Raw genomic sequence first — 55,468 nt, forward strand, 5'->3', positions numbered from 1 at the left:
TGCGCTTTGATCTTGAGCGCGAAGTGGGTGCCGGGCGGCTTGAGGCGGCGGATCTGGAAGAGGCGTGGAACACCCGGTTTGAGGCTGATTTTGGCTATCCGGTCGATAAGCCCTCAAACGGTTGCTTGCAGGATGTGCATTGGTCGGTGGGGCTGCTTGGCTACTTCCCAACCTATTCGCTTGGCAATGTATATGCGGGCTGCCTGATGCAGGCGATCCATGAGGCGGTGCCGGGGGTGGATGAGGCGCTTGCCGAGGGCGACACATCGCCAGCGACCACATGGCTGCGCGAAAACCTGCAACAGCACGGCGGGTTGCGCACGCCGCGTGACACGATCGAGCACGCCTGCGGTGTTGCGCCCACCGAAGCGCCGTTGCTGGACTATCTCGAAGCGAAGTTTGGCGAGATTTACCACCTTTAGGCAGGTTTTCCCGCTCTGCCGTCCGGTGCGGGGCCGTCCTGTGCGGGCGGTTATTTCTGCCAGTCGGGGGGGCGCTTTTCGATGAAGGCGGTGATGCCCTCATCGGTATCACGCCAAAGCATGTTTTCCACCATCACCGCGCTGGCATGGGCATAGGCCTCGGGGGCGGAAAGGGGCATTTGGTCATAAAACGCACGTTTGCCGATCTTGACGGCGGCGGCGAGCTTTTCGGCGACCTTGGCGGCGAGGGCGCGGGTTTCATCGGCCAGCGCATCTTGCGGCACGGCGCGGTTGATCAGCCCCAGCGCCTCGGCGCGGGCGGCGTCAATGAAGGTGCCGGTCGAGAGCATTTCAAACGCTGCCTTGGCCGGGATATTGCGGGTGAGGGCGACCATGGGGGTGGAACAGAAAAGGCCAATGTTCACCCCGTTCACGCCAAAGCGCGTGCCCTCGGCGGCAATCGCCATATCGCAAGAGGCAACAAGCTGGCAGCCGGCGGCGGTGGCGATGCCGTGGACCTCGGCGATCACCGGCTGGGGCAGGGCTTGAAGGCCCATCATCACCTCTGAGCAACGTTGAAAGAGATCGGCAAAATAGGCGCGCCCGCTGTCATCGGACTGCCGCCCGGCCTGCATTTCCTTCAGGTCATGCCCGGCGCAAAAAACCTTGCCCGCGCCGCGCAGGATCACCACGCGGATCGTGCCATCGCCCTGCAAAGCGGCAATTTCGCGCGACAGCGCGGCGAGCAGATCATCGGAGAGCGCATTGAGCGCATCGGGACGATTGAGGGTAATTTCCGCTACGTTTCCGTGATCTTGTCGGGTAAGTACCTGCTCGGACATGTTGCTATTCCTCCATTTGGCGGGAAGTTTGGGGCGACAGAACGCGAAGCGCAAGAGGAGGAGCGATGATGGACCGGGTGGTGATGGACAAGGCGGCACTGGAGAGCTTTATCAAGGAGCAATTCCCGCAGGTGGACGGGGATTTTGCGGTTGAGGTTGTCACGGCAGAGGGCTGCATCGTGCGGCTGCTGACAGCCGAGCGGCATTTGCGCCCCGGTGGCACCGTTTCTGGCCCCTCCATGTTTGCCCTGGTCGATGTGGGCATGTATCTCGCCATCCTTAGCCGGATCGGGCCCAAGGGGCTGTCGGTCACCACCAATTGCTCGATTGATTTCATGCGCAAGCCCGAGTCGGGGCGTGATCTGATCTGCGAAACCCGCCTGTTGAAGTTGGGGCGTGTGCTGGCGGTGGGGGATTGCCTGATCCGCTCGGAAGGGAGTGAAGAGGTGGTGGCGCGGGCCAGCCTGACCTATTCGATCCCGCCAGAACGCTGATTTTTGTGGGGTAAAATAATACCGTAATTGCATGCCATTGTAATTGAACGGTTTTATCCACTCTGCGGGCCTTGACGGCGTGCGCCAGATGCTTAGAAACGCCTGATCGAATGCGACGGGCGCGTCAGGTGCCCGAATCCGAGAGGACCGAGTTATGAAAACCTTTTCTGCCACCCCGGCGGATATCGACAAGAAGTGGATCCTGATCGACGCCGAGGGCGTTGTTCTGGGCCGCCTTGCCTCGATCGTTGCCACGCGCCTGCGCGGCAAGCACAAAGCCACCTTCACCCCGTCTCAGGACATGGGTGACAATGTTATCGTGATCAACGCCGACAAGATCCAGCTGACGGGCAACAAGCGCGACAAGCCCAACTACTGGCACACCGGCTATCCGGGCGGCATCAAATCCCGCACCACCGGTGAGATCCTTGAAGGCAAGTTCCCCGAGCGCGTGGTGACGCAGGCCGTCAAGCGGATGCTGCCCGGCAACAAGCTGAGCCGCGTTCAGATGACCAACCTGCGCGTTTACGCTGGCACCGAGCATCCCCATGAGGCTCAGGCCCCTGAAGTGCTGGACGTCAAATCCATGAACAAAAAGAACACGAGGGTCTAACCGATGGCTGACCAAGTGAATTCGCTCGAAGAGCTGGGCACCGTCGCCGAGGGCACCGATGCCCCCGTGCTCGAAGAAACCATCATCAACCGCGAGCCGGTTCGTGACGATCTGGGCCGCGCCTATGCCACCGGCAAGCGGAAAGACGCGGTTGCCCGCGTTTGGATCCGGCCTGGCTCCGGCAAGGTTGTGGTGAATGGCAAGGAGATGGACAAGTATTTTGCCCGTCCCGTGCTGCAAATGATCCTGCGCCAGCCCTTTACGGTTGCTGGTGTTGAAGGTGAGTTTGACGTGCAGGCAACCGTTAAAGGCGGTGGTCTTTCGGGTCAAGCCGGTGCGGTCAAGCATGGCATCTCGAAAGCGCTCCAGCTTTATGAACCCTCGCTGCGTGCGGCGCTGAAAGCTGCTGGCTTCCTTACCCGTGACAGCCGTGTGGTTGAGCGTAAGAAGTACGGCAAGCCCAAGGCGCGCAAGAGCTTCCAGTTCTCCAAGCGCTGATTTCAGCCCTTGGCACCGAAATTCCGAAAAGGCCCGCCGCTCTGGTGGGCCTTTTTACTTTGCGGGGCAGGGGCTGTTTTTGGGGTAGTTAGAATTTTTCCTACGCTCTTCTTGACAGACGAGGCCCGCAACCCTATCTTGATAGGTGATCTCCTGGGGCGTGTTTCATTGGAAGCACGCCCCTTTTGAGTCTCCCATCCTTTGTGTCTGCCACTGGGCTTTACGGCGCACCGTTTGAAGGCGGCTGCACCGTTGCTTCGTTGCGACCGCGTTGGCTTACGAGCAGCCCCCGATAGTCAGAAACACTGATTTTATCCACGCCATCCGCCATATTAAGCTCTTCCAGAGCGCTCTTATAATACTGAAGAATTGCGGGGTCTTTCAGCCTGTCCGAAACCGCCGCGTAGAAGAGTTCGGTCGTTTCTTCGAGGTTAGACGATTTGTCTTTGGACAAATCCAACCCGATTTGAAGCAACGCGCGCAGCTCAGGGCGATAGTGGAGGCGCAGTTCCTGCCAAAATTCGTCAAAGCGCTCACTTAGCGAAAGCTCCAGAATCCACGCCATCCAGGTTGAGAATATTTCAACTTCAAAGATCCGCCGCTGGCGGTAGATTATGGCGATCTCGAAGAGAGACAGTATCTGAGGCAGAAACCAAAAAAGTTCATGACGAATTTTTTGCTCAGTCTCAGGTTGGTCAAATCCCTCCAGGTAGAGAAACATCTCAGGGCGCTCGCGGGCGATTTCAAAGATCCGGTTCGCTTCCATTTCGAGGTTGAAGTACACCTCTGCGCGCTGGGTTTTCCGGGTGGACCACCAGCCAACAAGGTTGGAGGCCGCAATACCCAAGAGCCCGGCAATCACTGATGCGATAGCGATCCAGTCGGCCGTCTCCATTTGACTGAAATTGATCATAGTTTGTACGTCATTACCTTTGACACTGTCTCGAACCCCATTCGCTCAAATATTTTGTGGGCGCCTTCATTGCCTATCCCACTCTCAAGAAACAAACGGGAAACGCCACGGGCCTTGCACTCCTTGAGGCCGATATTGAACATTTCCGAAAAAATCCCGTGGCCGCGATAATCCGGATCAACAACAGTATCTTCCAGAACCGCATAGGCTTTTTCTTCGGCAACGAAGGACCAGATCATCATGCCAAGCACCTGTTGGTCCTGCCCGCGGGCGAGCAACAGTTTGCTTGTTTTGGTGGCTGCTGAGTCCCCTTCGGCAAGGATGCTCTCGCTCAATTCGGCATTTACAACATCGGCGAGGTTGTCGCTCCATGTCGTTTCATCCACAGCGCGCGCCGACATCAGCTCGGAGTGCGATATGTAGGTGGAATCAACATGTTTCGCAAAAAAGACTGACGCTTCATTGATGCCCGAGGCGTTATGGCACCATCCGACTGTAAATTCGGGGATGTCCTTGGTCATATGCTACCTGAGTTTTCCTAAAGAAATTTCGAAAAACGCCATCCGAAGCCACAAGGCCATGATCGTTGAGGGCCCCTAGCGCAACTTCTGAGTTTCGTCTTTACCATCGCAGCAAATGTCGTGCAACGCAGCGTTGTTGCGAGAAACCCGCGTTGTCGCAATGGCTTGGGGAGGTTTGGCTTGGCTAAATGCCAAGGCTGCCTAGAGGTCTTTCGCGAGCGGGTGGTGCTCCAGCACCAGCTCCTTGAGCCGCTCGTCCAGCACATGGGTGTAGATCTCGGTGGTGGAGATATCGGCATGGCCCAGCAGCACCTGAATGGAGCGAAGATCGGCCCCGCCCGCCAGCAAATGGGTGGCGAAGGCATGGCGCAACCGGTGTGGCGTGACGCGGGCGGGGGACACGCCAGCGGCAACGGCGATGTCCTTGATCAACCCGTGAAAGCGATGCCGGGTGAGGTGCCCGTCCTTGCTGCGGGATGGGAACAAAAAGCGCGACGGCGGGCTGCCCTTTTCGGCCTTTGCGCGCTCTTCGGCCTCGTCGCGGATCGCCAGCCACGCCGCAAGAGCCTCGCGGGCGGGCGGGGAAAGCGGCACCATGCGCTCCTTGCCACCCTTGCCGGTGACGAGCAGCATCCGAGGGTCGCCACGCGCGGCGGAGACCGGCAGCGATACCAGTTCGGTAACGCGCATCCCGGTCGCATATAGAAGCTGCATCATGCAGGTGTTGCGCAGCGGATCATCGCCGCGCCCAACCTCGCCCGCCGCGACAAGCAGGCGCTCAACCTCCTCGGGCTCCAGCGTTTTTGGCAGGGCTTTGCTGCGCCCCGGTCCCTTGATCTGGAGGGCCGGATTATCAGGGCGCCAGCCTTCCTCAAAGGCAAATCGGTAGAGCTGCTTGATTGCTGAAAGCCTGCGCGCGCGGGTGGATTTGGCAAGGCCCTCTGCCTCGCACTCTACCAGATAGCCCTCAACATGCTCACGGGTGGCGGCGTTGAGATCACTCGCTTTGCGCTGAAGAAACCCCGCGAAATCAGTGAGATCGCGGGCATAGGCAAGCTGGGTGTTGCGGGCGGCATCAAGCTCGGCGGCCTGTGCGGCGATGAAGGCGTTGATCCAGCGAGCGGCGAGCGCCATGGCTCAGCCCCGCCGGTGCAGCAGCATCAGTTGCAGCCCATATTTGCGCGCGGCCTCTTCAAGACGCACCTCGCGCAAAAAGCCGATCGCCACGGTCACATCCTCCAGATCGCCGTGGGTGCCGCTTTCCATCACCGCCATGGCTTGCAGGATGGCTTCCCCAAGCCGCCCATCGGCCAGCGGGCGCGACAGGCTTTCGGGCAGGGCGGGTGCGTTGAAGCCATCGGCAATTGCACGGGCCAGGGCATCGGGGGCGGCCGCCTCGCCGGGCATACCCTTGGCCAATGCCGCAAGGAAGGGGCCGTCAGCGCCCGGAGGCGCGGGGTGAGTGAGGGCGAGGCGCTCGTATTGGTCGCTCAAGAGGCCAATGCGAAAGGCCAGCGCCCCGGCTTGCCCGGTAAGCTGAACCTCTTCGAGGCGTGTGCCAAAGAGGGTGGCAAAGGGGATTTCCAGCCGTTCGGCGGCCATCGCCTCCCAGGCCTGTGGCAGCAGGGTTGAGACCTTTTTATCATCGCCCGCCTTGAGCGCCGCATCGAGGCTTTGGATCAGGGCGACCCGCTCCCAAACGCCACCGGAGGCCGCGGGGCGACGCTCGGAATAGATTGTGAACAGGCGCTCGGGGGAGAGCGAACCGACGCGTGCCAGCCGCTCTGCCGCGCCGATCCGCGCCTTCCAGCCTGCGGTTGTGCTGAGATCCGCATTGGCAAAGGCCAGAGGCAGCGGGTTGGTTGGCATGCCTTCGCCAATCGCCTGGAACATCAGAAATTCAAGCGGGGAAGGGTGCGCCGGGGCGGTGAGTTTTTCGCCGGTGTCGGCAAGCTCTGGGTCCAGGAAGTAGGCGAGAAGCGCATCTTCGGCCTCTGACACATGGCCAAGGGCGCGCGCGCTTTCGAGGGTGAGCGCGGCGGCGTGCCAATCGCCGGTTCGCGCCAGGCAAAAGATGCGGGTGGTGAAGTTTGGAGAGATGCCGGGCGTTTCGCGCAGCCGTTCACAGCCAGCGGTTTCATGGCCTTGCAGCAGCGCCACGTCAAACGCGCGCTGAAAGATCGCCGGAGAATTTGAGCCGGTGCGCTCCAGCATTTCGGCGGCTTCATCCAGGGCGCCACGGGCCAAAAGCGCATCGACCCGCGCCTGAAAGAGCAGCCCCTCGGGGCCCGCGCCCATGGGCGGATCAAGCTCTGTGAGCAGGATGAGGCGGATCAGATCCTGCTGCGCGGGCAGCGGATCGACCGGCAAGGTGGCAATCAGGCGGCGCAACTGGTCAAGGTCAGACCCCGCCCAAAGCGAGCCCGGCAAGCCGGCCTGACGACGCGGGATCAGCCCGATTCCATCTGGCGAGGGCGCATCAAGCGGCACCACGGTGATTGATTCCACGCTGGCCGAATTGGCCACCCCCGGCTCATTGCGCGGCGCAACCGCGGCAGCCGGGGTGGCGAGGCTGTCCGACAGCCAATCAATCGACGAGAGCGGCGCATCCTGAGCCGTGGCTATCGTGCCACTCACAAGCGCAAAGGCCCCTGCCACGAGGCCTTGCTGTACCAGCCGCTTCTTCATTTCGCCCATTCACCTCAATCAATGCCAAGCTCAACCGGCTCGCGTATATCTTCAACACGGGGGCTGAGATCGCCCAGATAGGCAAAGCCTACGAGGCCGACAAACCCCAACACCAGTAATATCACAAGGATTTTGAGTATCCGGATCATTTTGTTGCCCGTCCTGCCGATTTGTTTTTCTCGTTGTCATCCCCCCGGACACAGAGATTATATATGGCAATTCGCGCAAGTTCACGCCATTGAGGATGACAAATTTTCTTGAACCGGCGGGAAGGTGCCAACAGCTTGGCAATGCGGCTTAAAAAGACAGTGGCCCTGGTGGGCATGATGGGCTGCGGCAAGACTGCGGTTGGCACGGCGCTGGCGCGCCGGCTTGCTGTGCCGTTTCTGGATAGTGACGCGGCCATTGTGGAAGCCGCCAATATGACGATTGCCGAGATCTTCGAGCGTGATGGCGAGGCGTTCTTTCGCGCCCGCGAGGCCGAGGTGCTGGCGCGGTTGATGGAAGGGCAGGCTTGTGTGCTGTCGACCGGCGGTGGTGCCTATCTGGCCGAGAGCAACCGCGCGGTGATCCACGCCAAGGGGGTAGCGCTGTGGCTGAAGGCAGATGTTGATCTGCTCTGGAGCCGGGTGAAGCACAAAACCACCCGCCCGCTGCTGCGCACCGATGATCCCCGCGCCACGCTGGAAAGCCTGGCCAGGGTTCGTGAGCCGCAATACGCCAAGGCCGAGCTGGCCGCCGAAGCGAAGCCGGACTACTCCATCGAAGATATGGTCGAGGTTGTCGTGGAGGTGCTTTCGCGGCGCCCCGATGTGCTGGAACGCGACTGAAAAACAAAGGGTTACACCATGGTAGACACGGTTCATGTGCCGCTGGAGGGCCGCGAATACGATATCCGCATCGGGGAGGGGCTGATCACCCGTGCGGGGGCCGAGATTGCGCCTTTGCTCAAGCGGGCGCGGGTTGCTGTTGTCACCGATGAGAACGTGGCCAAGGCGCATCTTGCGGCGCTGGAAGCGGGGCTGAGGGCCGAGGGGATAGACAGCGTGGCGCTGGTGCTTCCGGCGGGCGAATCCACCAAGAGCTGGGAGCAGTTTTCGCGCACGGTGGAGTGGCTTATCGCGCAAAAGGTTGAGCGGCGGGATGTGGTGGTTGCCTTTGGGGGCGGGGTGATTGGTGATCTTGTGGGATTTGCCGCCGCCGTCCTTCGCCGGGGTGTGCGCTTTGTGCAGGTGCCGACGAGCCTTCTGGCGCAAGTCGATAGCTCGGTCGGGGGCAAAACCGGGATCAACTCTCCGATGGGAAAAAACCTGATCGGAGCGTTCCACCAGCCTGCCTTGGTGCTGGCCGATATTCTGGCGCTTGGCACCCTCACATCGCGTGACTTTCTGGCAGGCTACGGGGAGGTGCAAAAATACGGGCTGCTCGGGGACGCGCAGTTCTTTGATTGGCTTGAGAAAAATGGCCCCGCGCTGGCCGCTGGCGACCTTGAAAAACGGGCCTATGCGGTGCGTCGCTCGGTTGAGATGAAGGCCGAGATCGTGCTGCGAGACGAAACCGAACAGGGTGATCGGGCCTTGCTGAACCTCGGCCATACCTTTTGCCACGCGCTGGAGGCCGCAACCGGCTATGGGGACCGTTTGCTGCATGGGGAAGGCGTGGCGATTGGCTGTGCGCTGGCCTTCGAGCTTTCGTCCCGTTTGGGGCTGTGTTCGCAGGAAGCGCCGAGTCGGGTGCGCGAACATCTGGCGGCGATGGGCATGAAGAAAGACCTTGCCGACATCCCCGGTGGCCTGCCCGATGCCGAGGCCCTGCTGGAGCTTATGGGGCAGGACAAGAAGGTGATCGACGGGCAGTTGCGCTTTATTCTGGCGCGGGGAATCGGCGAGAGCTTTGTCACCTCGGACGTGCCACGCGAGGTGGTTCTGGGTGTTTTGAAAGATGGTCTTTCCGGCAGGAAACAGGGTTGACCTTAGGGGAGCGCCCGTTCAGGTTGTGCCCATTGCAGATCACGCGCAGGCGCCGCATTTCGGCGCATAACGGCATCTGATCTTGGTCTTTTTGGCTGGCTCAACGTTTCGTTGGGCGCAACCGCGATGGTCGCAATTAGGCGGCTGGCGCAACGCATCCCCAAATCGGCGGAGCCTTCCGCCATTTTTCGATTCAGGAGCTATAACTATGCCGTTTCCCTATGAATTTGTTGGACGATTAGCGACCGGTCAGCCGCTTGACCTCCCCGACCCGGCGAGAAACACGATTGGTGTGGCGGAAGACGCTTATGCCGACATCCACATCACCGTTCGCGCCGGGCCGGGGGGCGCTCAGGTGGCGGTGCACCCGATGCGCCTGCTGGCCTATTGGGGCGGTCGGGTGACTGTGGCGCCGCTGGCGGGCAAGGTCATCACCGGGCCGATGTCGGGCTGCTACATCATGACGTTCCGCCGGGGCGGCAACCGGTTTATCGCCCATGTTGGCACCACGGAAAACGTTGCAGAATCGACCGGGGCCAAAGATGCCTTTCGCGCCTTGGCGGCGCAGCCGGGCGTGGACCAAGTGCAAGGCTACAAACCCACCGATAGCTTGCCGCCGGAAAACATCCCGCTTCCACCGGGGCAAGACACTTGGTGGCCGCCGGTACTTCCCAATGTTTACACGGTGTTTGATGCCAATGGCCCGTCCTGGTGCCTGGGTTTTGCGACGCAATCCAATGCACAAACCGGCGGTATGGGGCGGGGCTATTTGTGTACCGAGGTCATGCCAGCCCCGGTCCTGCGGGACTGGGCGGTGATCCAGAACGACCCGCAATGGCAATAAGGCTCTGAGAGCGTGAGGCAGAAGCGGGGTGAGCCCCGCTCTGCCTTCTCAGGAACCGGGGGTGGGGATCAAAACGGGATTTCGTCGTCGATGTCGCCACCGGGTGCGGGGCTGGACCCGCCGCGATCATCGTAGCCGCCACGGTCATCATATCCGCCGCCGCCTTGTGAGCCGCCGCCGTATCCGCCGCCACCACCGCCTGAGCCGCCATCATTGCGACTGTCGAGCATGGTGAGCTCCGAGCGGTAGGGGCGCAGGACAACCTCGGTCGAGTAGCGATCCTGGCCGCTTTGGTCCTGCCATTTGCGGGTTTCGAGCTGGCCTTCGATATATACCTTCGAACCCTTACGAAGATATTGCTCGGCCACGCGCCCCAGAGGCTCGGAGAAAATGGCCACGGAATGCCACTCGGTGCGCTCTTTGCGCTCGCCTGTGTTGCGGTCTTTCCAGTTCTCCGAGGTGGCGATGCGCAGGTTTACCACCTTGCCGCCGTTGGAAAATGTCCGCACCTCGGGATCGCGCCCGAGATTACCGATCAGGATGACCTTGTTTACCGATCCAGCCATGCGGACCTCCCTACATCTAGTGGTTCGAATCTTTCCGGCACGCTACAGCCTTTGGTGGTTGGGTAAAACCGCTTTGGCAGCCCTTATGCGCCGCTGTGCAGAAAAGCGGGGTGGCGCGGGGGTGGTTTTAGGATAGAATGCGCCTCGAAATTGCGGGCCAAAAGCGCGTGACGGGTTTGGGACAGGCAGAGGGACAAGGGGCATGAAGAAGGCCATTCTGGCGGCGATCTGCCTTGTGATCGCAACACCCACTTGGGCTGAAAGCAGCTATTCCACCAAGTCTCGCAAGAAGCTTTTTGCCAATCAAACGCGGCTTCTCGATAGCCGGGCCAAGAAGCAATACGCCGGGTCTGTGCGGCTGCAACCGCCAACTGTGCGCACCCCTGGAAAAGGAAATTCTCCGCGCTATTCAGGGAGTTACAAGGGCGTTTACATGCCAATGGCGCAGGCGGCCGCGCGCAAGCACGGGGTGCCGGAAGACCTGTTTTTGCGGCTGGTGCAGCAGGAAAGCGGCTGGAAACCCACGGCGCTGTCGCACAAGGGGGCGATTGGTTTGGCGCAGTTGATGCCGGCCACTGCGCGCAAGTTGAGGGTTGATCCGCATGATCCGAAAAGCAACCTTGAGGGTGGCGCGAAATACCTGCGGTGGATGTATGATCGTTATGGCAGTTGGCGGCTGGCTTTGGCCGCTTACAACGCCGGTCCGGGGGCTGTGGACAAGTATAACGGCGTGCCGCCTTACCGTGAGACGAAGAATTACGTGAAGAGGATCTGGGGCAGCTAGGCTCCGGGTCACGTTGCCGATTGGGGCTGTTTTCGCTTAGATTTTGGCGGCCGGGACTTCGGAATTTTCCAATATTGTCAATCACATGTTCGCCGATAGGCAACTGGTGGCCGGGCTATAGACGCGGGGCCGGTTAGGCGATTCTTTGGGCAACTCACGGAGCGTTGAAAACGGCATCGGCAGCTTTAAGGGCTGGGGTGGTGCGCCAGTTTTGGAAAGCGCGGCGCGGTGGCGTTAATCGCAAAAAGCGAAGGGCCACAAGCGATGCACAGCCCATGCACAAGTGATGCGCATGTCATCTGACATAGAGCAGCGGGGTTAACGCTGCGGGCGCGGGGGATTGACCGGGTCAGAGGCGGCGCTGTTTGCGGAATTCTGACGGGGTTTGCCCGGTGCGGTCGTGGAAGCTGCGCGAGAAATAGGCGGGCGAGCGGAAGCCGAGCATTTCGGCCACGCGGCGCACCGGCAGTTCGGTTTCGACCAGCAGGCGGCGGGCTTCGTAGCCGACCCGGTCTGACAGGAGTTCCCCCGCCGAGCGGCCACAGCTTACACGGCAGGCGCGGGACAGGTGGGTGGAGGTGACACCGAGGGTTTCAGCAAAGTCCGACACCGATTGGCCGGTGTAAAGCTGGCGTTCGACAAGTTCGGTAAAGCGGCGGGAGAGGCGGCGGGCGGCGGTATCATCAGGTTTGTCCTGAGCTTCGGCCAATTGGCGCTCCATCCAGACGGAGAGCAGCCCGCCGTGGTGGGCGAGTGCTTTGTCACGCGCGGGGCGGTCGCCATCAATTTCGCGCTGCATGTTCTCAAGGAAGGTGGTGATTTCCCCCTGAGGAAGGGCATCGCGGACGCGCAGGTGGCGGGGGCCATTGGGCAGCTCTATCTCGGCGTTGGGTTCAAAAAACACCGCCGTTCCAAACACTTGCGATGTGACCTCAAAGCCAAACATCGTGCGCGGCGGGATAAAGACCGCGTTATGCGCGCCGTAGCCACGGGTGAGCCCGGCAACTGTGATGCGCCCTTGGCCACGGGTGAACCAGAGCAGCAAGGGCATGTGGTAAGAGCGCATCGCCTCGGTGCGCCAGCGCCCGCCGGTGGCGAGGCGAGCCAGCGGCATCAACTCGATCGGCGCTTTTGGGGCGGCGGGAGTGAGGGGGCCAGCAACGGGGCGCGGGCGGGCGAGAGGTGATTTGGGTGTCATCAAGGCAGTCTTTCCGGCGGATGCCCCGAGAGGATGGCCGGGCCGGAGGGTGCGATCAAGGGGCAGGTTGCAAAAGAGCAAGAAGGCGCTTGGGGGCGTGGCGTGAAAGCGTGCCGCAGGGGAAGGCGGGCCGGTGCAGAGGCGCCATAGGTGGAGCGCAATATATGGCGCGAGGCTGGGGTGGTGGCCCCAGATAGGCGCGTTAGCCGGTGGAGAGGTCGAGGCTGGGCCAGGCTTTCATTCGTGCGCGGAACCAGTTTCGCTGACGCTTGGCATATTGCCGTGTTGCAATAGTCGCACGTTCCTTTGCCTCGCTCAGGGGGATTTCGCCGCGCAGATGGGCGATCAACTCGGGCGCGCCGATGGCTTTTGAGGAGGGGAGATTCGGGTTCCATCCGGGGAGGTTGGCGCGGGCCTCCTCTAGTGCGCCCTCGGCGAGCATCAGATCAAAGCGGCGCTCGATACGCGGGGTGAGCCAGGTTTTGGGAGCGTCGAGCAGGATCGGCTGGGCGCGGGTGAGGGGCAGGCGGGGGGGAGGGGTTTCATCCTGCCAGCGCCAGAGCGGTTTGCCGGTGGTGTGCAGCACCTCATAGGCGCGTTGCACGCGGGCGCGATTGGCGGTGTCGATCCGCGCTTTTTGCGTGTTATCCAGCGCGGCGAGCAGGGCCTCAAGCGGCAGGGAATTGGCCTTGGCGCGCACCTCGGGCGGGGTTTCGGGGATGTCGGCCAGCCCTTCGGTGAGGGCGGTGAAGTAAAGTCCGGTGCCGCCGATGAGGATGGGGCGGGGGCCGGATAGCAGCGGCGTGACATCGCGCAGCCAATGGCCGACCGAGTAGCTTTGATCCCCCGGCACATGGCCATAAAGCGCGTGCGGTGCGAGGTTTTCTTCTGCTGCCGAGGGGCGTGCGGTGAGGATGCGCCAGTTGGAGAAAACCTGGAGCGCATCGGCATTGATGATGCGGCCGCCAAAGCGGCTTGCGATCTCTAGCGCCATGGCCGATTTGCCGCTGGCGGTTGGCCCGGCGATGAGCACCGGCAACTCGCGGGAGAGGGCTGAAAGTTCGATCTGTGCTCTCCTCGCAATTCGCCCGTTGAACCTGCCGCCAAATTCCCGCATTTTGCGGCCAAATTGCAAGTCCGGTCCGGGGGATATCGCCATGAGTGACGCAAATGAAACCACAGGCGAAGGGGCGGGGCATAAGGTGAAGTATCGCCGCGTGCTGCTCAAGATCTCCGGTGAGGCGCTGATGAGCGATCAGGGCTATGGGCTGCATCCGCCAACCGTGGACCGGATTGCCAAGGAAGTGCATGACGTGACGCAGCTTGGCGTTGAGGTGTGCATGGTGATCGGCGGCGGCAACATCTTTCGCGGGTTGGCGGGGGCAGCGCAGGGGATGGAGCGCACGACCGCCGATTACATGGGGATGCTGGCCACGGTGATGAACGCGCTGGCGATGCAGGCCGCGCTTGAGGATCTGGGGGTTCATACCCGCACGATCAGCGCGATCCCGATGGATCAGGTGTGTGAACCCTACATCCGCCGCCGCGCCGTGCGCCACCTTGAAAAGGGGCGCGTGTGCATTTTTGCCGCTGGCACCGGCAACCCCTATTTCACCACCGATACCGCCGCGACTCTGCGGGCCAACGAGATGGCTTGCGAGGCGATTTTCAAGGGCACCAAGGTGGATGGCATTTATGATATGGACCCGGTGCTGCACCCCGAGGCCAAACGCTATGACAAGGTGAGCTATGACGAGGTTTTGCAAAAGAACCTCAAGGTGATGGATGCCAGCGCCATTGCCCTTGCGCGGGACAACAACCTGCCGATCATCGTGTTTTCGCTCGATGAGCCGGGCGGCTTCAAGGGGATCCTTGCGGGCGAGGGCACCTATACGCTGGTGCAGGGCTGACGCCGCCTCATCAACATCTGGCATTTGCCCACCGACTGCCGTAAAACCTGCGGTGACACATTCAAATTACGGGCAAGAACCATGTCTGAAGACTTTATGCTGGATACCGACGACCTTGAGCGCCGCATGGATGGGGCGATGACCAACCTGCGCACGGAATTTGCTTCGCTGCGCACGGGGCGCGCCTCGGCTTCGATGCTGGAGCCGGTGATGGTGGATGCCTACGGCGCGATGACCCCGATCAACCAGGTGGGCACTGTCAACGTGCCCGAGCCGCGAATGGTAACGGTGAACGTGTGGGACAAGGGGCTGGTGAACGCGGTGGAGAAGGCGATCCGCAACTCCGGCCTTGGCATCAACCCGCAGCTGAACGGCACCATCATCATGCTGCCGATCCCCGAGCTGAACGAAGAGCGCCGCCGCGAGCTGACCAAGGTGGCCGCGCAATATGCCGAAAGCGCCCGTGTGGCCGTGCGCAACGTGCGCCAGGACGGGATGCATCAGATCAAGAAGGCGGAAAAGCTGGGCGAGGATGACCAGAAGTTCTGGGAGACCGAGGTTCAGGAGATGACCGACAAGCACATCAAGGCGATTGATGCGCAGCTTGAGACCAAGCAAGCGGAGATCATGCAGGTTTAAGCCGCCGTTTGGCGCAGAGCGCCGGGCAAATTGGCGGCGCGGCGGCGTGAATGGCGCGGGGGGCAGGCTCTTTCTGGCCAAGCGACGCGCTTCACGCTATGCAGGGCCAGACCGGAGGGCTTGTTGAGGGGCCTGACGGCGAGGAGGCCGAAGGGCATGACACAGGCAATGACCACAGAGCACGACGTGAAAAACGCGCCGCGCCATGTGGCGATCATCATGGATGGCAATGGCCGGTGGGCAACGGCGCGAGGCCGCCCGAGGCTGTTTGGCCATCAGGCCGGGGCCAGGCGGGTGCGGGAAATCGTGGAAGCCTGCCCTGATCTGGGCGTTAAATACCTGACGATATTTGCCTTTTCGACCGAGAACTGGAAGCGCACCCAGGCCGAAGTGGCCGGGCTGATGCTGCTGTTTCGCCGCTATATCACCAAAGAGGCGCAGCGGCTTTTGGCGCGTGGCGTGCGGGTGCGTTTTATTGGCGATCGCGTGCGGCTGGACAAGAAACTGGTGGCGCTGATGGATGAGCTGGAGGTGCTGACCGCCGGCAATGAAAAGGTGCATCTGACCATCGCGCTCAACTACGGGGGCCGCGATGAGGTGACACGCGCCACCCAGCGGATGGCCGCCGAGGTGGCCGCCGGGCGGCTGAAGCCCGAGGATGTGAACGTTGAGACCCTCGGCAGCTTTCTGGACACCTGCATGTTGCCTGACCCCGATCTGGTGATCCGCACCAGCGGGGAGGCGCGGATCAGTAACTTTCTGCTCTGGCAATCGGCCTATGCGGAATATGAATTCATCGACACGCTCTGGCCGGATTTCAACGCCGAGTGTTTTGCCGAGATCACCCGCAGCTATGCGGGCCGGGAGCGGCGGTTTGGGGCAGTAAAGACATGAGCGGCAAGTGGGACGATCTGGCGCCACGGGTGATCGCGGGCGCGGTGATGGTGGTTGTGGGCGTGGCAGGCATCCGCATGGGCGGGGTCTGGTTTCAGATGCTGGCGGTGTTCGTGACCGCGGTGATGGTGTGGGAACTGGCCTCGATGATCAAGCGGGAGGGCGAAAGCGCGATGCTGCTGGCCGCTGTCACCGCCTCGGTCCTTTCGGGGATGCTGGCCTATGATACCGGCTGGTCGTTGCTGTTGCTCTTTGCTCCGGCGGTGATTGGCTTGGCGATGATGCCGCGCGAACGGGTGACGTTTTTCCTGTTTGCCCTGGGGATCATGGCGGCGGGCTGGGGGCTTGTGACCTTCCGCGCCGATTATGGCGGCACGTGGCTGTTCTGGCTGGTGGCCGTGGTGGTGGTAACGGATATCGCGGGCTACTTCGCCGGGCGGGTGATTGGCGGGCCAAAGTTCTGGCCCAAGGTTTCGCCCAAGAAAACATGGTCGGGCACGGTGGCGGGCTGGATTGGCGCGGCGCTGGTGGGCGCGCTGTTCTTGACCTTCACCAACGCCGGGCGCGATTTGATCTGGATTTCGGCGGTGCTCGCCTTTGCCAGCCAGATGGGCGATGTGGCCGAATCTGCGCTGAAGCGGCGGATGGGGGTGAAGGACAGCTCCTCGCTGATCCCCGGCCATGGCGGGCTGTTTGACCGGTTTGACGGGCTGCTTGGAGCGGCGCTTTTGATGCTGCTGGTGGCAATGCTGGTAGATGTGCCGGAGGTGCGGATTTGAAGCGGGTCAGCCTGCTTGGATCGACCGGCTCGATAGGGCAAAGCGCGCAAGATCTGATCGGGCGCGGCGGGTTTGAGGCGGTGGCGCTGACCGGCGGGCGCAATCTGGCGCTGTTGGCCGAGCAGGCGGTGGCCTTGAAGGCTGAGCTTGCCGTAACCTGCTTTGAAGAATGTTATCAAGAGCTTGCAGAGCGTCTTTCAGGTAGTGGAATTGCGATTGCCGCAGGGCCAGAGGCGGTCGCCGAGGCGGCGGCGCGGCCTGCGGATATTGTGCTGAACGGGGTGATCGGCGCGGCGGGGCTGGCGCCTTCCTTGGCGGCCTTGCAGCAGGGGGCAACGCTGGCGCTGGCCAACAAGGAGAGCCTTGTGTGCGCCGGGCCGCTGGTGATGGAAACCGCGCGGGCGCATGGCGCGGTGGTGCTGCCGGTGGACAGCGAACATTCCGCGGTGTTTCAGGCGCTGGTGGGCGAGGATGCGGGCGAGGTGGAGCGCATTGTGCTGACCGCTTCGGGCGGAGCGTTCCGCGATTGGCCGCTGGAGCGGCTGGCGCGGGCGACCCCGGAAGAGGCGGCCACCCACCCGAATTGGGATATGGGGCAGCGGATCACCATTGATAGTGCCTCGATGTTTAACAAGGCGCTGGAAGTTATTGAAGCGCATGAACTTTTTGGCATAAAGCCTGAGCAAATAGAGGTGCTGATCCACCCGCAAAGCATTGTCCATGCGATGGTGGGCTTTGCCGATGGGGCGATGATGGCGCATCTGGGCTGCCCTGATATGCGCCACGCAATAGGCTATGCGCTGAACCACCCGGCGCGGGCCGAGCTGCCGGTGGAGCGGCTGGATCTGGCACAGATTGGCCAGCTTGATTTCAAGGCGCCTGATCCGGCGCGCTACCCGGCCCTTGGGCTGGCCCAAGAGGTGATGGCGGCGGGCGGGCTGATGGGCGCGGTGTTCAACGCCGCCAAGGAAGCGGCGCTTGATGGGTTTATCGCCCGCGAGATCGGCTTTATGGATATGGCGCGCATCGTTGAGCAGGTGATGCAGCGAATGGCCGCAGAAACGGGCCTTAACAATGACATGATGACCCTTGATACCGTTCTGGCGGCAGACCAGATGGCAAGGGAGCTGGCCCGCGAGGCCATGGCACAGGCAAGCGAACGAGCAGGGTAGGCAATGGAATTTTTCGGCATCGTAGGCGGCACGGCAGGATATGTGCTGGCCTTTATCGTGGCGCTTTCGATCATCGTGGCGGTGCATGAATACGGCCACTATATTGTGGGCCGCTGGTGCGGCATTCACGCCGAGGTGTTCTCGCTCGGGTTTGGCCGGGTGCTGTGGAGCCGCCGCGACAAGCGCGGCACCGAGTGGCAGATCGCGGCCTTGCCGTTTGGCGGATACGTGAAGTTCATGGGCGATGCCAATGCGGCCTCGGCGGGCGTTGACGGCGAGGCGATGGCGGGGTTGAGCGAGGCCGAGAAGCGGCGCACCATGCCCGGCGCGCCGGTTTGGGCACGCGCGGCAACCGTTGCGGCGGGGCCGATCTTCAACTTTATCCTCAGTTTCTTCATTTTTGCGGTGATCGCGCTCACCCGCGGTGTGGCCGTGGAGCCGGTGCAGGTGGGCACGCTGGAGCCGCTGCCCCAGCAGGTGCGGGTGCTGGAAGAGGGCGATGTGATCCTGTCGATCGGGGCCACCGAGATCACCGATCTGAACAGCGTTTACGAAGCGGCGGCGTCGCTCGATCTGACCCAGCCGGTGATTTACCGCATCGAGCGGGATGGGCAGGAGATGGAGCTTGCCGGGACAACACCGTTTCCGCCGCTGATTTCAGCCGTATCTCCCGGCTCGGCGGCGATTGATGCCGGGCTTGAGGTGGGCGATGTTGTAACTGCGATTGACGGGCAAAAGATCACCGCTTTCATAGAGTTGCAGGAGCTTGTTAAAGCGGGTGAAGGCACCCCCGTGGCGCTGGAGGTGTGGCGTGATGGCGAGGTAATGGCCTTTACTCTGAAGCCGCGTGAAACCCCGGTGCCGCTGCCCGATGGCAGCTTTGAAACGCGCTACCTGATCGGTATCAACGGCGGGCTGGCCTTTGAGCCGGCAACCGTGCAGCGCGGCGTTTGGGGCTCGGCCAGCTATGGCGTGCGGCAAACGTGGTTCATTGTGACCAGCTCGATTTCGGGGCTGTATAACATGATCGCGGGCAACATCTCGTCCTGCGGGCTTTCGGGGCCGATCAAGATTGCCACCACCGCAGGGCAGATGGCGAGCCAGGGGGGCGAGAGCTTTATCTGGTTTGTGGCGGTGCTTTCCACCGCTGTGGGCCTGCTCAACCTGTTCCCGATCCCGGTTCTGGACGGCGGGCATTTGGTGTTTCACGCCTATGAGGCGGTGACCGGCAAGCCGCCGCCTGAGAAATTGCTCAACGTTCTCATGGGGATCGGGCTGGCGCTGATCCTGAGCCTGATGGTCTTTGCGCTTGGCAATGATCTGTTTTGCGAGGGTGGCATTTTCTGGAAAATTGCGGCCTGGTTCGAATAGGCGCTTGAGATTGGGGCGGGTCCCGCAGTGTTAACCTTTGCACGGATTGCCCCAATTTTGCCACATTTGCTGGGGCGGTTGCCCCAATCCCGACATGATCCATCAGTAAATTAGCGGCTACATTACTTAACTCGTGCAAAAGGCCGCACCACATGCAGACCATGACAACCGGATATTACAGCCTGGGCTTGATCGTTCGACTGAACTCGGATCGGCTGCTCTACATCGCGACCCTGCTCACCGCGCTTGGCGGCGGGGCTTGGCTTGGCTCGCTGATTAACTGATTGCCCCTACGGCAGAGCAGGCCATTTCGACCTGTTGAAAAAGGCTCCTTCGGGGGCCTTTCTGCGCTTTGACACCCCCCGCCCGAGAGGGTATTCAGGAAACCAACGAAAACAGCGGTAAAAAAGTCCGGGGGGCATTGAGCCATGTCACGAGCAGGTGAAACCGGGGGCGCGCGCGGCATGCTCCTTGCAGGGGCGGCAAGAGCGGCTCTGGCTATTTCTTTCGCGCTACCAATTGCTTACGCAGTTGCACCAAGCGAAGCGCAGGCGCAGGCCTTCAGCTTTAGCCGGGTGGAGGTGAGCGGCAACCAGCGGGTTGATGCGGCAACCATCGTCTCCTACGCCGGAATCGCCCGTGGCGAAACGGTGAGCGCGGGGCGCCTCAACGACGCGTATCAGGCGATTTTGGCCTCCGGGTTATTTGAAAGCGTGGAGTTGATCCCGCGTGGCAGCACGCTGGTGATCGAGGTTGTGGAATATCCCACGATCAACGTGGTGGATTATGAAGGCAACAAGCGGCTGAAGGACGAGGCGCTGGCAACGGTTGTTGGCTCAACGCCGCGTCGGGTGTTTACCCCCAGCCAGGCCGAGGCCGACGCGGCGGCGATTGCTGATGCCTACCGGCAAGCGGGCCGGGTTTCGGCCACGGTGGAGCCAAAGGTGATCCGGCGCTCCAACAATCGGGTTGATCTGATATTCGAGATCACCGAGGGCCGGGTTGTCGAGAATGAGCGGATCAGTTTTGTGGGCAACCGCAAGTTCAGTGACCGGCGTTTGCGCGGCGCCCTTGAGACCAAGCAAGCCGGGGTGTTCCGGGCGCTGATCCAGAACGACAGTCTGGTGGAAGACCGTATCGAATTTGACAAGCAGGTGCTGCGCGATTTCTATCTAAGCCGGGGCTACATTGATTTTCGCGTGCAGTCCGCCACTGCCGAGATCACCCGCAACCGCGATGCCTTTCTGGTGACGTTCAACGTGCGCGAAGGCCAGCAGTTCAAGATCGGGGACATCACGCTGGTGTCTGAGATGGACGAAGTGGATGCTGATCTGTTTGAATCCGCGCTGCGGATCCGCAAGGGCCGGGTTTACAACCCGCAGATCGTAGAGACCAATATCTCGCGGCTGGAGCGTTTGGCCGCGCAGAAGGGCATCAACTTCATGCGTGTGGAGCCGCGGATCAACCGCGATGAGCGCAACCTGGAGCTTGATATCGAGTTTGTCATCAGCCGCGGGCCGCGGGTGTTTGTGGAACGTATTGATATTGAGGGCAACGCCTCGACCCTTGACCGGGTTGTGCGCCGCCAGTTCAAGGTGGTGGAGGGCGATCCCTTCAACCCGCGCGAAGTGCGCGAAGCGGCAGAGCGCATTCGCGCCCTCGGGTTCTTTGAAACGGCCAATGTGAACGCCCGTGAAGGCTCGGCGCCGGATCAGGTGATCGTGGACGTTGACGTGACCGAGGCGCCCACCGGCTCGCTTGGGTTTGGGGCGTCATACGGCACGGACAATGGCTTTGGTGTGAATGTCAGCTTTCAGGAGCGCAACTTTCTCGGCCGTGGCCAGAGCCTGGGCCTTGGGTTTGATACCACGGATTCGGCCAGTGCTTTCAACTTCAACTTCCGTGAGCCGGCCTTGCTAGGCCGGGAGCTGACCTTCGGGATTGATGCCGCCTACACCGAAACCGAATCTGACAACTCCAACTATGACACCCGCGTCGGGATCTTGCGGCCGTATCTGGCCTTCCCGCTGGGCGAGCAGAGCCGCCTGCAACTGCGGACGACGCTGGCCTATCGTGAGCTGTTCGGGATTGATTACGGTGATACGAGCACCGGCAGCACCGGCTCGTCCTTCATCCTGCGTGAGGAAGAGGGCGCTCGGTGGGATACATCGATTGGCTACACCTACACCTATGACACCCGGATCACCGGCCTCAGCCCCAATTCGGCGCTGCGATTCACCTTTGGCCAGGACATTGGCGGGGTGGATGGCGATAACGCCTATGTGCGCACCACGGCCAGCATGACCGCCCAAACCAAGGTTTGGAACGAAGCCGTGACGCTGAAGGCCGAGGTGGAAGGCGGGGCGCTGCATTACAACACCGGCGGCTCCACCGTGCTTGACCGGTTCAGCCTGAACGGCAAGATCCGGGGCTTTGAAACCAACGGGGTTGGCCCGCGCGATCTGAACGTGTCCAATGAGGACGCGCTTGGCGGTAACTTCTTTGCGGTGGCGCGGCTTGAGGCCGAGTTCCCGCTGGGCCTGCCAGAGGAATATGGCATCTCGGGTGGTGTTTTCTATGACATCGGCTCGGTCTGGGGCCTGGATCAGACGGGCGGCGGCGAAACCGGCACCGACCCGGTTGACGATGATTTGCACTGGCGCTCGTCGGTTGGTGTCAGCATTTTCTGGGATACGCCGATCGGGCCGCTGCGCTTCAACTTCTCCGAAGCGCTGATGATGCAGAGTTATGACAAGGAGCGGAGCTTCGACGTTTCGATCCGCACCGAATTCTGATGAGTATCGGGGCGCGGGTTTGGGGCTTGGCGCGTGTCGCCACCGGTCCGCGCCGGGGCCTTAGGGCGTTTGGGCAGGGGCTTGCTGTGGTGCTGGCCCTTGCTGTGCCGGGGCCGCCGGCGGGCGCGCAGGAAGCGGCCAGTATGGTGCTGACGCTGGATCAGGAGCGGCTTTACCAGTCCACCCTGTTTGGCCAGCGGCTTGAGGCGGAGCTTGCCGCCGCCCGACAGACGCTGATTGCGAAAAACGCCGAAGATCAACGCAATCTGGAGGCCGAAGAGGCCGAGCTGACGGAAAAGCGCGCAACCGTGCCGCCCGAGGAGTTTCGCGCGCTGGCCGATGCCTTTGATGAGAAAGTCACCGGGGTGAGGGCCGAGCAGGAGCGCAACGTGCGCACCCTCCAGCGGCAGATAGAACGGGCAAGGCAGCAGTTTTTCGGCGCGGTGGAGCCGCTTTTGCTGGAGGTTGTGCGCGAGCGCGGCGCGGCGGTGGTGCTGGATGCCCGCGCGGTTCTAATCAACACCGGCCAGTTGGATGTGACCGATGAGGTGCGCGCTCGCGTGGACAGCTTGCTGGGGGATGGTGGGTCGATCTCGGCGGTGCCGTCGCAGCAGGACCAGGGCGAAGAGGCCCCTGCCGATGAGCCGACCGGGAAGGAAGAGGACTCTGGCCTTGACCTGCCGCTTGGCACGCCGGTGCCCGACTGACAGAATTGACCGACCATTTGAGAGGATGCGATCCGCATGAGTGCTACCCCCGAGACCGCCGATCTGGAGATGATCCAGCGGGTTATCCCGCATCGCTACCCGTTCCTGCTGGTCGATAAGCTGCGCGACATCAAATATTGTGAAAGCGCGACCGGCATCAAGAATGTCACCTTCAACGAGCCGCATTTTCAGGGGCATTTCCCCGGTGCGCCGATCATGCCCGGTGTCACCATCATCGAGGCGCTGGCGCAAACCGCTGCGGTGATGGTGGGGGTCAGCCTTGAGCTGCAAGACAAGGGGATGCTGGTTTATTTCATGGGAATGGACGGCGTGAAGTTTCGCCGCAAGGTCGTGCCCGGTGATGTGCTTGAGTTGAAGGTCACGGTGACGCGCGGAAAGCCCGGCGGCAAGGTGTGGAAATTCCGCGGCGAGGCCAGCGTTGAGGGCGAGATGGCGGCTGAGGCCGAATTCACCGCGATGATGGATCTGGGGACAGCCACATGAGCGTGGCTTCCGGCGTCACCATCCACCCGACCGCCTGCATTGATGAAGGCGCGGTGATTGGTGCGGGGGTGGATATTGGCCCCTTCGCCTATGTGGGCGCTGATGTGGTGCTGGGCGACAGGTGCCAGGTAAAATCCCATGCGGTGCTCACCGGGCGCACCACGATTGGCGAGGATTGCACGATCTTTTCCTTCGCGGTGATCGGGGAAATCCCGCAAGATCTCAAGTTTGATGGCGAGAAGACGCGGCTGGAGATTGGCGCGCGCAACCGCATCCGTGAGCATGTGACGATCAACACCGGCACCGAGGGCGGCGGGGGCGTGACGCGGGTTGGCGACGATTGCCTGATCATGGCGGGGGCGCATGTGGCGCATGATGCGCAGGTGGGCAACCGGGTGATTCTGGTCAACAACTGCGCCGTTGCCGGGCATTGTGTGATCGAGGACGATGTGATCATCGGCGGGCTTGCGGGCATTCACCAGTGGGTGCGGATCGGGCAGGGCGCGATCATTGGCGCTGTCAGCATGGTGACCCATGATGTGATCCCCTATGGCCTTGTGCAGGCCAGCCGGGGCAAGTTGGAGGGGCTCAACCTTGTGGGGCTGAAGCGCAAGGGCGTTTCGCGCTCTGACATCACCGCGCTGCGGGCCGCTTACCAGATGCTGGCGCAGGGCGAAGGCGCGTTTCAGGATCGTGCCCGGCGGCTTGGCGATGAAACCGAGAGCGTCTTTGTGCGCCGGATCGTTGATTTTGTCACCGGCGAGAGTGACCGCTCCTTCCTGAAGCCGGAGTAGCCGCGATGCTGGCGCTGATTGCCGGCCAAGGCGGTTTGCCGGCGGCTATTTTGACCATGGTCAATGCGCCTGTCCACGTCTGTGCGTTGGAGGGCTTTGCGCCTGAAAACATCGCGGTGGATGAGGTTTTTTGCTTTGAGCATCTGGCGGGCTTTCTGGATGGGCTGAAGGCGCGGGGCGTGACGCAGCTTTGCATGGCCGGGGCCGTGCGCCGCCCCGGCATTGACCCAACCCGCGTGGAACCGGGCAGCGTGGCGCTGCTGGAGCGGGTCATGGGCGCGATGGCCAAGGGGGATGACGGCACGCTGCGCGAGCTTATTGCCATTGTCGAGGAGGCCGGGATCGAGGTGGTGGCGGCGCATCAAATCGTGCCAGAGCTGCTGCCAGAGCGCGGTGTGCTGACCCGCGTGCAACCGGGCGAAGCAGACCGAGCGGATGCGGCGCGCGCCGAGCAGATCGTTGCGGCGATGGGCCGGGCCGATGTGGGGCAGGCCTGCATTGTGGCCAAAGGGCAGGCGCTGGCGATCGAGGCGGCGGGCGGCACCGATTGGATGATCCGCTCCTTGCTGTGCCCGCCAGAGCGCGATCCGGCACTGCCGAGCGGTGGGCTGCTGTTCAAGTCGCCAAAACCGGGGCAGGACCGCCGCGCTGATCTGCCGGTGATAGGCCCCGGCACGGTGACTCTGGCGGCAGAGGCCAAGCTGCGCGGCATCGTGATTGAGGCGGGCGGGGTGATGGTGCTTCAGCGCGAAACCGTGGTGGCCATGGCCGAGGCGGCTGGCATGTTTCTCTGGGTGCGGGAGCCGGGGGCGTGAGGATATTTATCATCGCCGGTGAACCTTCGGGGGACAAGCTGGGCGCGGCGCTGATGGCCGGGTTGAAGGCGCTGGCGCCGGGAGTTGAGTTTCGTGGTGTTGGCGGGCGCGGGATGCAGGGCGAAGGGCTGCAAAGCCTGTTCCCGATGGAGGAGCTTTCGGTGATGGGGATCGCCGAGGTGCTGCCGAAGTATCGCGCCCTGATGCGCCGGATCAACCAATGCGCCGGGGCGGTGGTGGATTGGCAGCCCGATGCGCTGATCACCATCGACAGCCCTGATTTTTGCCTGCGGGTGGCGCGGCGGGTGAAGGCGAAGAGTGATGTAAAAACAATCCACTACGTTGCGCCAACGGTATGGGCCTGGCGGCCGGGGCGGGCCGAGAAGATGGCGCAGGTGATTGACCATGTGCTTGCGCTGTTCCCGTTTGAGCCGCCCTATATGGAAAAGGCCGGGATGAGCTGTGATTTCGTCGGGCATCCGGTGGTTTCGGAGCGGGTGGGAGACTTGGTGGAGGGCGCAGAGTTTCGTGCGGCCCATGGGCTGGGCGAGGCACCGGTGGTGCTGGCGCTGCCCGGCTCGCGAATTGGCGAGGTTTCGCGCCTTGGGCCGATCTTTGGCGAGGCTTTGCGCCCGGTGGTTGCGGCCAACCCCAAGGTGCGGGTGGTGGTGCCAACGGTGCCGCATGTGACCACGGCGGTGCAGGATATGGTGGCAAAATGGCCGGGCGATCCGGTGGTGCTGGACCCGCGCGCGATGAGTGACGTGGAGGCGCGGGGCGAAAAGCGCGCGGCCTTTGCGGCGGCGACGGTGGCGCTGGCGGCGTCGGGCACGGTTTCGTTGGAGTTGGCGGCGGCGGGGCTGCCGATGGTGGTCGCCTATGACATGAACTGGCTGAGCCGCCAGATCATTGGGCGGATGCTGCGCACCGATACGGTGACTTTGGTGAACCTCGTTTCGCAGACCCGCGTTGTGCCGGAATTCATTGGCGCAAACTGCAAGCCCGCGCTCATCGCCGAGGGCCTCAAGGCGGTAATAGGCGCGCCCGAAGCGCAGTATGAAGCGATGGCGGTGACGATGGCGCGGCTTGGGCGCGCAGAGGAGCCGCCGGGGCTGCGGGCGGCACGTTCGGTGCTGGCGCAGATCGCCTAGAGCATGTTGCTCAAAAAACGCGACACGCTCTAAGCGCGGTTACAGGCCAGTCGTTGCGGTCATCGGGTGCTTGTTGCTTTGAGCGGGCGGGCGCCCAAGAAAAAAGGCACCCCGGAGCGTGCCTTTTTGCCTGTCGTCCGGTGCGGGCGATCAGGGGATGATGCGGTTATATTTGGTGCCTTCGAGCGTGGCGCCAAGGATAAGCCCGGCCTGACCAAACACCACGGCAATAACTGGGGCCAGCGCGGTGAGGGTTTCGGCCGAAAGGTTGCCGGCGTTGTCGTTCAGCGCATATTCGGCATCGGCCCCGAGCGACCAGCCAGAACTGGTGCGGAAGCTGCGCAGGGCTTCGGGGGTCATGAAGAACAGCGCGTGGGCGTATTGCTGCGCGCCGATCTGAAAGCCGACATTGGCCTGAAGGGCGGCGTAATAATCAACCGTGACGTTATCTATCCGCAGCGCGCCGCGCCCGTAGGAGCCGCCCACGCCAAGGCCCGCCTTGGTGATCAGCGGCATGAAGAGGATTCCAGAGGCCTTTTCAGCCAGCCTTTGGGTGCCAGGATACTTGTTGAAGAGAAAGTTGCGGGTGCTGTCGACGCGCGCGTCGATCTTGCTTGCGCCGTTGGAGCCGATGCCGTTGCCACATGCCGAAAGCGCCGTGGTTGCGCCAAGCCCTGCGATGAATGCACGCCTGCTGGGGAAAATCTTGCTCATGTCCGCCTGTCCTTTTGCCTCGCCCCGGCTTTTTTGCCGGTTTTGTCTATGTATAGGGGGTTATCTGGCCCTTGTCACCACAAGTTGCGGGGGTGTTCGGCGGTTTTCGGCCTGCGGGCGGGGGTGGCGGAAAGACGCATGAAACGGTTTCTGAGCCGGGCTGGGCTATTGCCTTTTGGCCGGAGGATCACCCCTCCTTGAGGCGGCGGGCCATGCGGGGGGCGAAATAGGTGAGGATGCCCATGCATCCGGCGCGTTTGAAGGCCATGAGGCTTTCGGCCATGACCTTTTCACCATCAATCCAGCCGTTTTGGGCGGCGGCCTGGATCATCGCGTATTCGCCGCTCACCTGGTAGGCGAAGGTGGGCACGCCGAAGGTGTCACGCACGCGGCGGCAGATATCAAGGTAGGGCAGGCCGGGTTTGACCATGACCATATCGGCGCCTTCCAGCAGATCGCGCTCAACCAGCCGCAGGGCTTCATCCGAGTTGGCCGGGTCCATCTGGTAGGTGTTCTTGTCTCCGGTCAGAGCCGCCGAAGCGCCAACGGCATCGCGGAACGGGCCATAGAAGGCGGAGGCATATTTGGCGGCGTAGCTGAGGATCGACACGTTGCTGTGGCCGGTCTCTTCCAGTGCGCGGCGGATCGCGCCGATGCGGCCATCCATCATATCGGACGGGCCAAGGATATCGGCCCCCGCATCGGCCTGGGCCAGCGCCATTTTGACCAGCGCCTCAACGGTTTTGTCATTGACGATTTCGCCATCGACGACAAAACCATCATGGCCGTTGATGTTATAGGGATCGAGCGCGATGTCGGTCATCACGGCAATTTCGGGGGCGGCGGATTTGATCGCGCGGATGGCGCGGTTGGTGAGGTTCTCGGGGTCCCAAGCCATGGCGCAATCTTCGGTGCGCGCATCGGCCTCGGTATAGGGAAAGAGGCAGATCGCGGGGATGCCAAGGCTTGCCGCCTCTGCCGCGGCCTCGGCCACCAGATCAACCGTGAGCCGCTCGACGCCGGGCATGGAGGGCACCGGGGTGCGTTCGCCTTTGCCTTCACGCAGGAACACCGGCCAGATCAGATCATCCGCCGCGAGGGTGTTTTCGCGCACCAATCCACGCATGGCAGGGCTTTTGCGCACGCGGCGCAAACGGGCGGCGGGGAAGGGGGCGACGGTGGGGCGCATGGTACAAACCTTTCTTTTCGGTCACATCCGGTGGGTGGCATGGAAATTCGCTGGCGACAAGGCTTCCATTCCCCGGCGCAACAGGTAGATTGCGCGAACCTTTAAGAAAACGCCGCATGACGGCGGGGATTGAGCAGACGTGCTGGACTGGTACGAGACCGTTTTCGAGCTGATCGACATGCGGTCCTTTTCCAACCTTTGGTATTGGATTGCGCTGGCGGTGGTTTGGTCCACCTCCTCGCACTTTGTGCTGGGGGTGCCCTGGGATCTGGTGCAACGCGCGCGCCGCAATGGGGGCGATGCGGAGGACGACTTGCGCGACATGGTGCGGGTCAACGTGAACCGCCTCCTCTATATCACTGATATGTCTGGGCTTTGGCTGATTGCATTTGCCTTCTTCGCCCATAGTTCGCTGGTGATCCTTGGCTTTGCCTACGGCAGCGAATTCAGCCAGGCGCTGTTCTTGCTGGCCGGGCCGCTGACGGTGGTTATGGGACTCAGGGTGGTTTGCGCCCGTGGCATTCGCGCGGCGGATGGTGAGGGCCTCTATGAGCGGCTGGGGCGGCATCGCTTTATCACCCAGGTGATCGGGATGCTTTCGATCTTTGTCACCGCGCTTTGGGGCATGTTGCAGAACCTGTCGATCGGGGCGATCTGAGGGCCATTTTGCCCGCCGGACGGTTGACAATGCCGGGGGGCGGGGTAGGTCAGGCGCTCTGATGGCAAAAACCACACACATAACGCTAGGCGGCGCCCCCGAGGGGATGGACGCGCTGATGATCGCCCGCGAGCTGGAGCGCGGCGCGCCCGTGGTGCATTGCGCCCGCGATGACAAGCGGTTGGCCGAGATGCGCGCGGCGCTGGCGTTTTTTGCGCCCGGCGTGCCGGTGTTGGAGTTTCCCGGCTGGGATTGCCTGCCCTATGACCGGGTGTCGCCCAACGCCGATATCACGGCGCGGCGGATGGCCTGCCTGTCGGCGCTCGCCGGGGGCATGAAGGGCGCTTTTGTGCTGCTGACCACGCTCAACGCCACCATGCAGCGGGTGCCTTCACGCGAGTTGGTGGCGAGTTCGTCCTTTGTGGCGGTGGTGGGCGAGCGGGTGGATGAGGCGGCGCTCAGGGCATTTTTGGTGCGCATGGGCTTCAGCCAAGCCCCCACGGTGACCGAGCCGGGCGATTTTGCAGTGCGCGGCGGCATCATTGATATCTACCCGCCGGGTGAGGGCGGGCCGGTGCGGCTGGACCTGTTTGGCGATATGCTCGACGGCGCGCGGCGGTTTGACCCGGCCACCCAGCGCACCACCGAAAAGCTGACCCGGATTGAGCTTTCGCCCGCTTCGGAGGTGGTGCTGGATGACGCCTCGATCACCCGGTTTCGCCAGAATTACCGGATCGAATTTGGCGCGGCGGGCAGTGATGATCCGCTCTATGAGGCGGTGAGCGCGGGGCGTAAACACGCCGGGTTTGAGCACTGGTTGCCGCTGTTTCACGAGCGTTTGGAAACGGTGTTTGACTATCTGCCCAACGCCTCGGTGATGCTGGACGATCAGTTTACCCCCGCGCGGCTGGCGCGCTGGGACGGGATCGTTGACAGCTATGAAAACCGGCGGGAGGCGCTGGTTTCAAAGGCGCGGGTCGCCTCCACCTATAAGCCCGCCGCGCCGGATGCGCTGTATCTGGACGATGCCGCCTGGGAGGTGGCCCTTGAGGGGCGCAGGGTGATCCAGCTTTCGCCGCTGCCGCAGGCCTCCGGCCCCGGTGTGCTGGATGCGGGCGGGCGGATCGGGCGCAGCTTTGCACCGGAACGACAACAGGAAAATATCAGCCTTTTCGGGGCTTTGAAGGACCATGTTGAAGCGAAGCGGCGCGAAGGGCAGGTGGTGGTTGCCTCATATTCCGAAGGCGCGCGCGAGCGGCTCGCGGGCCTCATGGCCGATGAGGGGGTGCAGGGCGCGGTGGAGATCACCAACTGGCGCGATGTGCCCGAGGGCAAGGGCGGGGTTTTCCTTGCGATCTGGTCGCTGGAACACGGCTTTGAGGAGCCGGGGCTGACGGTGATTTCAGAGCAGGATGTGCTGGGCGACCGGCTGATCCGCTCGCCGAAAAAGAAGCGCCGGGCCGATAACTTTTTGACCGAAGCGCAAAGCCTCAGTCCCGGTGATCTGGTGGTGCACGTAGATCACGGCGTGGGCCGCTACAAAGGGCTGGAGCTGGTAAATGCGCTGGGGGCGGATCACGAGATGATCCACCTGGAATATGCTGAAGCCTCAAGGCTTTACCTGCCGGTCGAGAACATTGAACTGCTGTCGCGCTATGGCCATGAAGAGGGGCTGCTTGACAAGCTCGGCGGTGGGGCCTGGCAGGCCAAGAAGGCCAAGCTGAAGGCCCGTATCCGCGAGATTGCCGACCGTTTGATGCGCACCGCAGCCGAGCGGATGCTGCGCAAGGCCCCGGTTTTGGAGCCGGTGCCGCACGCCTGGGAGGAGTTCTCGGCGCGCTTCCCCTATACCGAAACCGAGGACCAGCTAAAGGCGATTGAAGAGGTGCTGGACGACCTTGAGGCAGGCCGCCCGATGGACCGGTTGGTGTGCGGCGATGTGGGCTTTGGCAAGACCGAGGTGGCGATGCGCGCCGCCTTCGTGACGGCGATGGCGGGGATGCAGGTGGCGGTGATTGCGCCCACCACGCTACTGGCGCGCCAGCACGCCCAAAGCTTTGCCGAGCGGTTCCGGGGCTTCCCGATCAAGGTACGCCAACTGTCGCGCTTTGTGCCCGCCAAGGCGGCGGCCGACACCCGCAAGGGGCTGGCCGATGGCACGGTGGATATCGTGATTGGCACCCATGCGCTGCTGGCAAAATCGGTGCGCATCCCCAACCTTGGGTTGATGGTGATCGACGAGGAACAGCACTTTGGTGTGACCCACAAGGAACGCCTCAAGGAGATGCGCTCGGATGTGCATGTGCTCACGCTCACCGCAACGCCGATCCCGCGGACACTTCAACTTTCTCTCACAGGTGTCCGGGATTTAAGCATAATTGGCACGCCGCCAATCGACCGGCTGGCGATCCGCACCTATGTGAGCGAGTTTGATGCGGTGACGATCCGCGAGGCGCTGCTGCGGGAGCACTATCGCGGCGGCCAGAGCTTTTATGTGGTGCCGCGCATCAAGGACCTGCCGGAGATTGAGGAGTTTCTCAAAACCCAGGTGCCCGAGGTGCCCTATGTGGTGGCGCACGGGCAAATGGCGGCGGGCGAGCTGGATGACCGGATGAATGCCTTTTACGACGGCAAATACGGCATCCTGCTGGCCACGACGATTGTGGAATCGGGCCTTGATATCCCCACCGCAAACACGATGGTGGTGCACCGCGCCGATATGTTTGGCCTGTCGCAGCTTTACCAGATCCGCGGGCGGGTGGGCCGGGCCAAGACGCGGGCCTATTGCTACCTCACCACGCGGCCCCGGCTGCCGCTCACGCCGGGGGCTGAAAAGCGGCTGCGGGTGCTGGGCACGCTCGATAGCCTTGGCGCGGGCTTTACGCTGGCCAGCCAGGACCTGGACCATCGCGGTGCGGGCAATCTGGTGGGGGATCAGCAATCGGGGCATGTGCGCGAGGTGGGCTATGAGCTTTACCAATCGCTGCTCGAAGAGGCCATTGGGCGGATCAAATCCGGTGAGCTGGAAGGGCTGACAGAGGATGACGGGCAATGGGCGCCGCAGATCAACCTTGGTGTTCCGGTATTGATTCCAGAGGCTTATGTACCCGATCTTGATGTGCGCCTTGGGCTCTATCGCCGCCTTTCAGGCTTGCACACCAAAGTAGAGCTGGAGGGCTTTGCCGCCGAGTTGATCGACCGCTTTGGCAAGCTGCCCAAGGAGGTCAACACGCTGCTGCTGATCGTGCGCATCAAGGCGATGTGCAAGAAGGCGGGCATTGCCAAGCTCGACGGCGGGCCGAAGGGCGGGACGATCCAGTTTCATAACGATAAATTCGCCAATCCGGCGGGGCTGGTTGAGTTTATCCAGGCGCAGGATGGGCTGGCGAAGGTGCGCGACAACAAGCTTGTGGTGCGCCGGGATTGGGCGAAGGCAAACGACAAGATCAAAGGCGCCTTCGCAATTGCCCGTGATCTTGCGGAAAAGGTGAAGACCGCCCGGTAACAGCCTTTTCTCACTGGGTATTTTCGGGTTCTTCCTCGCGTGCGCCCATCCAGATCATCAACGACAAAGCGATCACGCCGCAGATCATGCAACCCAGCACCAGCGGGTAAATGCTATCGGTGAACATCAGGCCGATGGGTGCTGCGACCAGCACCGAGAGCGCTGTGGCCAAGGCCCCGATCACCGATGAGGCGGTGCCTGCCATGGCGCCCATAGGCTCAAGCGCCAAGGTGTTGAGGTTGCCCATGGTGAGGCCCATCTGGAAAAAGATCATGACGACCCAGAAGAGGTAAATCCCGAAGAACAGGGTTTCTGGCAGGGGGATGAGCGAGGTGGTCGCAAGGCAGACCGCAGAGACCACCAGCGTGGCGATGAGCGCGCGCGTGACCATCCCGCGCATCCCGACCCGCATCACAAATCGGGCGTTCACGAAAGACGACGTGCCTGCGCAAACCGCGATGAAGGCGAACCAGAGGGTGAAGCTTTCGCCCTTGTCAAACAGCCGCTCGAACACCGGCTGCGTGGTGGAGACCATCGTGAAAAGCTGTGCCATAACAAAGACCTGCACGGCGACCGTAAAGCGAACCGTGCGGTTGGCCAGCACGATTTTGATGTTTGTCCACAGGATCGGGAGGCTGAAGGGTGTGCGGCGTTCGGGGGGCAGGGTTTCGGGCTGGCGGATGGCCAGCCAGAGGGTGGAGGTTGCGATGAAAACGACAAACACGAGGAAAATCGCCCGCCACCCGGCCAGCGCGATCACCTGCTCACCAATCAGCGGGGCAATGGCGGGAAAGAGCGAAAAGACGATGAAGATGAAAGACATGAGGCGGGCCATTTCGCGCCCCGAATAGAGATCGCGCACGATGGCGATGCCCACCACGCGGGGGCCAGCGGCACCGATACCCTGGATCACACGGGCGGCAAGCACCAGCTCAAGCGAGGGGGCGAGCCATGCCAGCAAGGCCCCGCCGATATAGAGCGAGGCGAAGGCAATGATCGTGGGTTTGCGCCCGAAGGTATCGGAGAGCGGGCCAGTGATGAGGGTGCCAAACCCCATGCCGAACAGGAAGGAGGTGACGATCAGCTGCGCCCGGTTGGGGGCCTCGGGGGTGAGGGCCTGCTCGATTGCGGGCAAGGCGGGCAGCATGGCATCGGTCGAGAAGGCGATCGTGGCAAACAGCATGGCCATGAGCGCGAGAAACTCGGTTTGGCCGATTTTTCGGATGCTGGAGGACGGCGACCCGGGCGCGGCCATCAATGGGAGCCGATCTGGCCGTTGATCTCATCGATGAGTTGCAACCACAGAGCGGTTGATTGCGCACCGGGGACCACATGCTGATTGGCGACGATATGGGTGGGCACGCCGGTGATGCCGCGCTCGCGGGCGTGGGCATCACGGGCCCGGATATCGGCTTCATCAGCGTCGGTTTCAAGCAGGCGGCGGATGGCGGCAGCATCCAGCCCGGCGGAATCGGCGATATCGGCCAGCACATCACGGTCTTCGATATCAAGGCCTGACATGAAGTATGCCTCAAAAAGCATTGAAACGACTGGCAATTGCCGTTTTTCAAGGCCAGCCCAATGGATCAGCCGATGGGCGTCGAGCGTATTGGGCGTGCGGGTGATTTGTTCAAAATTGATTTGCAGGCCGATCGCTTCGGCGCGCTTCACGATTGGCATGTAGGCTTCAACCGCGCCTTTTTGGCCGCCGAACTTTGCCTCAAGGTAGGCGCGTCGATCCATGCCGCCACGGGGCATGTCGGGGTTGAGCTGGAAGGGGTGATACTCAATCTCGAAGGGTTGGCGCGACACCTCAGCGAGGGCGCGGTCGAGGAGAGATTTTCCGATGAAGCACCAGGGGCAAATCGGATCGGAGAAGATATCGAGTTTGATCATGGTGTCTCTCTGGCATGGAAGAGAATGGAGGAAAAGGGGGAAGCCTGTGCGCTGGCGCTTAGGGCAGGGGGTGCTCGCGCAAGGCACGCCGGTTGATCTTGCCGTTGGCCGATTGGGGGAGCGCTGCGACATGGGTGAAAATGCGGGGGCATTTGTAGCGGGCGAGGCGGGCGGCGGCGTAGCTTTCCAGCACCTCCTCAGGGAGCGGCGTGGTGGAGGTGTAGAAGGTGCGGATCACGGTGGTATTGGCCTTGACCTCGGCCTCCACGGCGGCGGCGGCGGTGATATCGGGGTGGGAGGTGAGCGCGGCCTCGACCTCCAGCGGGGAAACGCGGTAGCCGCCTGCATTCATCATGTCATCATCGCGGCCAAGGTAGGTGATCGCGCCGTCCTCGCCCTGAGACACGGTATCCCCGGTGAGGAACCAATCGTCCTCATAGCGGGCGGCGGTTTCTTCGGGGGCGTTGAGGTAGCCGAGCATGAGGCCGGGATCTGAGGCATGAATGGCCAGTTCGCCGCTGTCGCGCACCATCACGCGGCGGCCCGGTTGCGGATAGCCGGTGGCACCGGGCGGTGCGGGGCGGTCGGGGGAGCCGGAGATGAAGGTGGAGCACTCTGACATGCCAAGCGCTTCGTAGATCATGGTGCCGGTGGCGTTGTTCCAGGCCGTGCGGATCGGTTCGGGGAGCTTTTCTCCGGCGGAAAGGCCATGGCGCAGGGTGGGCACGGTGAGGTCTCCGTGGTGGCGCAGCATCTGGCGGAAGACGCCGGGCGCGGCGGCAAAGAGCGTGGCACCATGGCGGGCCATCAACGCGGGGAGCTGTTGGGGCGTGGTGCCGGGCGCGGCGATGAGGGCGGTGGCGCCGATGGCCCAGGGGTCCATCAGGCCGGTGCCAAGTGTATAGGTCCAGTTGAAGGCACCGGCGTGGAGCAGGCGATCATCGGGTTGGAGGCCATACCAGCCCTCCCACATCATCCGCCGCGCCCAGACGGCGCGATGGGCGTGGACCACCCCGCGCGGGCGGCCCGAGGTGCCGGAGGTATAGATGATATAGGCGGGGCGGTTTGGATCGCCCATGTTGGCGGGGGTGGTGCCGTGGGATTCCATGGCGTGAAGCTCGGCCTCTGGCAGCACCGGCGCGGGATGATCGGGCAGGGCGATGCCCTCTCCGGCGATCACCAGCGCGGGATCAAGCTCTGCCGCGATGGCGGTGATTTCGGGCGCGGTGAGGGCGGCGGAGGTGGGCACCGGGAGCATCCCGGCCCAGATCGCGCCAAGGTAGGCCAGCGGAAACTCAACGGTGTTGCCCAGCCGCAAGAGGATGCGGTCACCGGGGGTGAGGCCACGGGCGAGCAGCCCGGCGGCGATGCCCTGAACGGCGGTTTGCAGCTCCCCATAGGACCACTGTGCGGCATGGTCGGGGCCTGCGATGACCAGCGCGGTTTTTGACGGGTCAGACTCGGCCGTGGCCAGCACATAGGCGGCCATGTTGAAGGGGGCGGGGCAGGAGGGAGCTGTCGAAATATTCATCGGGCTGAATTACGCGCGGGGCGGCGGCCTTGCAAGGGGTTGATTACGCTGAAAAGCCCGCAGGCATGGGGCGGGAGCCTGTGAGCATGATTTATCGCCGGGCGGATACAAAGGAAGATGTTGCCCTGCCGCGCGGGGAGCAGGGTGCGGCGGGGCTTTGGGGCACCTTGCCGCCGCAACCCAAGGCCGCAGCGGGGATCAGGCGGCGGCGAGGGTTTCGCGCTGGCGGCCAAAGCGCAGGAGCATGTCATCCACCGCGTCGCTGGCCTCGGCCAGTGTCAGCTCATGGGTGGCGGCGATATAGGCCACGAAGAGGGACCGGTTGCCGCGAAAGCGCTGGAGCGCGATCGGGTCAACATGCGGGTAGAGGTCAACGATCCTGGGCAATGCTTCTGCCCAATTTTCGAAGAGCTGTTTCCAAGCCATAAGTCGTCCTCCCGAGACCATGGTAGCGCCTTTGCTGATTCTCAGCAATTCGCGCGATGGTTGTTTTGGTGATCAGGCGCGGAAACAGGGGTTTACCGCTTGTTTTTATGTGCTCCGGGGGGCAATTCGCGCAAAACGGGGCCACCGGTGGCGGGCATATTGCTGGCGGGGGACTGCGCGGCGGGTTGGGACCCCGCAGGGCGGGGCTACTCCTCGGACCACCACCAGACATCGGGCTGGAACCCGGCCCAGTCACCATAGATTGGCAGGTGATCTTCGTTGTAGTGAAGCTGCTTTTTGAAGGCGAGGCGGGCCTCTGGCGAATACCACACCGGGATCACATAGCGCCCCGCCGTCAGCACCCTGTCAAGCGCGTGGGCGGCGGCCAGAAAATCCTCACGGCCCTCGGCGGTGAGCATGGCGTTGATCACGGCTTCGGCGGCGGGGCTGTTCATGCCCATGTAGTTGCGCGTGCCCGGTTTTTCGACACCCTCTGCGCCCCAGTAGAGCATTTGCTCATTGCCCGGAGACATGGAGAGGGGGCGGTTATACCAGGTCATGTCAAAATCGTAGTCGGTGGAGCGTTCCTTGTATTGGGCGCGGTCAATGGCGCTGACTTCCACCTGCATACCAAGGCGTTTCAGCCCCTGGATATAGGTATCGGCCACGTTGGAGGGCTGGGCGGCCCCCGATTGCAGCAGCAACTCAAAGGCGAAAGGCGCGCCTTCGGCGTTGCGCAACTGGCCGGCGTCATCCACCGTCCATCCGGCCTCGTTGAGCAGGGTCATTGCCTTGCGGATGTTGCGCCGGTTGCGCTCTGAGCCGTTGCCTTGGGGGAAGGTATAGCCCTCCAGAGCGCCGGGCGGCAGATCGGCGGCGAAGGGGGTGAGCAGGGCCTTGGTGGCCCCTTCGGCGGGGGCGCCGACCTTCATGCCGAGCTCGGAGTTGCAGAAGTAGGAGCAGATGCGCGGATCGCCTGCGTCATTCAGCTTTTCAGAGATGAACTCATAGTTGAAGGCGAGGATCATCGCCTCACGCACGCGCCAATCCTTGAAGATCTCGCGCCGGGTGTTCATCACCAGACCTTTCATGCCGGAGGGGCGCTGATGCGGGATCAACCGCTTGACGACCTCCCCCGATTGCACGGCGGGAAAATCATAGGAGGTGTTCCACTTGACGACGTTGAACTCACGGTTGGAGGAAAGCTCGCCAGCGCGGAAGGCTTCAAAGGCCACGTCACCATCGCCAAACCACTCGTAGCGCAGCTCATCAAAGTTGTGCTGGCCGCGGTTGAAGGGCAGGTCGCGGCCCCAATAGTCGGGGTTGCGTTTGAGGGTGATGGAGCGGCCCGGATCGACATTTTCCACGATGTAGGGGCCGGAGCCGATGGGCACACGCATGGAGCTTTCTTCAAAGTCCAGCCCCTCCCAATCGGCCTTTTTCAGCACCGGGCGCAGGCCCATCAGCAGGGGTAGCTCATTATCGGCCACGTTGAAGGTGATGCGCACGCCGCGCTCGCCCACAGGCTCGATCGAGGCGACCTTTTTCCAGGCGCCGTGATAGAGCGGGTGGCCGAGGGTGCCGAGGGTTTGATAGCTCCAGATCACATCTTCCACGGTGACGGGAGAGCCATCATGGAAGCGGGCCTCGGGGCGCAGGGTAAATTCCACCCATTCGCGGTTTGGCCCGGTTTCGACGGTTTCGGCGAGCAGCCCATAAAGGGTGAAGGGCTCATCATAGCTGCGCCCCAGCATGGTATCAAAGCTGAAGGCGCGAAAGCCATAGGGCGCGCGGCCCTTGAGGATGAAGGGGTGCATCGAATCAAAGCTGCCCACCTCGGATTGCACATAGGTGCCGCCCTTGGGGGCATCGGGGTTTACATAGGGCAGGGCGGTATAATCGGCAGGCAGGGCTGGCTCCCCGTACATCGCGATTCCATGCATTGGCTCAGCCGAGGCGAATCCCCCGAGGCCAATGATCACAGATGTGGCGAGAACGCGCTTGATAATCTGGAAATAATGGGAAGCCATATTGGCAACAATCCCCCTCTGCCCTTGTTTCTTTGAGCCAAATCCTAGCCGGGGAGTTGTGCCTTTTCAAACTTTTACCTTGGACATGAGCAGCTAAAGGCGTATAAAGGGGTCACTGCTCGATAGGTTTCTTGCCTGTATGAAACCTGCCTCAATAACTTGCGCCCGCCTTGTGCGGGCGTTTTTTTTGTGCTTGCGGCAGGGTGTGGTGAGGTTGGCGCACGCAGGGGCTGTGATCCCCATCTTGTGATGCGCCCAGGCCCGCCAGATTGACGCAGGCAGGGAACGTGGGATGACATAAGCGGTTTCTTTTGCAGGTGCAGCATCTAAGGTGCTGCCGAAAGAATTTGCAAAGGAGTCGTCCCATGGACCTTAAAGGAAAAACCGCCGTTATCACCGGATCGAACTCGGGCATCGGCCTTGGTGTGGCGTGGGAGCTTGCGCGGGCCGGAGCCAATGTGGTGCTAAACTCATTCACCGACCGCGAGGAAGATCACGCGCTGGCCGAAGAGATCGCCCAGGAGACCGGCGTGGAGGCGCGTTACATCAAGGCCGACATGAGCAAGGGCGACGAGTGCCGCGCGTTGATCGAGCAGGCGGGCGCTTGCGATATTCTGGTGAACAACGCGGGCATCCAGCATGTGGCCGCGATTGATGAGTTCCCGGTTGAGAAGTGGGATGCGATCATTGCCATCAACCTTACCTCGGCCTTTCACACTACTGCCGCCGCCCTGCCGGTGATGCGCAAGGCAGGCTGGGGCCGGGTGGTCAACATTGCCTCGGCGCACGGGCTGCGCGCTTCGCCGTTCAAAAGCGCCTATGTGTCGGCCAAGCATGGCATTGTTGGCATGACCAAGACGGTGGGGTTGGAAACCGCCAAAGAGCCGATCACCTGCAATGCGATTTGCCCCGGCTATGTGCTGACGCCGCTGGTGGAAGCGCAGATCCCCGACACCGCCAAGGAATACGACATGTCGGAGGATGAGGTGATTGCGAAGGTGATCCTTGAAAAGCAGCCCTCCAAGGAGTTTGCCACGGTTAAAGAACTTGGCGGCGTGGTGGTGTTCCTGTGTTCGGATGCGGCCGCGCAGATGACCGGCACCACGCTTAGCGTGGATGGCGGCTGGACGGCGGCCTGATCCTGTGACGGAAGTAAAGAAGGCAAAGAAAAAGGTCGCAATCAACCTCGCGCTTCAGGGTGGCGGCGCGCATGGCGCCTTTACCTGGGGCGTGTTGGACCGGCTGTTGGAAACTGGCGAGTTTGAGGTGGCCGCGATCAGCGGCACCTCTGCCGGGGCCATAAACGGTGCGGCGCTGAAATCGGGGATGGCGCGCGGCATGGAGGAGGGCGATGACGCCGCCCGCCAGATGGCGCGCGACGAAATGACGTGGCTCTGGGAGCAGATCGGGGCGCTGCCCGAAAGCGCGATGAGCCATTGGATGGCCCCTTTCATGCCCTCTGCCGAGATGGTTTCAAAAATGATGGAGTGGTCGCCCGCCTTTCTGATGCAGGAAACGGCGGCGCGGATTGCCTCGCCCTACAGCCTTGGCCCGCTTTACGAAAACCCGTTGAAACGCGTGGTTGATAAGTTTGATTACACCCATGTGTGCCACGGGTCGGGCCCGGAGTTTTACGTTTCGGCCACCAATGTGCGCACCGGGAAGATCAGGGTGTTTCGTGGCAAGGAGATCACGCCAGAGGTGATACAGGCCTCGGCCTGCCTGCCCACGGTGTTCCGCGCTGTTGAGGCAAAAGACCCGGTCACGCTGACCAATGAGTTCTGGTGGGATGGCGGCTATACCGGCAATCCGGCGCTGTTTCCGCTTTATGCGCATCATTTGCCGGATGACATTGTGCTGATCAACATCAACCCGCTTGAGCGCGAGACGCTGCCGCATACGCCGCAGGACATTGCCAACCGGGTCAACGAGATCAGCTTTAACGCCTCCTTGATGAGCGAGTTGCGCTCCATCGCCTTTGTGCAGCGGCTGATTGATGAGGGGCGGATGGACAGGGACGTGATGAAATATGTGCGCGTCCATATGATTGCCGACGATGATCTGATGAACGATCTGAGCGTTGCCACGAAATCCGTGCCCAACCCCTATGTGATCGCCGAGTTGAAAGACGCCGGGCGGCGGGCGGCGGCGAAGTTCTTGGCGGGAGACGCCAAGAAAGTGGGCCGCGAAAGCAGCATTGATCTGTCGGAAATGTATGGCGACGGGCTGGGCCGGGCTTATAGCCGGTAGAGCGGCACCATTCCGCCACGAGAAACAGCCGCGACCGGGAACCCCGGCGCGGCTTTTCTTCATGCGGTCAGCCGAAACGGCTTAGTTTGCCAATGCGGCCCCGAAGAGGACGAGCGCGGTCAGCGGCACGATGATGTCATGGCTGCCACCTGCGGCGGTATCGGCCATGATGGTATCACGCGGGGTTTGCGGCTCGGTGGTGGTCACTTCAGGCTCCATCACCGGTTCGTCATACCCGCCAGCGAGGGCGGCGGTGCCGGAAAGGGCGAGGGCAAGAGTGCCTGCAACAAGGTATTTCATGGGGATTTTCCCTCTGGTTTTCTACTCAAGGTGGAACTTAGGCGAAAATCGGGCGATCTCAACCAGACGTGGTGAAAAGACCACAAGATGTGGCGATTTGGTCGCATATTCTGGCGGGATCAGGCGGCGACGTCGCGGAAACGGCGCTCAGACGGTGCCCTGTTCGGTTTCTTCGGGCTTTTTCGCGGCTGCGGGCGGGGTTTCATTGGCCATAGAGGCGGCCAATGCAGGCGGCGACACGCCTTTGCCCTCTTTGTTGTTGGGGTAGACGAGGCCAGCCGAGATCACCAGTTTGGCGGCGTCCTCCACGGACATATCGAGCAGGATCACGTCTTTCTTCGGGACGAACAGCAAGAAGCCCGAGGTCGGGTTTGGGGTGGTGGGCAGGAAGACCGACAGCATTTCATCGCCATACGGGGTTTTTGCAGCGACCTCGCCCTTGGCTTTGGTGGAAATAAAGGCAATCGCCCATATCCCCTCGCGCGGGTATTGCAGCAGGCAGGCGGTATCAAAGTTGGTTTCGGTCTGGGCAAAGACCGTTTCGGCGATCTGTTTCAGCCCGTTGTAGACGCTGCGCACGATCGGCATCCGGTCTACCATGCTTTCGGCCCACCGCAGGATGCTCCGGCCCAGGAACCCTTTGGCCAGCCAGCCGACGAGGATGGTGAACAGCAGGAACACCACCACGCCAACGCCTCGGATATTCACCTTGATGGGATCGCAGGCGGGATCGGCGGCGTTACAGCCAAAGTAGCGATTGATGATCGCATCGGGGTGGTAGGCACCCGGCACGAAGGGCATCACCACGCCATCGACCCAGCCGATCACTGTCCAGATCAGCCAGATGGTTACGGCGACAGGCCCAACCACCACAAGCCCGGTCAGGAACGATGCCCGCAGCCCGGAAAACCAGCCGGGGCGGCGGGGTTGGGGGTGCGGATCAAGCGGATTGTCTTGCGGGGGCTGCTGTTTCGCCATTTGGCCTGGGCACTCCTTGGGCGTTAGCATCACAGTTAGGCTGCGGTGCAGCATCTCGCAAGGGAGGGACGGGCGTTAACCGCTTTGATTTGCCCGAATTCCGACGATTTCGGCTGCAATCCGGGCGGCGAGGCGGGCGTTGTGCAAAACCAGCGCAATATTGGCGGTCAGCGAGCGGCCCTCGGTGGCGTGATAGATATGATCCAGCAGGAAAGGGGTAACGTCCTTGGCGGCGATGCCCTTTGCCTTTGCATCCGCCAAAGCGGCTTCAATCACGGGGGCGAGCTCGTCACCGGGGATTTCGGCCTCTTCGGGGATGGGATTGGCCACAAGGTGGCCGCCGGGCAGGCCAAGTGCGGCGCGGGTGATATGGGCGCGGGCGACCTCAAGCGCGGTATCGGCCCGCAGCGGAGAGGCCATGCCGGAGCGGCGGGACCAGAAGGCGGGCAGCTCGTCTTGCCCCATTGTGATGACAGGAACGCCAAGGGTTTCAAGAACTTCATAGGTTTTCTTCAAGTCAAGAATTGCCTTGGCTCCGGCAGCGACCACGGTGACGGGGGTGGCGGCAAGTTCTTGCAGGTCCGCCGAGATATCAAAGCTGAGTTCGGCGCCGCGATGCACGCCGCCGATGCCGCCGGTGGCAAATACCTCGATCCCCGCCAGATGCGCGCCGATCATGGTGGCGGCCACGGTTGTGGCCCCGGTGCCGCCACTGGCAATGCAATAGGCCAGGTCGGCGCGCGACAGTTTGGCGACATTACTGGCCTGAGCCAGCGCCTCAAGCTCAGGGCTGGTGAGGCCTGCGTGCAGCACGCCATCCATCACCGCGATGGTGGCGGGCACGGCCCCGGCGGCGCGCACCTCTTCCTCAACCGCACGGGCTGTTTCAAGGTTTTGCGGATAGGGCATGCCGTGGGTGATGATGGTGCTTTCCAGCGCCACAACGGGGCGGTTATTGGCAAGCGCTTCAATAACTTCCGGGGTTTTCTTGATGTCGATCACAGGCGGGTTTCTCCTGATACATAGGCCGCAGTCACGGCTTGGGCATGGGTCAGCGCCCCGGCGCGCGGCTTGCCGGCCATTTCGGCGGCGATATGGGCGGCCATGAAGGTATCCCCGGCGCCGGTCACGCGGGTCACCATCACGGCGGGCGGGGTGGCACAGTGGCTTTCTTCTGCGCAGGCATCGCAGGTGGGTTTGCCGCCATCTGTCACCAGAACCCGCGCCGCCCCCCGGGCGACGAGCGCCTGCGCGGCGGTTTCGGCACTGTCGAAACGCTCCTGCGCGAGGAGCCCGGCCTCGGCGCGGTTCAGGTAGAGCGTGGTGCCGGGGTGGCCGAGCAGCGGCAGCAAGCGCTCGGCCTTGCCCGGCGAGGCGGGGGCGAGGCGCAGATCGGCCTTGGCAAAAAGGGGGCTTTCGCCGATTTGCGCCAGCAACTGCTCGGTCAGGTTGCCATCGAGCGCGATGCAGCCGGAAAACGGCACTTCGGGAGAGCCAAGGCGGCCATCGGACAAAGGCGCAAGGATCTTGTCTCCTGCTGCCTCAAGCGAATGGGCATCGGCAATCGCCGCGATCAGCCCGCCCGCGCCCTCAATCGCCATATAGGCATCGGTCGGCAGATCAGAGCGGTAGATATGGGTGGTGTCGAGGCCAAGCAGTGCACAGCGCTCCACCAGCTCATCGCCCGCCTCATCGGTGCCCACCGCAGAGAGCAGGGCAGGCACTTGCCCGGCGCGGCGTAGCGCCATGGCGATATTCAGCGCCACCCCGCCGGGGATGCGGCTGATCCGGCCCGGCACATCTGCGCCCACCGTCATCACCGAGGGGGTGCGGCCGATCACATCCCAAAGGACCGAGCCGATGCAAAGAAGGGGGGCGCTGCTCATGGCGTTGTTCTGGCCTGCGGCTGAAACCAACGCAAGGCATGTTTCCACCCATTGCGTTTGCCGGGATGGTGCCACGCTGAAGAGCTTTGCGGCGGCGCTTGAGGTGCGCGCCACGCTTCCGGGGGCCGGGCGGGTGGCCTGCGGGTTTCAAGGGGAGATCACGTTTTCCCTTGCGCTGCTCGCAGATCACTTCTATACGCGCGCTCACTTCACAGGCGGGGCTTGGGCCTTTGCGGGGAGACATCCCGCACAGGTCCGCCGGTTGGGCGCATGCCCTCACTGTCCCGCCGAGGCGCAAACCGGAAAAGGAACATTGGACATGGCGCTCCCTGAATTTACCATGCGTCAGCTGCTTGAAGCTGGCGTACACTTTGGCCACCAGACCCAACGCTGGAACCCCCGTATGGGCGAGTTCATCTATGGTGACCGTAACGGCATTCACATTCTCGACCTGACGCAAACCGTCCCCATGCTGGACGCCGCGCTCAACGTTGTGCGTGAAACCGTGGCCAAGAACGGCCGCATCCTCTTTGTTGGCACCAAGCGCCAGGCTCAAAAGCCGATCGCCGATGCCGCCGAGAAATGCGCGCAGTACTACATGAACCACCGTTGGCTTGGTGGCACGCTGACCAACTGGAAAACCGTTTCCCAGTCGATCCAGCGGCTGAAAGCCATCGACGAGCAAGCGGCCATCGGCTTTGAGGGGCTCACCAAGAAAGAGCGTCTTGGGATGGAGCGTGAGCAGGGCAAACTGGAAGCCTCGCTTGGCGGTATCCGCGATATGGGCGGTGTGCCTGATCTGCTGTTCGTGATCGACGTGAACAAGGAAGATCTGGCCATTGCAGAAGCCAAGAAGCTGGGCATCCCGGTTGTGGCTGTGGTTGACACCAACTGCTCGCCCGATGGTGTGGATTACATCATCCCCGGCAACGATGACGCGGCGCGCGCCATTGGCCTTTACTGCGATCTCGTGGCCCGTGCTGCGCTGGACGGCATGACCGCCCAGATGGGGGCTGCCGGTGTGGATGTTGGCGCCTTTGAAGAGGCCGTGGCCGAAGAAGCTCTGGCCGCCGAGGCTGCCGAAGCCGAAGCTGAAGCCAAAGCCGCAGCACCTGCCGCTGCCGCCGAAGACGCCCCGGCCGAAAGCTGAGGCTGATGCGCAAAGGGGGCAGGGGGCCTGGCCCTTTGCCCCGAGCGCATTGTCATACCGCTGATATACGGGTGGGCCATACCCGCCCGATCCCCTATGCAAGACAACCTCCAAGAGGAGTTTCAAAATGGCTATTACCGCTGCACTGGTGAAAGAGCTGCGCGACACGACGGGCGCTGGCATGATGGACGCCAAGAAGGCGCTGACCGAAACCGATGGTGACATGGAAGCCGCGATCGACTGGCTGCGCACCAAGGGCCTTGCAAAAGCCGCCAAGAAATCGGGCCGCACCGCTGCCGAGGGCCTCGTTGCCGTAAAAGTTGAGGGTGGCAAGGGCGTTGCTGTTGAGGTCAACTCCGAGACTGACTTTGTGGGCAAGAACGCGGACTTCCAGCAAATGGTTGCCGACATTGCCAACGTGGCCATGACCGTTTCTGACGTTGAGGCGCTGAAAGCCGCTGACATGGGCGGCAAGACCGTTCAGGACGTGGTGACCGACAAGATCGCCACCATCGGTGAGAACATGTCGATCCGCCGGATGGCCGTGATCGAGGGCACTTCGGTTGTGTCTTATGTTCACAATGCCGCCGCTGAGGGCATGGGCAAGATTGGCGTGCTGGTTGCGCTTTCGGGCGACAACGAAGCCTTTGGCAAGCAGGTTGCGATGCACATCGCCGCCGCCAACCCGGCCTCACTTTCGGAAGCTGACCTTGACGCAGCCGTGGTGGAAAAAGAGCGCCAGATCCAGATCGAGATTGCCCGTGAAAGCGGCAAGCCGGAGCAGGTGATCGAGAAGATGATCGTGGGCCGGATGAAGAAGTTCCTCTCCGAAGTCACGCTTCTGGGCCAGGCCTTTGTCGTCAACCCTGACCTGACCGTCGCACAAGCAGCTGAAGAGGCTGGCGTTGAGATCACCGGGTTTGCGCGCCTTGAAGTGGGCGAGGGGATCGAGAAGGTTGAAGAGGACTTTGCCGCCGAAGTGGCCAAGGCCGCTCAGGGCTGAAATCCGCCTTTACACAGCATTGGAAAGCGCCGTCCGTTAGGGCGGCGTTTTTCGTTTTAGAGCGTGTCGCGTTCATTCGAATTCACGCGACACGCTCTAACTTATTGATTTCGCATGTTCGAGAAGCTCAAAACCGGTTCCCACTTTTGAGCAACATGCTCTAGAATGGGGGGTTGGGTGGTATGGCGGCGCCACCTGTTGGGGACAAGGCGACGCCGCCGAAGCTCCGCAAACTGCCTCATCATTTGGGAATGAGGATCAAGCAGCTGCGGAAGTCGTGGTGCCGACCCGAAAGTGGAAAATTCACTTCAGGCCGGCGATCCGGTTTCCCGGGGTGCGCAGGCTTGCATCCAGTATCGTGACGCCGTCCGTTGCACCGAAAGTTCCTAGGCTAATGCCACCACTCACGGAACGCCCTGAACCTGCCGGGTCACGTTGGGGAAGGAAAGCCGCGAAGGCCAATAAGCGGATTTTTGCCCGGCCTTTTCACGCTAGTTTCACGGAAGGCGCGGGTTTGATCCGTCTGGTGCGGTTGAGACCGTTTCAAAAAGGAAAATCTGGTTCTGAACGCTGGCCTTCATCACCGCCTGGGCGGTGGTTTCGACAGAAAGGGTTTCTCGGGCGAGGCGCAGGTGCTTTTCAACGGTGGCGGCAGTCAGCCCCATGATGGTGGCAATGTCTTGCGTTGTCTTGCCATCGGCAACCCATTCCAGCGCCTCCCGCTGGCGTGGTGTCAACGCACGGCGACCGCCGGTGTGAGGCAGGTCGATGATCTTGAGATGGGCGATATTGCAGAGCGCCCAAAGATCGCGGCCATGGGCCTTCCAGATCGCATCAGCCTCGCGCTGGCTCATGCCTTCCGGCGCGCCAAGCCCGATGCCGCCCGCCGCACGCAGGCTCGATTTCGGAAAGCTGAGAGTATAGCCAACGGTGAGATTTTGGCTCTGGTTGAAGGCAAAAACCCGTTGCTCACCCTCGGTCAGTTCGCCACGGGCGGCTCGCTCTGCCACCCAGTTCCACGGGTTCGCGCCAGTGTTGGACAGCCCCCAGCGCACCATCGGCGCATCGTACCAGAGATCACCTTCAATGAAGCGCTCGACATAGGATTCAGGCAGGGTGGTGAGGATCAGCAGATCGCGCCGGTCGCCCAGGTGATTGCCGGTGCGATGACAGGTGTAGCCATAGATCAGCCGGGTAAAGCCATAGCCCGCGATGGCCTTTGAGAGATAGGCCCACAGGCTTTCGATGTCGCTGAACGCGACGATCTGTTCGACATCTTCAAGCATGACGTATTACCCAAAAGCCGCGCCAAGACATCCGTGACCGACCCCCTGGTTTTTAAGGGTTGTTTAGTGAACATATTCACCCATGTCGATAAGACCTTCGCGTAATCTTACGAGAAGTTGATGGAGGGGGTAACTTCCCGGTGTTGAGGCATTCTGGGAGAAGTGTTGGGATGCAGGTGGTTAGGCTGCGATCTTCATTTAGCTACATTACATAATACCGATTATCGGATAAACGTATGTGACCGCAAACGCATCCGGCTGGAAGTCAATTACCTGACGCGCATGGTCTCGTCGGCAAGTACGACGACGTGTACGAGATGCCGGATACGAGAAGCCGGACGGGCGAATTCAGGACCGCACCAAAGGCGTCGCCCTGCCCTGCAGCATCTTCAATCCGCAGCCGCGCCGCCACCAAAGGTCAAACCTGTCAGCGCGAAGAACGGTTACAAAAAGACTGGCCGCCGCCCGCCAGGACGACCTTCAAAGATGGAAGCGTATTATGAGCGCAGGCGTGCGGAACGAGCGGCGGAGAGCCGATGAGTATTACCCTTATGACCTTGAGTAAACGACGCCTAGCAACCTCTCTCCCACTTGGTGATACTTCACAGACGCCCAGAGACCGATAAGCGCTTCTTCATCAGATATCTGCCTTTTAAACTCGTTGCATTTCCTGACCCCGCCATCTTCAAGATGTTCGTCCAGCAGTATTCGGCTCGGAGTAAAGTTAGAAAATCTAAAATACATATAGACGAACGCTATCAACTGACGCTTTTCCAAGGAAGACAGGTATTTTTCGATATTGGACGAAGCAGATTGAACAGCGTCAAAGCTGCTTTCGCGAGCCGCACGCTCAAGGTCAACGAACAGAGAAAATAGCTTTAGATCTGTCAAGGTCAGCTGCCCGTCAGGCGTATTCTCAACACCGTGGATGATGAGCTTTTCCTTAACGAATTGATAAATCGAAATCTCGGTCATAGTTGCAGTATGCATCTTCGCCACCTTGACTGCAAAGTCGTTCACAAGCCATCACCCGCAAGGCTTTTCAGCCCTGCGATATTTGAGGTCTCCGAGCTGCCAAGCCTTGCTCCCATCAGCGCTCATGAGTGACATCTCTACTTTGTGTAACCAGTGACATTTCTACTTGGTTGCAACGTGGTGTGCCCATTGGAGGGAACGCAAAAGCCCCCCCCCTTTAGTGTTGACGGCCGCGATGGCGTCACCGTCAACCTCTCCGTCACGAAACTGCCCATCGGCCTCGCTGCCGCCAGTCGCCCTACCCCAGCGCGTAGCCGGCGCCGCGGACGGTGCGTAGCAGGTCGTTGCCGCCGTGGACGCTGAGAGCTTTGCGCAGGCGGCCTATGTGGACATCGACTGTGCGGGTGTCGACGTAGATGTCGCGGCCCCAGACCCGATCCAGCAGTTGTTCGCGGCTCCAGACACGGCCGGGTTTTTCCATGAAGGTGGTCAGCAGGCGAAATTCCTTTGGGCCGAGCTTCAGCTCCTTGCCGCCCCGCTCAACGCGGTGGGTTTCGGAATCGAGGGTGACATCGTCAAACTCAAGGCGCGCGCCAACCGTGGAGGGCCTTGTGCGGCGCAGTTGGGCGCGGATTCGGGCCATCAGTTCGATCACGCTATAAGGCTTGATCACATAGTCATCGGCACCGGTTTCAAGCCCCCTCACCCGGTCCACCTCTTCGGCGCGGGCTGACAGCATGATGATCGGGATGGCGCTGGTTTTGGCGCGCAGTTTCAGGCGGCGGCACACTTCGATGCCCGAAAGCGATGGCAGCATCCAATCCAGCACGATCAGGTCTGGCTGCTCTTCTTCAACCAGCAGGAGCGCGTCGTCGCCATTGTCGGCGGAGACGATAGCAAAGCCTTCGGCTTCGAGATTATAGGTCAACACCTCCCGCTGGGCAGGCTCGTCTTCGACGATCAAAACGAGAGGCTGGGCTGTTGTTTTGCTCATGTCAGTTACTCTGAATGGTCTATCTCATAGGCGGCTTTGCTGTCTTTCGGGCGCGGCTCATCCGGCATTTCGCCGGTGACGAGGTAGATCACCTGCTCGGCGATTGAGGTCACGTGATCGCCCATGCGCTCGGTGTTTTTAGCGATGAAATGCAGGTGCATACAAGCGGTGATGCTGCGCGGATCTTCCATCATGTAGGTGAGGAACTCGCGGAAAAGCGCGTTATACATCTGATCAATCTCGCGGTCGCGTTCGCGCACATCCATGGCCAGATCGGCATCACGCTGGATATAGGCATCAAGCGCGTCTTTCAGCATCGCCTCGACGGCGCGGCACATCCGGCGGATCGAGGTGGTCGCGCCTTCGATGGGATCAAGCTGCACCAGCACGCCGGTGCGCTTGGCCATGTTCTTGGCATAGTCCCCTACCCGCTCAAGATTGCCCGAAATCTTCAACACGGTAAGCGTGGTGCGCAGATCGGCGCCCATGGGCGCGCGCAGCGCGATTAGGCGGGCCACCTCCTGGGCCACCTGCTCTTCGAGCGCGTCAATTGCCTTGTCGCCTTCGCGCACGCGAGCCGCGCTTTCATCATCGCGGGCATCGAGCGAGGCGGCAGCATCGGTGATGGCGGTTTCAACGAGGCCGCCCATTTTCATGATCATCGCCTGAATGCCTTCAAGGTCACGATCATAGGCGGAGACGATGTGCTGTTCGTTAGGGGGAAACGAGGGATTTGCCATGAGATCAACCAATCTTGCCGGTGATGTAGGATTCGGTGCGCGGGTCTTGCGGGTTTGTGAAAATCTGCCCGGTTTCGCCAAATTCAACCAGGGCGCCGAGGTGGAAGAAGGCGGTTTTCTGGCTGACGCGGGCGGCCTGTTGCATGGAGTGGGTGACGATCACCACCGAGTAGCTGGTGCGCAACTCGTCGATCAGCTCTTCAACCTGCGAGGTGGCGATGGGATCAAGCGCCGAGCACGGCTCATCCATCAGCAGCACTTCGGGCTCGGTGGCGATGGCGCGGGCGATGCACAGGCGCTGTTGCTGGCCGCCGGATAGGCCGGTGCCGGGGGCATCGAGCCGGTCTTTCACCTCATCCCAGATGGCCCCGCGGCGCAGCGACCTTTCGACGATCCCGTCAAGCTCGGCCTTGTTGCGGGCCAGCCCGTGGATGCGCGGCCCGTAGGCCACGTTGTCATAGATCGACTTGGGGAACGGATTGGGCTTTTGAAAGACCATGCCCACCTTGGCGCGAAGCTGCACCGGATCAACCGACTTGTCGTAGATATCCTCACCATCAAGGGTGATGCTGCCCCGCACGCGGCAGGTGTCGATGGTGTCATTCATCCGGTTGAGGCAGCGCAGGAAGGTTGATTTGCCGCAGCCCGAAGGGCCGATGAAGGCGGTTACGGTGTGGTCTTCGATATCCACATCCACATCCTTGATGGCCTGTGTCTCGCCATAGTGGACCTGCACGCCACGGGCCGCGATTTTGATGGTGTCACTGTCCACTATTCTCTCCAGCGGTCTCATATCATTCATTTTTTCGCTCCCTCGCCCTACCAGCGCCGTTCAAATTTTTGCCGCAAGAAGATTGCGATGCCATTCATGATGATCAGGAAGCCGAGCAACACGAGGATAGCGGCGGATGTCAGCGAAACAAAGCCCCGCTCCGGGCTGTCGGCCCAGATCAGGATTTGCGTTGGCAGGGCTGTTGAGCTGTCAAACGGGCTGCTTGCGGCGGATGTGATGGAGGCGTTCATGCCGATCAGCAAGAGCGGCGCGGTTTCACCGAGTGCTTGCGCCAGGCCGATGATCGTGCCGGTGAGGATGCCGGGCATGGCCAGCGGCAGGACGTGTTGGAACACCATTTGCTGTTTGGAGGCCCCCAGCCCCAGAGCGGCCTCGCGGATCGAGGGGGGCACGGCCTTGAGCGCGTTGCGGGTGGCGATGATGATCGTGGGCATGGTCATCAGCGCCAGCGTCAGCCCGCCCACAAAGGGGGCGGAGCGCGGCATTCCGAACCAGCCGATGAACACCGCCAGCGCCAGCAGGCCAAACACCACAGAGGGCACGGCGGCGAGGTTGTTGATATTGACCTCGACGAAATCGCTCATCTTGTTTTTGGGCGCGAACTCTTCAAGGTAGATCGCTGCGCCGATCCCGAGGGGAAAGGCGATGACAAAGCAGGTGATCAGCACCCAGAAAGAGCCGATCAGCGCCCCCTTGAGGCCCGCCAGTTCCGGGAAGCGGGAGTCGGCATCGGTGAAGAGGCCGATGTTGAAGGGTTTGGTGATCGCGCCCTCGGCCTGGAGCCTGTCAAACCAGGCGATTTGCGCGTCTTTCACGCGGCGGTTGGTTTCGGGAGTTTCGCGCTTGATCAGCCCTTTGTTGAGCTGGTCGTAGGGGTCGGAAACCGGCACCGTGAGGGTGATGGTTTGCCCGATGAGCGAAGGGTCAGCCACCACGCGATCGCGCAGATCAAACTGTGCGCCGTTGGAAAGAATGCCCCCGACGGCGCGGGCGGTGGCGCGGTCATCCATGTCGACGCCGGGCAGCATTTGGCCAAGCGAGGCGGCGAGCACATCATCAAACCCGCCGCGCGGCAACCGCTCAAGCGGGACCTCTGCGGGGTCGATATAGACATCGAGGGTGATGTTGGTTTCGGTGAAGGCCTGCCAGCCGGTGCGCACCATCGAGGCGACCAGAAGGAAGAGCATCAGGAAGGCAATCGAGATGGCGGCGATGCCGATCCATTTGAGGCGCGATTGCTTGCGGCGGCGGCGGCGCAGCGAGGCGGCGACCAGATCGGTGGTGCGGCGCGGGCTGCTGAAGCCGGGATCAAGGGAGGTGTCGGTCATATTCAGGGGCCTCAATCGTAGGCTTCGCGGTATTTGCGCACGATGCGCAGGGCGAGGATGTTGATCATCAGCGTGACGAGGAAGAGCATCATGCCAAGGGCGAATGCGGCGAGGGTTTTGGGGTTATCAAAGGAGGTGTCGCCGATCAGCAAGGTCACGATCTGAACGGTGACGGTGGTGACGCTATCGAGCGGATTGATGGTCATCTTGGCGATCAGGCCCGCGGCCATGACCACGATCATGGTTTCACCAATCGCCCGGCTGACGGCCAGCAGCACGCCCCCCACGATCCCCGGAAGAGCGGCGGGAAACAGCACGGTTGTCATCATCTCGCCGCGCGTGGAGCCAAGGCCAAGCGCCCCGTCGCGCAGGGCGCGGGGCACGGCAGAGAGCGCATCATCGGTGAAGGAGGAGATGAACGGGATCAGCATGATACCCATCACCCCGCCTGCGGCGAGCGCTGTATTCGGGGCCACATCAATGCCGATGCTCTGGCCAAAGGAGCGGATGGCCGGGGCGATCACCAGGATCGCAAAGAAGCCGTAAACCACCGTTGGCACCCCGGCGAGGATTTCAAGCATCGGCTTGATGACAGAGCGCAGGCGGGGTGGGGCAAATTCATTGAGGTAGATCGCCGAGAACAGCCCGACAGGCACGGCGACCACAAGCGCGACCACGGTGATCACGATGGTGCCAAGGATCACCGGCAGCCAGCCAAAGGCGCCTTCGGCGGCGATCTGGTCTTCGCGCAGCGGGATTTGCGGCTCCCAGTTGGTGCCAAAGAGGAACTCGGTGAGCGGCACCTTCTCGAAAAAGCGCAGGGTTTCGTAGGAGAGCGAGATCACGATGCCGACGGTGGTCAAAATCGCGACGACGGAGCAGAAGATCATCAGCCCGTTGACGATTTTCTCGACCCCCTGGCGCGCCCGGAACGCGGCCGTGACCTTACTGCGGGCAAAGGCAATGATCGCCAGCGACAGCAGGGCGACCACGATCACCAGCATCCAGCCAGCGGTGGCCTTGAGGGCGGTGTAATGCTCGGCGGCGGCGAGTTTCCAGTCTTCCGGGGTGCCAAAGATCTGCCCGAGCGAGATGGATTTGATCTCGGCCAGCACAAGCTGTGTGCCCCCCTGCCCCAGCCCTTCCAAAGCGCCGGGCGGCAGGTTGCCCATGGTGATGGCGTCAATGACCGGCCCCTGAAGGACCAGCCAGAGCAGGATTGCCGTAAGCACCGGGACCAGAACCATCAGCGCCGAAAACAGCCCGTGATAAGAGGTCATCGAGTGCAGCCGCTCGCCGCGATCCCGCACCGTGCGCGCGGCGATCCGGTTGAGCAGATAGCCTGCAATGGTAGCGATGATGAGCAGCAGGAACGCAAGGCCGGTCATGGAAAACCCTTGTCAGAAGTGGTCCTCGGGCCGACTATCAGCCCGAGGAGCGCGTGTTGGATGGGGCTTACTTGGGAGCGGCCATCGCGGCGCCGTTCAGCACCGTGTCCTGAAGCTCGGCGCGGCGGTCATCGGCCAGGGCAACAAGGCCGCGCTCGGCGAGGTAACCATCGGCCTCAAGCGCGTCATCCGACATATACTCTTCGATGAACTCGTTGAGGTTGGGGATGACACCGCGGTGGGCGTTCTTGACGTAGAAGTAGAGCGGGCGCGACACCGGGTAGGATTTATCGGCGATGGTCTCGGTCGAGGGCGCAACGCCTTCGATCTTCACGCCTTTCAGCTTGTCGAGGTTCTCATAGAGGAACGAGTAGCCGAAGATGCCCATGGCATTGGCGTCGGCCTCAAGGCGCTGAACGATCAGGTTGTCGTTCTCGCCGGCTTCCACGAAGGGGCCGTCGGTGCGCATGCGCGAGCAGTTTTCTTTCACCCAGTCGCCGCCAAAATCACCAGCGGAGACATACTCAAGCTCTTCGCAACCGGCGTGCATGGCCAGCTCGACAAAAGCGTCACGGGTGCCGGATGTGGGCGGAGGGCCGTAGGCGAGGATTTCCACGGCGGGAAGGTCTTCGCGGATTTCGTTCCACATCTTGTAGGGGTTGTCTTTCCACTCGCCGTCAACCGGCACCTGAGCGCCGAGGGCGAGGTAGATTTCACCCAAGGTGAGATCCCAGTCGTAATCGTTGGCGCGCGAGATGGCGACGGAGAGGCCGTCAAAGCCGATCAGGGCTTCGGAGACGTCGGTCACGCCGTTTTCCTGGCACAGCTTGTATTCAGAAGCTTTCATCGCCCGCGAAGCGCCGGTGATGTCGGGGTGTTGCTCGCCGATGCCGCCGCAGAAAATCTTCATGCCGCCGCCAGTGCCGGTGGATTCAACGACGGGCGAAGGCGCGCCGGTGTTGTTGGCGAACTGCTCGGCCACCGCTTGGGTGTAAGGGAACACCGTGGACGAGCCGACGATGCGGATTTCGTCACGCGCGGCCGCGGCAGTTGCAGAAACGGCCAGAACGGCCAGCGTCGAAACAGTCATCTTGGTGAAGGACATTGAAAACTCCGTGTCATGTCAGGCACGCCCCATTTCCGTCCGGGGGCGTTTCACAGCGCCGTTTCTGGGGGCCGCGTGTTAGCCTTTTGTGACGGCTGAGTAACAGTTTTATGACAGGGATCGCGAAAGCAGGGTCAAGCGGAAGCGGTGGCCGGTGTTTGCGGCAAAAAGACCGAGAAACAGGCCCCCTCCCCCAACTCGCTTTCAATCTGGAGGCGTCCCCGGTGGCGGGCGACGATGTGTTTGGCAATGGCCAGCCCAAGGCCGGTGCCGCCCATTTCGCGCGAGCGATGCGAATCGGCGCGGTAAAAGCGCTCGGTCAGGCGCGGGATATGCAGCGGATTGATTCCATCGCCATAATCGCGCACATCCACCCGCAGCGCATTGCCGCGCAGCGCCGCCATATGCGGCAGGCGCGTGAGCGTGACATCTATCTTTTTTCCGGCGGCGCCGTATTTGAGCGCGTTTTCCACGAGGTTGGTGAACACCTGGGTCAGCTGGTCAGCATCGCCCGGCACGGTGGTATCCTCACAGTCGATCACCAGATTGAGCGCCATGCCGCCCTCTTCGGTGATGGGCTTCAGCGTGTTGGTGACAGATTGCAGGATCTGCGCCAGATCGACGGTGTTGGACGGGCGTTGCATGGCCACCGCCTCAACCCGCGACAGAGACAGCAGATCGCTCACCAGCCGGTTCATGCGGGCGGTTTCACGCTCCATGATGCCAAGGAATCGCTCCCGCGCCGGGGCATCTTCGCGGGCGGGGCCGCGCAGGGTCTCGATGAAGCCGATCAGCGCGGTGAGCGGGGTTTTCAGCTCATGGCTGACATTGGCCACAAAATCGCGGCGCATCTGGTTGGCGGCCTCCGATTGGCTGAGATCTTCAAATGCCAGCACCACGCGCGACTGGACCGGGCTGGCGGTGATGCGGAAGATCTGCTCGCCCTGCCCCTCCACCCGGCGAAACCGGTCCGTGCCGGGGGTGTTATGGCGCAGGCAGTTTTCGATCAGTTCGGCAACGGCGGGTTGGCGCATTTGCAACGAATAGTGCCGCCCCATGCCAAGCCTGCCAAAAAGCTCGGCGGCGGGGTCATTCACGGCCTCGATGCGCTCATCGCTGCCAACGATGATGAGCGGCATCGGGATGGCAGCGATCAGGCTGTCGATTTCGGCGGAGGGCATGGGGGCCTCGTGGCTAAGGGCGGGGGTGGCGCGAGCCTAGGCCGGTTTCAGGCCAGTGCGGAAGCGGCGCATATTTGCATGATACTTCCTGGCCGAGCTGCGCAGCCCTTCTATGGCGGCCTCGTCAAGCTGGCGCACCACCTTGCCCGGCGCGCCCATCACAAGGCTGCCATCGGGGATTTCCTTGCCTTCGGTGATCAGCGCCCCTGCCCCGATCAGGCAGTTTTTGCCGATCTTCGCGCCGTTCAACACGGTGGCGCCCATGCCGATCAGACTGT

56 protein-coding genes and 1 pseudogene (1 of these 57 cut by a window edge) are annotated in these 55,468 nt (G+C 62.0%); 27 read left to right on the forward strand and 30 right to left on the reverse strand.

The features are described from left to right. Positions 1–422 (forward strand): annotated as a pseudogene (locus P1U55_RS08295) (carboxypeptidase M32); the annotation flags it as partial. 50 nt (positions 423–472) lie between these two features. Here the strand turns inward: P1U55_RS08295 and P1U55_RS08300 are convergent. After that, entirely contained in the window at positions 473–1,264 is a 792-nt protein-coding gene (locus P1U55_RS08300; RefSeq protein WP_301047075.1) for an enoyl-CoA hydratase, read from the reverse strand. A 65-nt stretch (positions 1,265–1,329) separates the two neighbouring features. On the opposite strand from P1U55_RS08300, the gene P1U55_RS08305 reads away from it, so the two are divergent. The 3 genes from P1U55_RS08305 (at position 1,330) to rpsI (ending at position 2,869) form a co-directional block, all read left to right on the forward strand. Then, a complete protein-coding gene (locus P1U55_RS08305) occupies positions 1,330–1,758 on the forward strand; it encodes a PaaI family thioesterase (protein ID WP_301047076.1) in 429 nt (142 codons plus the stop codon). Positions 1,759–1,912: 154 nt separating this feature from the next. Then, positions 1,913–2,371 (forward strand): 50S ribosomal protein L13, encoded by a 459-nt coding sequence (gene rplM, locus P1U55_RS08310; protein ID WP_301047077.1) that lies wholly within the window; start codon positions 1,913–1,915, stop codon positions 2,369–2,371. Positions 2,372–2,374: 3 nt separating this feature from the next. Then, on the forward strand, positions 2,375–2,869 hold the full coding sequence (gene rpsI, locus P1U55_RS08315; protein ID WP_301047078.1) for a 30S ribosomal protein S9: 495 nt from the start codon (positions 2,375–2,377) through the stop codon (positions 2,867–2,869). Positions 2,870–3,089: 220 nt separating this feature from the next. On the opposite strand, the gene P1U55_RS08320 is transcribed toward rpsI, so the two are convergent. The 5 genes from P1U55_RS08320 to P1U55_RS08340 all read right to left on the reverse strand — a co-directional run bounded on the left by P1U55_RS08320 (position 3,090) and on the right by P1U55_RS08340 (position 7,140). Next, positions 3,090–3,782, reverse strand: a complete 693-nt coding sequence (locus tag P1U55_RS08320; protein ID WP_301047079.1) for a hypothetical protein — start codon at positions 3,780–3,782, stop codon at positions 3,090–3,092. Beyond that, complete coding sequence (locus P1U55_RS08325; RefSeq protein WP_301047080.1) at positions 3,779–4,303, reverse strand: N-acetyltransferase; 525 nt, start codon at positions 4,301–4,303, stop codon at positions 3,779–3,781. Before P1U55_RS08325 ends, P1U55_RS08320 begins: the two co-directional genes overlap by 4 nt. Positions 4,304–4,504: 201 nt before the next feature. Continuing rightward, entirely contained in the window at positions 4,505–5,437 is a 933-nt protein-coding gene (locus tag P1U55_RS08330) for a tyrosine recombinase (RefSeq protein ID WP_301047081.1), read from the reverse strand. A 3-nt stretch (positions 5,438–5,440) separates the two neighbouring features. Next, entirely contained in the window at positions 5,441–7,000 is a 1,560-nt protein-coding gene (locus P1U55_RS08335; protein WP_301047082.1) for a hypothetical protein, read from the reverse strand. A gap of 5 nt (positions 7,001–7,005) precedes the next feature. Then, positions 7,006–7,140 (reverse strand): hypothetical protein, encoded by a 135-nt coding sequence (locus tag P1U55_RS08340; protein WP_301047083.1) that lies wholly within the window; start codon positions 7,138–7,140, stop codon positions 7,006–7,008. A 102-nt stretch (positions 7,141–7,242) separates the two neighbouring features. Between P1U55_RS08340 and P1U55_RS08345 the strand changes: the two genes are divergently transcribed. The 3 genes from P1U55_RS08345 (at position 7,243) to P1U55_RS08355 (ending at position 9,805) form a co-directional block, all read left to right on the forward strand. Further along, positions 7,243–7,821, forward strand: coding sequence for a shikimate kinase (locus P1U55_RS08345; RefSeq protein WP_301047133.1), 579 nt, complete (start codon positions 7,243–7,245; stop codon positions 7,819–7,821). 18 nt (positions 7,822–7,839) lie between these two features. Further along, positions 7,840–8,961, forward strand: a complete 1,122-nt coding sequence (aroB, locus tag P1U55_RS08350; protein ID WP_301047084.1) for a 3-dehydroquinate synthase — start codon at positions 7,840–7,842, stop codon at positions 8,959–8,961. A 208-nt stretch (positions 8,962–9,169) separates the two neighbouring features. Continuing rightward, positions 9,170–9,805, forward strand: a complete 636-nt coding sequence (locus tag P1U55_RS08355; RefSeq protein WP_301047085.1) for a hypothetical protein — start codon at positions 9,170–9,172, stop codon at positions 9,803–9,805. 68 nt (positions 9,806–9,873) lie between these two features. Here P1U55_RS08355 and ssb read toward each other — a convergent pair whose 3' ends face one another. Continuing rightward, a complete protein-coding gene (gene ssb / locus P1U55_RS08360) occupies positions 9,874–10,371 on the reverse strand; it encodes a single-stranded DNA-binding protein (RefSeq protein ID WP_301047086.1) in 498 nt (165 codons plus the stop codon). Positions 10,372–10,573: 202 nt separating this feature from the next. Here ssb and P1U55_RS08365 point away from each other — a divergent pair, with 202 nt between their 5' ends. Next, on the forward strand, positions 10,574–11,155 hold the full coding sequence (locus tag P1U55_RS08365; RefSeq protein WP_301047087.1) for a lytic transglycosylase domain-containing protein: 582 nt from the start codon (positions 10,574–10,576) through the stop codon (positions 11,153–11,155). 349 nt (positions 11,156–11,504) lie between these two features. On the opposite strand, the gene P1U55_RS08370 is transcribed toward P1U55_RS08365, so the two are convergent. Further along, on the reverse strand, positions 11,505–12,353 hold the full coding sequence (locus tag P1U55_RS08370) for an AraC family transcriptional regulator (protein WP_301047088.1): 849 nt from the start codon (positions 12,351–12,353) through the stop codon (positions 11,505–11,507). A 202-nt stretch (positions 12,354–12,555) separates the two neighbouring features. Then, positions 12,556–13,470 carry a tRNA (adenosine(37)-N6)-dimethylallyltransferase MiaA gene (miaA, locus tag P1U55_RS08375; RefSeq protein WP_301047089.1) on the reverse strand — a complete coding sequence of 305 codons (915 nt, stop codon included), beginning with the start codon at positions 13,468–13,470 and terminating at the stop codon, positions 12,556–12,558. Between the two features lie 40 nt (positions 13,471–13,510). Here miaA and pyrH point away from each other — a divergent pair, with 40 nt between their 5' ends. The 13 genes from pyrH (at position 13,511) to lpxB (ending at position 25,884) form a co-directional block, all read left to right on the forward strand. After that, positions 13,511–14,263 carry a UMP kinase gene (gene pyrH, locus P1U55_RS08380; protein ID WP_301047090.1) on the forward strand — a complete coding sequence of 251 codons (753 nt, stop codon included), beginning with the start codon at positions 13,511–13,513 and terminating at the stop codon, positions 14,261–14,263. Positions 14,264–14,344: 81 nt separating this feature from the next. Continuing rightward, the gene (gene frr, locus P1U55_RS08385) at positions 14,345–14,902 is read left to right on the forward strand and encodes a ribosome recycling factor (protein ID WP_301047091.1); all 558 of its coding nucleotides are present in this window, start codon (positions 14,345–14,347) and stop codon (positions 14,900–14,902) included. Positions 14,903–15,058: 156 nt separating this feature from the next. Next, complete coding sequence (uppS, locus tag P1U55_RS08390; protein ID WP_301047092.1) at positions 15,059–15,796, forward strand: polyprenyl diphosphate synthase; 738 nt, start codon at positions 15,059–15,061, stop codon at positions 15,794–15,796. After that, positions 15,793–16,575: a phosphatidate cytidylyltransferase gene (locus tag P1U55_RS08395; RefSeq protein WP_301047093.1), complete on the forward strand. Its 783-nt coding sequence runs from the start codon at positions 15,793–15,795 to the stop codon at positions 16,573–16,575. The genes uppS and P1U55_RS08395 overlap by 4 nt, the downstream gene beginning before the upstream one ends. Beyond that, positions 16,572–17,747, forward strand: a complete 1,176-nt coding sequence (dxr, locus tag P1U55_RS08400) for a 1-deoxy-D-xylulose-5-phosphate reductoisomerase (RefSeq protein WP_301047094.1) — start codon at positions 16,572–16,574, stop codon at positions 17,745–17,747. Before P1U55_RS08395 ends, dxr begins: the two co-directional genes overlap by 4 nt. A gap of 3 nt (positions 17,748–17,750) precedes the next feature. Further along, complete coding sequence (gene rseP / locus P1U55_RS08405; RefSeq protein WP_301047095.1) at positions 17,751–19,118, forward strand: RIP metalloprotease RseP; 1,368 nt, start codon at positions 17,751–17,753, stop codon at positions 19,116–19,118. A 152-nt stretch (positions 19,119–19,270) separates the two neighbouring features. Continuing rightward, positions 19,271–19,402: a hypothetical protein gene (locus tag P1U55_RS08410; RefSeq protein ID WP_301047096.1), complete on the forward strand. Its 132-nt coding sequence runs from the start codon at positions 19,271–19,273 to the stop codon at positions 19,400–19,402. A 180-nt stretch (positions 19,403–19,582) separates the two neighbouring features. Continuing rightward, the gene (bamA, locus tag P1U55_RS08415; protein ID WP_301047098.1) at positions 19,583–21,913 is read left to right on the forward strand and encodes an outer membrane protein assembly factor BamA; all 2,331 of its coding nucleotides are present in this window, start codon (positions 19,583–19,585) and stop codon (positions 21,911–21,913) included. Further along, positions 21,913–22,620, forward strand: a complete 708-nt coding sequence (locus P1U55_RS08420) for an OmpH family outer membrane protein (RefSeq protein ID WP_301047099.1) — start codon at positions 21,913–21,915, stop codon at positions 22,618–22,620. The genes bamA and P1U55_RS08420 overlap by 1 nt, the downstream gene beginning before the upstream one ends. A 36-nt stretch (positions 22,621–22,656) precedes the next feature. Beyond that, on the forward strand, positions 22,657–23,124 hold the full coding sequence (gene fabZ, locus P1U55_RS08425; protein ID WP_301047100.1) for a 3-hydroxyacyl-ACP dehydratase FabZ: 468 nt from the start codon (positions 22,657–22,659) through the stop codon (positions 23,122–23,124). Next, positions 23,121–23,918 (forward strand): acyl-ACP--UDP-N-acetylglucosamine O-acyltransferase, encoded by a 798-nt coding sequence (gene lpxA / locus P1U55_RS08430; protein ID WP_301047101.1) that lies wholly within the window; start codon positions 23,121–23,123, stop codon positions 23,916–23,918. Before fabZ ends, lpxA begins: the two co-directional genes overlap by 4 nt. 5 nt (positions 23,919–23,923) lie before the next feature. Further along, complete coding sequence (gene lpxI / locus P1U55_RS08435) at positions 23,924–24,733, forward strand: UDP-2,3-diacylglucosamine diphosphatase LpxI (RefSeq protein ID WP_301047102.1); 810 nt, start codon at positions 23,924–23,926, stop codon at positions 24,731–24,733. Beyond that, positions 24,730–25,884: a lipid-A-disaccharide synthase gene (lpxB, locus tag P1U55_RS08440; protein WP_301047103.1), complete on the forward strand. Its 1,155-nt coding sequence runs from the start codon at positions 24,730–24,732 to the stop codon at positions 25,882–25,884. The genes lpxI and lpxB overlap by 4 nt, the downstream gene beginning before the upstream one ends. A gap of 150 nt (positions 25,885–26,034) precedes the next feature. Here the strand turns inward: lpxB and P1U55_RS08445 are convergent, their stop codons facing one another. Beyond that, entirely contained in the window at positions 26,035–26,598 is a 564-nt protein-coding gene (locus P1U55_RS08445; RefSeq protein WP_301047104.1) for a YSC84-related protein, read from the reverse strand. Between the two features lie 187 nt (positions 26,599–26,785). Continuing rightward, entirely contained in the window at positions 26,786–27,787 is a 1,002-nt protein-coding gene (gene hemB / locus P1U55_RS08450; RefSeq protein ID WP_301047105.1) for a porphobilinogen synthase, read from the reverse strand. A 142-nt stretch (positions 27,788–27,929) separates the two neighbouring features. Here hemB and P1U55_RS08455 point away from each other — a divergent pair, with 142 nt between their 5' ends. Further along, a complete protein-coding gene (locus tag P1U55_RS08455; protein WP_301047135.1) occupies positions 27,930–28,445 on the forward strand; it encodes a component of SufBCD complex in 516 nt (171 codons plus the stop codon). Positions 28,446–28,506: 61 nt separating this feature from the next. Next, on the forward strand, positions 28,507–31,950 hold the full coding sequence (gene mfd, locus P1U55_RS08460; RefSeq protein WP_301047106.1) for a transcription-repair coupling factor: 3,444 nt from the start codon (positions 28,507–28,509) through the stop codon (positions 31,948–31,950). Between the two features lie 10 nt (positions 31,951–31,960). Here the strand turns inward: mfd and P1U55_RS08465 are convergent, their stop codons facing one another. The 5 genes from P1U55_RS08465 to P1U55_RS08485 all read right to left on the reverse strand — a co-directional run bounded on the left by P1U55_RS08465 (position 31,961) and on the right by P1U55_RS08485 (position 37,833). Then, a complete protein-coding gene (locus tag P1U55_RS08465; protein WP_301047107.1) occupies positions 31,961–33,205 on the reverse strand; it encodes a multidrug effflux MFS transporter in 1,245 nt (414 codons plus the stop codon). After that, a complete protein-coding gene (locus P1U55_RS08470) occupies positions 33,205–33,846 on the reverse strand; it encodes a DsbA family oxidoreductase (RefSeq protein ID WP_301047108.1) in 642 nt (213 codons plus the stop codon). Before P1U55_RS08470 ends, P1U55_RS08465 begins: the two co-directional genes overlap by 1 nt. A gap of 58 nt (positions 33,847–33,904) precedes the next feature. After that, a complete protein-coding gene (locus P1U55_RS08475; protein ID WP_301047109.1) occupies positions 33,905–35,377 on the reverse strand; it encodes a class I adenylate-forming enzyme family protein in 1,473 nt (490 codons plus the stop codon). A gap of 198 nt (positions 35,378–35,575) precedes the next feature. Further along, a complete protein-coding gene (locus P1U55_RS08480) occupies positions 35,576–35,803 on the reverse strand; it encodes a hypothetical protein (protein WP_301047110.1) in 228 nt (75 codons plus the stop codon). Positions 35,804–36,009: 206 nt separating this feature from the next. Next, positions 36,010–37,833 carry an extracellular solute-binding protein gene (locus P1U55_RS08485; protein ID WP_301047111.1) on the reverse strand — a complete coding sequence of 608 codons (1,824 nt, stop codon included), beginning with the start codon at positions 37,831–37,833 and terminating at the stop codon, positions 36,010–36,012. A gap of 365 nt (positions 37,834–38,198) precedes the next feature. Here P1U55_RS08485 and P1U55_RS08490 point away from each other — a divergent pair, with 365 nt between their 5' ends. Both P1U55_RS08490 and P1U55_RS08495 read left to right on the forward strand, forming a co-directional pair. Beyond that, on the forward strand, positions 38,199–38,972 hold the full coding sequence (locus P1U55_RS08490) for a 3-hydroxybutyrate dehydrogenase (protein ID WP_301047112.1): 774 nt from the start codon (positions 38,199–38,201) through the stop codon (positions 38,970–38,972). A gap of 4 nt (positions 38,973–38,976) precedes the next feature. Further along, a complete protein-coding gene (locus P1U55_RS08495) occupies positions 38,977–40,083 on the forward strand; it encodes a patatin-like phospholipase family protein (protein WP_301047114.1) in 1,107 nt (368 codons plus the stop codon). Positions 40,084–40,164: 81 nt separating this feature from the next. Here the strand turns inward: P1U55_RS08495 and P1U55_RS08500 are convergent, their stop codons facing one another. From P1U55_RS08500 to P1U55_RS08515, 4 genes are all read right to left on the reverse strand, one after another. Beyond that, complete coding sequence (locus P1U55_RS08500) at positions 40,165–40,383, reverse strand: hypothetical protein (protein WP_301047115.1); 219 nt, start codon at positions 40,381–40,383, stop codon at positions 40,165–40,167. Positions 40,384–40,530: 147 nt separating this feature from the next. Continuing rightward, positions 40,531–41,361: a DUF502 domain-containing protein gene (locus P1U55_RS08505; RefSeq protein ID WP_301047116.1), complete on the reverse strand. Its 831-nt coding sequence runs from the start codon at positions 41,359–41,361 to the stop codon at positions 40,531–40,533. Between the two features lie 75 nt (positions 41,362–41,436). Further along, complete coding sequence (locus tag P1U55_RS08510; protein ID WP_301047117.1) at positions 41,437–42,363, reverse strand: pseudouridine-5'-phosphate glycosidase; 927 nt, start codon at positions 42,361–42,363, stop codon at positions 41,437–41,439. Next, complete coding sequence (locus P1U55_RS08515) at positions 42,360–43,247, reverse strand: PfkB family carbohydrate kinase (RefSeq protein WP_301047118.1); 888 nt, start codon at positions 43,245–43,247, stop codon at positions 42,360–42,362. Before P1U55_RS08515 ends, P1U55_RS08510 begins: the two co-directional genes overlap by 4 nt. Before the next feature lie 319 nt (positions 43,248–43,566). Between P1U55_RS08515 and rpsB the strand changes: the two genes are divergently transcribed. Together rpsB and tsf are read left to right on the forward strand one after the other, a co-directional pair. After that, positions 43,567–44,397, forward strand: coding sequence for a 30S ribosomal protein S2 (gene rpsB, locus P1U55_RS08520; protein ID WP_301047137.1), 831 nt, complete (start codon positions 43,567–43,569; stop codon positions 44,395–44,397). A 127-nt stretch (positions 44,398–44,524) separates the two neighbouring features. Then, positions 44,525–45,400, forward strand: a complete 876-nt coding sequence (gene tsf, locus P1U55_RS08525) for a translation elongation factor Ts (RefSeq protein ID WP_301047119.1) — start codon at positions 44,525–44,527, stop codon at positions 45,398–45,400. A 497-nt stretch (positions 45,401–45,897) separates the two neighbouring features. Here the strand turns inward: tsf and P1U55_RS08530 are convergent, their stop codons facing one another. The 10 genes from P1U55_RS08530 to P1U55_RS08575 form a co-directional block, all read right to left on the reverse strand. Beyond that, positions 45,898–46,686 carry a LuxR family transcriptional regulator gene (locus tag P1U55_RS08530; protein ID WP_301047120.1) on the reverse strand — a complete coding sequence of 263 codons (789 nt, stop codon included), beginning with the start codon at positions 46,684–46,686 and terminating at the stop codon, positions 45,898–45,900. A gap of 549 nt (positions 46,687–47,235) precedes the next feature. Beyond that, complete coding sequence (locus P1U55_RS08535) at positions 47,236–47,661, reverse strand: hypothetical protein (RefSeq protein WP_301047121.1); 426 nt, start codon at positions 47,659–47,661, stop codon at positions 47,236–47,238. 298 nt (positions 47,662–47,959) lie between these two features. Beyond that, complete coding sequence (gene phoB / locus P1U55_RS08540) at positions 47,960–48,655, reverse strand: phosphate regulon transcriptional regulator PhoB (RefSeq protein WP_301047122.1); 696 nt, start codon at positions 48,653–48,655, stop codon at positions 47,960–47,962. Positions 48,656–48,660: 5 nt separating this feature from the next. Then, positions 48,661–49,395 carry a phosphate signaling complex protein PhoU gene (gene phoU / locus P1U55_RS08545; RefSeq protein ID WP_301047123.1) on the reverse strand — a complete coding sequence of 245 codons (735 nt, stop codon included), beginning with the start codon at positions 49,393–49,395 and terminating at the stop codon, positions 48,661–48,663. 4 nt (positions 49,396–49,399) lie between these two features. Then, positions 49,400–50,197 carry a phosphate ABC transporter ATP-binding protein PstB gene (gene pstB / locus P1U55_RS08550; RefSeq protein ID WP_301047124.1) on the reverse strand — a complete coding sequence of 266 codons (798 nt, stop codon included), beginning with the start codon at positions 50,195–50,197 and terminating at the stop codon, positions 49,400–49,402. A gap of 17 nt (positions 50,198–50,214) precedes the next feature. Beyond that, positions 50,215–51,516, reverse strand: coding sequence for a phosphate ABC transporter permease PstA (pstA, locus tag P1U55_RS08555; RefSeq protein WP_301047125.1), 1,302 nt, complete (start codon positions 51,514–51,516; stop codon positions 50,215–50,217). A gap of 11 nt (positions 51,517–51,527) precedes the next feature. Continuing rightward, complete coding sequence (gene pstC, locus P1U55_RS08560) at positions 51,528–52,904, reverse strand: phosphate ABC transporter permease subunit PstC (protein ID WP_301047126.1); 1,377 nt, start codon at positions 52,902–52,904, stop codon at positions 51,528–51,530. A gap of 67 nt (positions 52,905–52,971) precedes the next feature. Then, positions 52,972–54,009, reverse strand: coding sequence for a substrate-binding domain-containing protein (locus P1U55_RS08565; RefSeq protein WP_301047127.1), 1,038 nt, complete (start codon positions 54,007–54,009; stop codon positions 52,972–52,974). Between the two features lie 134 nt (positions 54,010–54,143). Then, a complete protein-coding gene (locus tag P1U55_RS08570) occupies positions 54,144–55,190 on the reverse strand; it encodes an ATP-binding protein (RefSeq protein ID WP_301047128.1) in 1,047 nt (348 codons plus the stop codon). 36 nt (positions 55,191–55,226) lie between these two features. Continuing rightward, on the reverse strand, positions 55,227–55,468 hold the 3' portion of the coding sequence (locus tag P1U55_RS08575; RefSeq protein WP_301047129.1) for a gamma carbonic anhydrase family protein. The gene runs 283 nt beyond the window's last position; the window shows 242 of its 525 coding nt (coding positions 284–525); its start codon lies beyond the right edge, outside the window; it ends in the stop codon at positions 55,227–55,229.

The organism is Vannielia sp. (assembly GCF_029212645.1).
In the GTDB taxonomy this organism is placed as follows: domain Bacteria; phylum Pseudomonadota; class Alphaproteobacteria; order Rhodobacterales; family Rhodobacteraceae; genus Vannielia.

Coding starts and splice junctions, on each gene's coding strand:
- P1U55_RS08485 (WP_301047111.1), bottom strand. CDS start 37,833: ATGGCTTCCCATTATTTCCAGATTATCAAGCGCGTTCTCGCCACATCT.
- P1U55_RS08465 (WP_301047107.1), bottom strand. CDS start 33,205: ATGGCCGCGCCCGGGTCGCCGTCCTCCAGCATCCGAAAAATCGGCCAA.
- uppS (WP_301047092.1), top strand. CDS start 15,059: ATGACACAGGCAATGACCACAGAGCACGACGTGAAAAACGCGCCGCGC.
- P1U55_RS08470 (WP_301047108.1), bottom strand. CDS start 33,846: ATGATCAAACTCGATATCTTCTCCGATCCGATTTGCCCCTGGTGCTTC.
- pstB (WP_301047124.1), bottom strand. CDS start 50,197: ATGAATGATATGAGACCGCTGGAGAGAATAGTGGACAGTGACACCATC.
- tsf (WP_301047119.1), top strand. CDS start 44,525: ATGGCTATTACCGCTGCACTGGTGAAAGAGCTGCGCGACACGACGGGC.
- P1U55_RS08475 (WP_301047109.1), bottom strand. CDS start 35,377: ATGAATATTTCGACAGCTCCCTCCTGCCCCGCCCCCTTCAACATGGCC.
- rpsI (WP_301047078.1), top strand. CDS start 2,375: ATGGCTGACCAAGTGAATTCGCTCGAAGAGCTGGGCACCGTCGCCGAG.
- P1U55_RS08480 (WP_301047110.1), bottom strand. CDS start 35,803: ATGGCTTGGAAACAGCTCTTCGAAAATTGGGCAGAAGCATTGCCCAGG.
- P1U55_RS08530 (WP_301047120.1), bottom strand. CDS start 46,686: ATGCTTGAAGATGTCGAACAGATCGTCGCGTTCAGCGACATCGAAAGC.
- pstA (WP_301047125.1), bottom strand. CDS start 51,516: ATGACCGACACCTCCCTTGATCCCGGCTTCAGCAGCCCGCGCCGCACC.
- hemB (WP_301047105.1), bottom strand. CDS start 27,787: ATGCGCCCCACCGTCGCCCCCTTCCCCGCCGCCCGTTTGCGCCGCGTG.
- P1U55_RS08410 (WP_301047096.1), top strand. CDS start 19,271: ATGCAGACCATGACAACCGGATATTACAGCCTGGGCTTGATCGTTCGA.
- P1U55_RS08335 (WP_301047082.1), bottom strand. CDS start 7,000: ATGGGCGAAATGAAGAAGCGGCTGGTACAGCAAGGCCTCGTGGCAGGG.
- ssb (WP_301047086.1), bottom strand. CDS start 10,371: ATGGCTGGATCGGTAAACAAGGTCATCCTGATCGGTAATCTCGGGCGC.
- pyrH (WP_301047090.1), top strand. CDS start 13,511: ATGAGTGACGCAAATGAAACCACAGGCGAAGGGGCGGGGCATAAGGTG.
- mfd (WP_301047106.1), top strand. CDS start 28,507: ATGGCAAAAACCACACACATAACGCTAGGCGGCGCCCCCGAGGGGATG.
- fabZ (WP_301047100.1), top strand. CDS start 22,657: ATGAGTGCTACCCCCGAGACCGCCGATCTGGAGATGATCCAGCGGGTT.
- phoU (WP_301047123.1), bottom strand. CDS start 49,395: ATGGCAAATCCCTCGTTTCCCCCTAACGAACAGCACATCGTCTCCGCC.
- P1U55_RS08570 (WP_301047128.1), bottom strand. CDS start 55,190: ATGCCCTCCGCCGAAATCGACAGCCTGATCGCTGCCATCCCGATGCCG.
- P1U55_RS08535 (WP_301047121.1), bottom strand. CDS start 47,661: ATGACCGAGATTTCGATTTATCAATTCGTTAAGGAAAAGCTCATCATC.
- P1U55_RS08515 (WP_301047118.1), bottom strand. CDS start 43,247: ATGAGCAGCGCCCCCCTTCTTTGCATCGGCTCGGTCCTTTGGGATGTG.
- rseP (WP_301047095.1), top strand. CDS start 17,751: ATGGAATTTTTCGGCATCGTAGGCGGCACGGCAGGATATGTGCTGGCC.
- rpsB (WP_301047137.1), top strand. CDS start 43,567: ATGGCGCTCCCTGAATTTACCATGCGTCAGCTGCTTGAAGCTGGCGTA.
- P1U55_RS08565 (WP_301047127.1), bottom strand. CDS start 54,009: ATGTCCTTCACCAAGATGACTGTTTCGACGCTGGCCGTTCTGGCCGTT.
- bamA (WP_301047098.1), top strand. CDS start 19,583: ATGCTCCTTGCAGGGGCGGCAAGAGCGGCTCTGGCTATTTCTTTCGCG.
- P1U55_RS08340 (WP_301047083.1), bottom strand. CDS start 7,140: ATGATCCGGATACTCAAAATCCTTGTGATATTACTGGTGTTGGGGTTT.
- P1U55_RS08305 (WP_301047076.1), top strand. CDS start 1,330: ATGATGGACCGGGTGGTGATGGACAAGGCGGCACTGGAGAGCTTTATC.
- rplM (WP_301047077.1), top strand. CDS start 1,913: ATGAAAACCTTTTCTGCCACCCCGGCGGATATCGACAAGAAGTGGATC.
- lpxI (WP_301047102.1), top strand. CDS start 23,924: ATGCTGGCGCTGATTGCCGGCCAAGGCGGTTTGCCGGCGGCTATTTTG.
- phoB (WP_301047122.1), bottom strand. CDS start 48,655: ATGAGCAAAACAACAGCCCAGCCTCTCGTTTTGATCGTCGAAGACGAG.
- lpxA (WP_301047101.1), top strand. CDS start 23,121: ATGAGCGTGGCTTCCGGCGTCACCATCCACCCGACCGCCTGCATTGAT.
- P1U55_RS08330 (WP_301047081.1), bottom strand. CDS start 5,437: ATGGCGCTCGCCGCTCGCTGGATCAACGCCTTCATCGCCGCACAGGCC.
- pstC (WP_301047126.1), bottom strand. CDS start 52,904: ATGACCGGCCTTGCGTTCCTGCTGCTCATCATCGCTACCATTGCAGGC.
- P1U55_RS08370 (WP_301047088.1), bottom strand. CDS start 12,353: ATGACACCCAAATCACCTCTCGCCCGCCCGCGCCCCGTTGCTGGCCCC.
- P1U55_RS08500 (WP_301047115.1), bottom strand. CDS start 40,383: ATGAAATACCTTGTTGCAGGCACTCTTGCCCTCGCCCTTTCCGGCACC.
- P1U55_RS08490 (WP_301047112.1), top strand. CDS start 38,199: ATGGACCTTAAAGGAAAAACCGCCGTTATCACCGGATCGAACTCGGGC.
- P1U55_RS08505 (WP_301047116.1), bottom strand. CDS start 41,361: ATGGCGAAACAGCAGCCCCCGCAAGACAATCCGCTTGATCCGCACCCC.
- P1U55_RS08365 (WP_301047087.1), top strand. CDS start 10,574: ATGAAGAAGGCCATTCTGGCGGCGATCTGCCTTGTGATCGCAACACCC.
- frr (WP_301047091.1), top strand. CDS start 14,345: ATGTCTGAAGACTTTATGCTGGATACCGACGACCTTGAGCGCCGCATG.
- P1U55_RS08325 (WP_301047080.1), bottom strand. CDS start 4,303: ATGACCAAGGACATCCCCGAATTTACAGTCGGATGGTGCCATAACGCC.
- P1U55_RS08395 (WP_301047093.1), top strand. CDS start 15,793: ATGAGCGGCAAGTGGGACGATCTGGCGCCACGGGTGATCGCGGGCGCG.
- aroB (WP_301047084.1), top strand. CDS start 7,840: ATGGTAGACACGGTTCATGTGCCGCTGGAGGGCCGCGAATACGATATC.
- P1U55_RS08355 (WP_301047085.1), top strand. CDS start 9,170: ATGCCGTTTCCCTATGAATTTGTTGGACGATTAGCGACCGGTCAGCCG.
- P1U55_RS08445 (WP_301047104.1), bottom strand. CDS start 26,598: ATGAGCAAGATTTTCCCCAGCAGGCGTGCATTCATCGCAGGGCTTGGC.
- P1U55_RS08320 (WP_301047079.1), bottom strand. CDS start 3,782: ATGATCAATTTCAGTCAAATGGAGACGGCCGACTGGATCGCTATCGCA.
- miaA (WP_301047089.1), bottom strand. CDS start 13,470: ATGCGGGAATTTGGCGGCAGGTTCAACGGGCGAATTGCGAGGAGAGCA.
- P1U55_RS08300 (WP_301047075.1), bottom strand. CDS start 1,264: ATGTCCGAGCAGGTACTTACCCGACAAGATCACGGAAACGTAGCGGAA.
- P1U55_RS08420 (WP_301047099.1), top strand. CDS start 21,913: ATGAGTATCGGGGCGCGGGTTTGGGGCTTGGCGCGTGTCGCCACCGGT.